Source organism: Pseudoalteromonas sp. MB47 (assembly GCF_011319765.1).
GTDB lineage: Bacteria > Pseudomonadota > Gammaproteobacteria > Enterobacterales > Alteromonadaceae > Pseudoalteromonas > Pseudoalteromonas simplex.
On sequence record NZ_VFBD01000021.1, the window covers coordinates 115,344 to 171,468 of the forward strand.

The following is a 56,125-nucleotide window of genomic DNA, read 5'->3' on the forward strand; positions in this document are numbered from 1 at the left end:
AGAGCCTGCAACCCAGATAAAGCGCTCGTTGTTATATTGGTTTTTAAGTGCTGCGACTTTATTTAATTGCTCATCTGTAGGCATGATATCAAATTTAATTGAGCCAAATACGCGTGCCTTTTCAGGCTTTAAACCAAGTTCAATAAAGCGTTTTGCATCATCTTGATTATGACTGGCCAGATCGCTAATAGAGTGCATGATCACCTTAGTTAAAGGCATTACCTTTTGGTAGCCTTGCTGTGATTTAGCTGAAAGCCGGGCATTTAAAACAAGTACCTTTGTGCCGTTATTGTTGCTTTGCGCCATAAGGTTTGGCCAAAGCTCAGTTTCTAAAATACACAGTACCTTTGGCTGGATACGTTTTAAAAACCGCTTCGTAGCGAAGAAAAAATCAATCGGTAAATAACAGCAGCTAACCGCATCTTTAAAGTTATTTTTTATTTGTTCGCGACCCGTTGGGGTATTGCAGGTTACTAAAATAGTAAGTGTTGGGTTTTCTGATTGAACAGCCTTTATAAGCGGCGTTGCTGCTAACACTTCCCCTACAGAGGCACAATGAAAAACAACATCGTGATGAGATAAGTTCGAAAAGCCAAAGCGCTCAGCAAAATGCTCACGGTAACCCTTATTCTTTTTGCCGCGTAAAACATACAGGTAAAAAACAACCAGTGGGCTTAGTAGGTATAAAAGTAAAGAGTATAAAATGCGCGTCATTGCTTAGCCTATATAGGTAAAACGTTATGATAGCGTGGAACATACGCAATCTAAATATAAAATGTTAAAAACGGTTATCAATGAGAGTTTTAAGTGTTTACTATTGGCATATTTGGTAGTATTTCGGTTACTTAACAAATCAACGAAGCAATTATGAAATTTAAAATGATAAAAGCCTCGGTAATAGGTGCCTTATTAAGTTGCTCAATGCCTTTATTTGCAACACCAACCGCTTATTTACCTATGGGTATGGATGCACAGCTTGATCATCAATTAGATACTTTGTTTGCACTAACAATTGGCACTCCTATGGCTAAGCCTTACCGTTTAGCAGAAGTCGAGAAAGCACTTTTGGTGCTTGAAAAGCAAGAGCCAAGGTTAGCTGCTGCGATTCGTTCAAAAATAAAGTCTTATCAAAGTGATGATGTAGTAACACGTGCAGGTGTTAAATTACAAGTTGATACAGACAACAGTAAAAAAATAGCAAATCAACGCGGACTTAACTCTGATGAATGGGGACAAGGCTTTTTTGAAGGTATTTGGCGTGCCAATGATTACACGCTAGTACAGGTTGGAGTTGATTACCGAGCCAAGGCAAATAAGTTTGTAAATTACAATTCGTTTATTAGTTTTGCTGGTGAAGATTTACAGTTAAACCTTGGGTATAAAGAACATTGGTTCTCGCCGTTTAAGCATTCTGCACAAATTATTTCAACCAACGCAAAAACAGCCCCGTCAATTTCGATTGGTATGGTAAAGCCTGCTCATAATTGGTGGAATTTTGATTTTGAATTGTATTATTCAGAATTAGAACATGTTGATAATGGTATTCTTTATCAAGGTGAGCTTCATAGTGGTACACCAAAACTTGCAGGAACGCATTTTAGTATTGAGCCACTTGATGGTTGGAAGCTGGGTCTTAACCGAATGATGCAGTTTGGCGGTGGACCACGTAAGGTAGATGCTGGTGATGTGGTGGATGCATTTTTTGATCCGGCAGGTAATGACAACTCTGGCCTTACTGGTAGTAAAGATAATGAGTTAGGTGACCAATACGTAACAATTACCAGCACTGTGAATTTTAATTGGGGAATGCCAGTTGAGCTTTACTTTGAATACGGTGGTGAAGATACAAAAAATCATAAGAACTACCAATTTGGTAATACTGTTAGTAATTTTGGTTTCTTCTTACCAAAGCTGAGTAATGAGATGTCGCTTAGGTATGAATATACCAATATGCACAGCTTGTGGTACGTCAATGAAATTTACCCTGTCTATGGTAATACGGTTGGTGGTTTTGTAACGGGTCACTATGCAGCTGATCAGCGATATACTGACTTACATGCCAATGGCGTTGCGAGAGTTTACGCCGATGCGCCTCCCACACAAGTGCACAGCATGGAGTTAACTTATAGTGAAAGCTACCGTTCATTCTGGCGCAGCAAGCTAACATTGATAGAGAATGAAAGTAACTATTTAAATGAGTGGGGTCAAACGACTGGCGTTTATGAACGTGCCGTTGAACTTCAACTAAGTAACACGCGTCAATTAAACGAGCATACATTAGAGACAACTCTTACCTATGGTGAAGATGTTTTTGGCGATAACTATACTTGGTTATCTGTAGCCTATTTTTGGTAAGCAAAGCCGTTAATACTTTTTAAGGAATATTTATGTCAAATCTTGATTCTGTAGCGGCAAGCTACCTAGAAAGTTTAAATCGTCATCAAATGTTGTTTGAGACGATGGAAACCTACCACCCTGAAGTAATGCAACTACTAGAAGCTTGTCACAGTGCTTTACAAGCAGGTGGTAAGGTTATTTGGTTTGGTAATGGTGGTAGCGCGGCTGATGCACAGCATTTAGCTGCTGAGTTTGTTGTGCGTTATAAATTGGAGCGCGGTCCGCTGGCTTCTATCGCATTGACAACAGACACCTCAATTTTAACCGCTCACAGTAACGACTATCACTTTGATACTGTATTTGAGCGCCAAGTGCAGGCGTTATGTAAGCCTGAAGATTTGGTGATTGGCTTAACCACATCTGGCACTAGCCCTAACATCAATCTTGCACTGGCAGCGGCAAATGAAATCGGCGCCTTTACTGTGGCATTAACAGGTCGAGATGGTGGTAAGGTAAAAGATATCGCTAAGCTACCGATTATTATTAAAAATGATGAAACCGCACGTATCCAAGAGGCGCACATGTTTATCGGGCATTGGTTATGCGAAGCCATCGATATGGTTGTAGCGGAGCAAAAGTAATGGATTTAGCGTTACTAAAAAGCCTTTCAAAGGCGCGTATTTTAGTCGTTGGTGATGTCATGCTAGATAGATACTGGCATGGCGACTCAGGGCGTATTTCGCCTGAAGCCCCTGTACCTGTTGTAAAAGTCAGTAAGTTTGAAGACAAAGCCGGTGGTGCAGCAAACGTTGCAAAAAATATTGCCCGTTTAGATGGTAAAGTGGGTCTACTAGGCTTAGTTGGTGAAGATGAAAGTGGGCAAATCCTCGAAACAATTTTAAGTTCAGAGAAAATTGATTCGCAATTAGTGAGTGTTTGCGATTTACCGACTATTTCTAAAATGCGAGTAATCAGCCGCCATCAACAAGTTGTGCGTCTTGATCTTGAAGAGACCTTTACTGAGCAACACAGTCAACTGTTATTAAACCGTTTAGAGCTGGTTTTAGATGACTACGATTTTGTGTTGTTTTCTGACTACAACAAAGGCTCTCTGAGCTTAATTCAACAAATGGTTCAGGTTGCAAAGAAAGCAGGTAAAACGGTGCTTATTGATCCTAAATCATCTGATTTAAACTTATACCGTGGTGCCGATTACATAACCCCTAACTTAAACGAATTTAAACTTGCTGGTGGTAAAACTGATTCTGAGCAAAACTTGACTGACAGCGCTCGTAAGCTAATCAGTGAAGCGGGCATCGCTGCGATGCTATTAACGCGCTCAGAGCAGGGGATGTCGTTAATCAGCCAAGCAGAAAAACATGATTTTGCAGCCCAGCAGCTTGAAGTCAGCGATGTAACCGGCGCTGGTGATACTGTAATTGCAACATTAGCAGTGATGCTTGGTGCGGGTATGGCAGCAAAAGATGCAGTTGAAATTGCCAACCTCGCTGCTGGTATTGCGGTGAGTAAACTGGGTGCCGCAACCGTGTCCCCAGAAGAGTTGAGCCGTAAACTTGGTCAATATTTACAGCAAACCGGCGAGCATTATCAAACGCCATTTGAAGATGTGCTTCAGCATATTGAGTTTGCTAAGCAAAATGGTGAAAAAATAGTGTTCACTAATGGTTGTTTTGATATCCTTCACGCAGGCCATGTGCGCTACCTTGCTCAGGCTAAAGCACGAGGTGATAGGCTGGTTGTTGGCTTAAATAATGATGAGTCAATCACTCGCTTAAAAGGCCCAGAAAGACCAATTAATCCATTGGATGAGCGTGCTATGGTATTAAGTGCGCTTGCGTCAGTTGATTGGGTTATTCCATTTGGCAGCATTGAAGAAAATGACACGCCAGCTAAGCTGATTGAGCAAATTAGCCCTGATGTGCTAGTAAAAGGCGGCGATTACACCGTTGACCAAATTGCTGGTGCCGATCATGTTCTACGCCATGGCGGAAAAGTCGAAGTACTTGAGTTTCTTAATGGCTGCTCAACATCAAACGTAATTAGCAAAATTAAGTCTTAAGCAATGCTTGGTAGTCACACACCAGTGACTGCCAATCACTTTGTTGCCAATGCATCACTTCATTACGCCCTTGCTCTTTTGCAAATGAACGGGCAAGGCGCTTAATGTTCTCTGTTTGCCAGCTAGCATGTGGCTGTTTGATTTCACCGCGGTCAAAGTCAATGATAAACACCTTACCTGTATCATCGAACAAGATGTTATTGATGTTTAAATCTGCGTGATAGACGCCATGATTGTGAAATTCGCTGAGAGTGACTGCTATCGCTTTTAGCTCAGACTGGCTAAGTGGACGCGTGATTAAAATATCTAACACGCTTTTGGCGCCTGTTACTGCCTCGGTGATGATATCGCCGCGATAGATTAAGCCGTGGTTGGTCACTTTTGCCGCAATGGGTGTCGGCACATTTAGGCCAAGCTCAAGCAAACGCATCATCAGTGTAAATTCTTTATAGACTCGAGTTTGCTTCAAACCAACATATAGGTACTGATCGCTCAGTAACTTACCAATTAAACCACCACGCCAATAGTGACGAAGAACGCCTGTAAGCTGTTGATGTTTAAAAAACCACGCTGTTGCACGACCTTTTTTGGCACCAACGATTTTATCTTGTTGTTGCCAATAATTGGCATCGAACCACTGTTGTGTGAGCTCGTCTTTATAAGCTGGGTGACACAAAAGGGTGGTGTTTTGCAGATGCTGAGTTTCAAACATAACAACTTCAAGATTAAATAAAATTAGCGCTATCTTACCGTATTTTTAGCTTTTCGCATAAGTGCTTGCATTAGCATCAAGTTAATTTAAGATCGCATATTATTTGCTGTAGCTAAGGGCGCACGTGACTCAACCAACCTCCTATTCAGATATTTGTATTTTAAGGCTTTCGGCTATTGGTGATGTATGTCATGCCGTATCAGCAGTGCAAGCAATTCAAAAGGCACATCCGAAGGCAAAAATTACCTGGGTGATTGGTAAAGTTGAGGCTATGTTACTGGCCGATTTACCAGGTGTTGAGTTTGTTGTGTTCGATAAAAAGCAGGGCAAACAGGCTTATCAACAACTTAAAGACACGTTCAAGGGGCGTAAATTTGATGTGCTATTACATATGCAAGTCGCACTCAGAGCGAATTTAGCAGCCCGTTGTATTCCTGCAAAGATCAAAGTGGGGTTTGATTGGGCACGCTCAAAAGAGTTGCATAGTTTGTTTATTAATAAGCGTATTGCCCCGCAATCAGAGGCGCATGTATTAGAAGGTTTTAAAGGCTTTGCTCAAGCAATTGGCATCCCTGATTACAAACCTCAATGGCAAATGCCAATTACTGAGCAGCATCAACAAGCAGCCGATGCGCTATTAGGTGAAGAACGTTTAGCTGGGCGTATTTTTGTTATCTCGCCTGCGGCAAGTAAAAAAGAGCGAAATTGGTTACCTGAGCGTTATGCTGCACTTGCAGAACATGCTCATCAACAAGGCTTTTCGGTGGTTATTACTGGCGGCCCAACCCCTTTAGAGATTGAACTTGCCGAGCAAATTATCGCGCATAGTTCGGCACCTGTGCTTAACTTAGTAGGGAAAACTCAACTAAAAGAACTGTTATGTGTTTTGAAACGTGCGGCGTTAGTGTTAGCTCCAGATACAGGGCCTGCGCACATGGCTGTAACGGTAGGAACACCTGTTATTGGTTTGTATGCCCACTCAAACCCAAAACGCACAGGACCTTATTTGTATCAAGAGTATGTTGTTGAGGTTTATCACCAAAACTTACGTGAACAAACAGGCAAAACAGCGCAACAGCTACCTTGGGGAACACGCGTTAAAGGGGCTGATTTAATGGCGCAAATAAGTGTAGAAAAGGTGATTTCGATGTTTGACCACGTGGTAGATAAAGAGCAATTGTCATGAGCAAAGTTTTATTTTTAGACCGTGATGGTGTGGTCAATATTGATCATGGCTATGTATACAAACCAGAAGATTTTGAATTTGTACCCGGTGTATTCGAGGCGTGCAAAGCTTTTGCTGATGCTGGTTATAAAATTGTGGTGGTAACTAACCAGTCGGGTATTGGCCGTGGTTATTATTCAGAACAAGATTTTTCCAACCTCACAGAGTGGATGAAGGGCGAGTTTTTAAGTAACGGCGTTACTATTCTTGATGTCTATTTTTGTCCGCATCATCCAAGCAAAGCAGAGCCTGCCTATTTGCAAGAATGTAATTGTCGCAAGCCTGCTCCGGGTATGCTGTTACAAGCCATCGATGAGCATCAAATCGACCCATCACAAAGTATTATGGTCGGTGATAAGCTTGGCGACCTTATTGCTGCTGAAAGAGCTAACATCGCTACCCGAGTTTTAGTTCGTTCAGGGCAGAGTTATGCTGAGTCAACAGAACAACATGCCGATATTGTTTGTGAATCTTTAGCTGATTTACCCAATTTATATTTATAATTTATGAGGTAAGACCAGTTTAAGTTCACAAACCCACACCAGTTGAGGGTTTGCGACGAACTGCAAACAGTGCAATTGTTCGTCTAAGCTTTTACAATAGGTGCAAAATTTAAATTCATGCTAATCATTTCTGATTAGGTACAAGAATATGTGGAGATTACAGATGAGAGCATCTGCGTTTTTTAATCAGTTGCAGCAGCAAATTGATGAAGTGAAAGCTGAGGGCTTATACAAAAGCGAACGTGTTATCACGTCGCAGCAACAGGCTCAAATTGAAGTTGCCTCTGGTGATAAGGTTATTAACTTTTGCGCTAATAACTACCTTGGCTTAGCAAATAGCCCAGCGTTAATTAAAGCTGCTCAACAAGGCCTTGATGATCACGGTTTTGGTGTAGCGTCTGTGCGCTTTATTTGTGGTACTCAAGATATCCATAAAACTTTAGAGCAAAAGATCTCTGAGTTCTTAGAAACAGAAGACACCATTCTTTACTCATCATGCTTTGATGCAAACGCAGGTTTATTCGAAACAATTCTAGGTCCAGATGATGCGATTATCTCTGATGCACTAAACCATGCTTCGATCATTGATGGTGTACGTCTTTGTAAAGCAAAGCGTTTCCGCTATGCAAATAACGACATGAGTGACCTTGAAAAGCAACTTATTGCTGCTGATGAAGCGGGCGCTAAAACTAAGTTAATCGCTACTGACGGCGTTTTCTCAATGGACGGCGTTATTTGTAACCTTGAAGCGGTTTGTGATCTTGCCGATAAATACGATGCATTAGTGATGGTTGATGACTCTCACGCTGTTGGTTTTGTTGGTGAAAATGGTAAAGGTACGCCGGAGTACTGCGGTGTACTAGACCGTGTTGATATCATCACGGGTACTCTTGGTAAAGCACTTGGTGGCGCATCAGGCGGTTACACATCAGGTAAAAAAGAAATTGTTGAGTGGTTACGCCAGCGTTCTCGTCCTTATCTTTTCTCAAACTCACTTGCACCATCAATTGTTACTGCATCAATTAAAGTACTTGAGATGCTAAGCAATGGCGGCGAGTTACGCGCTAAGCTTTGGGATAACGCAAAGTATTTCCGTGAACAAATGGAAGCTGCAGGGTTTACCTGTGCAGGTAAAGACCACGCGATTATCCCTGTCATGTTAGGCGATGCTAAAGTTGCCTCAGCCATGGCTGACAAATTACTTGCAGAAGGTATTTACGTAACAGGTTTCTCATTCCCAGTAGTACCTAAAGGCCAAGCACGTATCCGTACGCAAATTTCTGCGGCGCATACAAAAGAGCAATTAGATACCGCTATTGCTGCCTTTACCCGTATTGGTAAAGAAATGGGCGTTATCTAATTTTATTTCCTAAACCGAAGCTTTTGCTTCGGTTTTGTTTAATTGAGTAAAAATCATGAAAGCATTATCTAAATTAAAAGCAGAACCAGGGATCTGGATGACTGATGCGCCAAAACCTGAAGTTGGCCATAACGATCTGCTTATTAAAATCCGCAAAACAGCAATTTGTGGAACAGATGTCCATATTTATAAATGGGATGAGTGGGCACAAAATACAATTCCTACGCCAATGGTTGTTGGCCACGAATATGTAGGTGAAGTGGTTGATATGGGTCAGGAAGTACGTGGTTTCCAAGTGGGTGACCGTGTTTCTGGCGAAGGCCATATTACCTGTGGTCACTGTCGTAACTGTCGCGCTGGTCGTGTGCATTTATGTCGTAATACAACAGGTGTTGGTGTAAACCGTGAAGGTGCATTTGCTGAATACCTTGTGATCCCAGCTTTCAACGCATTTAAAATTCCAGATAACATTCCTGATGAACTAGCATCAATCTTTGACCCATTCGGTAATGCAGTACACACAGCGTTGTCGTTTGACTTAGTCGGTGAAGACGTATTAATCACAGGTGCTGGCCCAATTGGTATCATGGCAGCTGCTGTTGCCAAACACGTGGGTGCACGTCATGTGGTTATCACCGATGTGAACGAATACCGTCTAGATTTAGCGCGTAAAATGGGCGCGACTCGTGCTGTAAACGTAGCAACTGAAAAGCTTGAAGATGTAATGAAAGAGCTTGGCATGACTGAAGGCTTTGATATTGGTCTTGAAATGTCAGGTGTGCCAGTAGCATTTAACAGCATGCTAAACAACATGAATCACGGTGGTAAAATTGCCATGTTAGGTATTCCACCTTCAGATATGGCGGTTGATTGGAACCAGGTTATTTTCAAAGGTCTAATCATTAAAGGGATTTATGGCCGTGAAATGTTTGAAACTTGGTACAAGATGGCGAGTCTAATTCAGTCAGGCCTTGATCTGAAACCAATTATCACTCACCAGTTCTCCGTGGATGACTTCCAAGCAGGCTTTGATACAATGATTTCAGGCCAATCAGGTAAAGTAATCCTCAACTGGGATTAATACCGAGTAATTTGATAAGGCGGCTTTGGCCGCCTTTTTAGTTTAGAGAGTACTATGTCGTATAAACATATTTCAGTGAGCGAAACGTTTGCGCTGTTAGAGAAAGAAGAGGTTGTGATTGCTGATATTCGCGATCCTAACTCATTTCAAACGGGTCATATCCCAGGTGCTGAGCATTTATCAAATGCTAACATCAGCGATTTTATGATGCATAAAGAGTTTGATCAGCCAATCATCATCGTTTGTTATCATGGTGTGAGCTCTCAAGGTGCTGCTAGCTATTTAGTTGAGCAGGGGTTTGAAGACGTATACAGCATGGATGGTGGCTTTACAGCTTGGCAAGCGCAACTTCCGGAGCATATTGAACGATGATTGAGTTGGGTAGCATAAATAATCCTCGCGCCGCACAAGGCTTTATAGATTACATAAAAAGTAAGGGCTTACATGGAGAGCTGCGCTCGCAAGATGGACAAACTGTGATTATTTGTGTTGCTCCAGAGCACTTTCATCAAGCCCAATCTCTTTGGCAGGAGTTTGCTGCTAACCCTCATGACGAAAAATACCAACAAGCTTCATGGCAGGTAGGCAGTACACAATCGCCTCTGTCATATCAAGGGCAATCCCTTAATTTAAAAGCTCGCTTTAAGGCATTAAGCTGGCTAAACCGTACAGTTACTCTAGTCTCGATAGCTATATTTATTGCCTTCTTATTAGGTGGTTTTGAAACTATTTACAGTATGTTGCAGTTCAACCCTGCACAGCCACTAACTTGGTTTACACCTGCCATTGTGCATTTTAGCGCTATTCATCTTATTTTTAATTTGATCTGGTGGATGACGCTGGGTAACGATATAGAAAAACGCAGTGGCAAATTAACCTTAGTGGGTTTATTTTTAGTGACGGCATTCATTAGTAATTGGGCACAGTTTTTAGTAGTTGGGCCTAACTTTGGTGGTCTAAGCGGCGTTGTGTATGGTTTACTGGGTTTTTGTTGGATCTACAGCGTAATGAGGCCAACAGAGCCGCCACTAGTAAGTAATAGCATTGTCGGTTTTATGCTGGTATGGCTTATTCTAGGCTTTGTAGATATGTTGCCTGTGAGTATGGCGAACTGGGCGCATTTAGCGGGGTTATTGGCTGGTATGGCTTATGCCGTGTCAGACAAGCTGCTTTCACGCAAATAATCGCGTAAATAAAAATGGCGGCTAATGCCGCCATCTTACAATTAATGATATAAATACTTAGTAAATAACACTTCTCGGACAATCTCTTGTCCTGTTTCTTGTTTTAGTAGTGCTTTTAGCTTTTCGGTGCAGCGCTTTCTTATTTCTTCGCGGCCGGTAAGCGATTTAATGTTTTCTTCAGGCTCTTTTGAGAGTATTTCAACAATCGCATCACGCAATAGTGGAGTGTGATGTTCTACGATTGCGATATCAGATAGATCATTGAGCATGAGATCCACCGTAATACGAACATAGCCAAGTTTTTTATTACCTTGACCTATGTAGTTAGTGATGATGTCAGGCTCAAAACCAAAGTAGCCAACATTTGATTCAGCGCGAACAGACCAACTTGTTGCAGTAACAAGTAGCATGCTTATCAAGTAAATTGATAACAATGATTTTTTCATAGTTAAGAATATTCCACCCTTTCAATGATTTTTAGTCTATACCCAAATTCACTTAAGATACAGGCTGTTCTGCGTTTTTTAACCCAGCTTGAGATTAAATCATGACTTTTGCCAAACGTGCAGCAGTGATATCATTTGCACGGTTTTTAAAAATAATGAGTCGTTGTGATCACATTCCCAGTTTCATTAGCTGCAAATTGGCAGCCTGCTTCAGCATTTCCAGATTTGACGCAACAACAGCAAAGTTGGTTGCTTGAAGCTGGGTCATTAACAGCTAAGCTTAAAAGTCACTGTCAGGTCTTTTCAGTTAAAGTTTTAAACGAAGCACCTTTTGACTTAACCCGCGAGCAACAAGCATTACTCAATACCTCTTTAAGTCAGGCATTAAATCGCGAAGTGTTACTACTATGCGATGGTAAACCAATGGTTTATGCACAAAGCTGGTTGCCGGCAGATGATACATTAAAAAAGCAGCAGTTACTAAGTATGGGGACAAGGCCGCTGGGCGATGTTATTTTTCAAGACCCAAACTTATCGCGCACTGAAATAGAAGTTGCTGAGTTTTCACAGCAGCACGGTATTCAAGCTTTAACAGCTGAAATAGGCTACTCTTCACAAGCATTGTGGGGAAGGCGCAGTGTTTTTAGCTTATCTAATGCTCACTTTCTCGTGGCTGAAGTATTCTTACCTGGAGCGTATATTTACCTATGAAGCTAGCTGCACTTAAGGTCGCACATATACCTTACTATAAACAGTTAATGCGTACCGATAAGCCTATTGGTACCTTGTTGCTATTATGGCCAACTTATTGGGCGTTGTGGCTTGCTGAGCTTGGCACGCCGAGCCTATTAAATTTTGTGGTATTTAGTTTGGGTGTCTTTGTGATGCGCAGTGCTGGCTGTGTAATAAATGACTTTGCCGATCGTAAAATCGATGGCTCAGTTAAGCGCACAGCTCAGCGACCGCTGGCAGCAGGTTTAGTATCAAGTGGTGAAGCTCTGAGCTTATTTGTACTGCTCATTGTGATGGCGTTTGGTTTAGTGTTAACACTTGGATGGTCAACGATATTATTGTCGTTTGGTGCCTTAGCATTGGCGTTTTGTTATCCATTTATGAAGCGTTACACCCAGCTGCCGCAAGTTGTACTTGGCGCGGCATTCAGTTGGGCTATTCCAATGGCCTATATGGCATCAATTGGCTCAGTACCATTAGAAGCCTGGCTCCTATTTATCGCGAATCTTGTTTGGACTGTGGCTTATGACACCATGTATGCCATGGTTGATAGAGATGATGACTTAAAGATTGGCGTTAAATCAACGGCAATCTTGTTTGCCAGCTATGACAGGCATATCATCTTTTTGCTCAATGCCTTATTTATTGCGATTCTTGCTTACATAGGTATGAGTCATCACCTTGGCTTGCCATATTGGCTGGGCTTAGCTACAGCGGTTGGTTTTTTACTTTATCAACAAACGCTTATTCATAAACGAGAGCGAGAGCCTTGCTTCAAAGCATTTTTGAATAATCACTATGTGGGGTTAGTGATTTTTATCGGTTTAGCAGCATCCTTGCCACTGTCCTTTTAATTATCTTGGTGGGTCGATAGTACCGCTGATTGAGGCATTTTTTCTGAACCAACCCGCAATTGAGTAGCGTACATCGTTTGCGGGTAATACTTCATGCATAAAGCGTTCGCTTTCAAACATCACCAATAAGCCCGCTTGAGGTTTAATGACTATTTCAATCTCTTTACTCTTTGGTTTGTAGATCACCAATTCACCGCCAGATTCTGGCGTATTTAAGTAACAAACCGTTGTAAAAATGCGATTAGAACGGCCTTTGAAGGCATCATAGTGCTTTTTATAAAAGTCACCTTGTTGATACTTTGCATAATGGCATTCATAGTCAAATAAGCCTAAATAAAAGCCACGGTTTAACTGTGTCTTTATTGCTTCCATGGTCGCCAGATAAGTAATTTGTGCTTGGCTTGAGCTATCAAACCAAAAGGTTTTATCTTTACGCACAGTTTTATCTATTTGTTGGTCGTTTAATCGGCCAATACCTGCGGTATTAAAATGCGGATTAATGCGATAGCAATCGGCAATTAAATCAGCAATTAAGCTTTCATTAATCGCGTTTTCAACAACAGCATAACCAGTACGTTCAATAGCATCTAAGTATGTGTCGGTAATAAGCGGTGCGGTCATTCATATGCACAATCAAAAAAAGGTGCGTAAGTGTATATGAAAAATTGTGTTATGCACGCTTTTTATGCAGTAAAAAATGAAGAAATAGAGGGGGGTTGGCTAGCCTGATTAACTACAGGCTAGCAGCATATAAAATAGCTTTTAGTTTTGGCTTGAAAGGGCCGTTTTTTCAATGAGATCGAGTAAGTGGCTAACGTGAGAATTCTCATTGATTTGTTGGTTTGTTTGGATTATCAGCTGGTCGTGTGCGATACCTTTATTAGTTTTTAATAATAGTAACTCCGGATCAGATGACACACTATTAGCATGCTCAATGCTGGCAATCGCGATATGGTTTGATTTTTTCAGACCATCCATAACTTGTTCAATACTGCCTACTTTGATGCTTGATGTTTTATCAAAAGAATCAATTGCATCGTTTAGCATAGATTGCACTTGTTTTGACTGTGAAAAACAGCTGTACATAGGGTAGTCAGCTAAGTCGCGTTTACTAATGTCACTTTTATTTGCAAGCGGGTGATTTTTAGCCACGAAAATGATTAGTTGATCAGGTAAATGTATATCGCTGCCAATGCTGTTCATCGCTTGCGAACATACACTGATATCAATTTCACCTAATTGCAGTTTACGTACTAGTTCACTTTGCTCTTGTAACTGCATCTCGATTTTCACATGAGGGTACTGCGCTAAAAACTGACCGCAAGAAACAGGCACAACCGTGCTCGCTTTGTTGGTGTAGCCAATAATCAGTTTTTCACTTGCGCAGCCGTTTAATGATTCAAATAAATGCTTCTTGGTTTCTTCAAGATTGTCGAGAGTTTGTTTTGCATACTCTAGGAAAAGCTCACCTTCTTTGGTTAACTTTACTGAGCGAGTAGAGCGAGTAACTAGCTCATAACCAATTTCATCTTCAAGTGTTTGAATACTTCTAGTTAATGCAGAAGTGCTTATTTGAGTTTTCTCTGCAGCTTGGCGGAAATGCCTTAGCACGCCTAATGCTACGAATTGTTCAAGTTGTTCAAATCTCACTTTAATAGTCCCTTGTTATAAGTAAGCCCTACATCCAGGCGGTACAATTTTACATCACGAGAGGCATAGTAAAGTATTGTACCCGTATTGGGAAGTACTTGTTTTACAGAAAAGTTACATCAATCAGGATAACGTTCCTTAATTTCTAAGAAAAGCGCTAAATTTTCAAGTAGCTGATCGACTAAAATTGGATCAAAATGTTTCCCACGTTGCTCTTTTATCAATGAGAGAGCATCATCGAGTGGCCATGCTTTTTTGTAGCATCGGTCACTGCAAAGTGCGTCAAATACATCTGCAATTGCAGTAATTCGACCAACAATATCGATATTATCACCAATTAGTCCTTGTGGATAACCAGTTCCATCCCATTTTTCATGGTGTTGGTAGGAAATTAAGGCCCCACAGTTTAATATTTCGTTTGTTGAGTTTTTTAGTATTTCATAGCCAGTTTCGGCATGAGTTTTCATTATTTCCCATTCTTCATCAGTGAGTTTACCAGGCTTATTTAGAATCTTGTCTGGAATACTAATTTTACCAATATCATGTAATGGTGAAGCCAGTTTAATGATTTCACAGCGGAACGAATCCAAGCCATATAATTTTGCGAGTAACTCACTGTACAAAGCGACACGTTTAACATGTGAGCCAGTTTCCTTTGAGCGCTTTTCGACTGCTTCGCCAAGAATATACGACAACTCTTTTTGTGACTCTTTGACCATTTCTCTAAGCTTTAAGTTGTCATAAGCAAGTGCGATATTATTGGCGTAAAATTCTAGCAGTTGATAGTCTGTATTTTGCAGTTTTGAACCTTTATTGACATACAACATAGTTTCAAGGCCTGCTTTTGTTGGAAAGTAGCCAATGTAATCTGTGCTGTTTTTTAAAGACGATTTTCTTTCATGTGCATCAATAAATAAGTTTTTTACATCCTCAGGAATTTTATTTTTACATGGAGTTGGCTCAACACCTGAAGCGGCAAGTAATTGAAAGTCATTAGCTGGCGATGATTGCAGGTTAACCGCAGCGGCACAATATATTTCTCTGTCACTTATCCCCATTACGTTAGTAACATGGTTTAAAATTGTGGAGGCAAACTCTTGCACACTATCACATTTCAGGAAATTGGCTGAGGCATTGATAATTTGTTCGAGGCCATGTTTATGATGATCAATAATCTGAATATCACGATGTGAACGTAGCGCTGAATAGAGCAAAGTTTTCATTTTTATCGCGGTGAGCTCAGTTTTATTTTTGTAATCATTGATATCGTAATCACGAATGATGGCTTCTTCAGGGGCTTCCCCAGGCTGACCTGTACGCAGTATTAAACGTATATCATGGTTTTCTATTTCATCGCGGATGTATTGAATGAGATCGAGGCCTGCGTGGTTTGTTTCCATTACCACATCAACAAGCGCCACTGAAAATGGAGTACCTTTACCTAAAAGCTCTCTCGCTTCAGCAGCAGAATAGGCATGATAAAAGCGAAGCGCTTTATTTTCAAAAGTGAACCCAGCTAATACTAGTTTCGTAACTTGATGAATATCTTCTTCATCATCAACAACAAGAATATGCCAGTATTCAGCCTCTTCCGTACCTACATTATTTTCTTCTAAGGATTCTTCAGAAAATAAAAAATCATCCACAAAAGCACCACTTATTGTTGTATCTCATACAATAAGTATAGAGGGTGAATTTTACTCTGCCTTATCTGAAAGAGGTTTTTTTTCGATATTTTTCAATTCAATCTCGATTGCATCGCAAGAAATGTGGATCTCATACAAAGAGGTGAGAAGCGACAAGGCTAAGCACGCGAGGCTGATGCCAAATAAAATGATTCCAGTAGTATTAAATTCTATAAATAATGCAAACATTGATAAGGTACACATTAAAAAAGAGGCAACACCATAAACTTGCATTACGCGAATTAATTTAATGCGTTTTCTTAAATTGGTTATCTGTGCAACAACTAATGGGCGGATACTTTCCCCTTCACGCGCATTAAGCTCTCGAATAAGCTGAGCAAGCACCAAAAAACGGTTGGTGTAAGCAAGTAACAGTAAAGAAATTGCTGGGAATAACAATCCCGGTGTTGTTAAAGTCATGTGGCTACCTTGAAATAAGCATTGCAGCGAAGTTAGTTGCTAGCGTAGTTTAGGATTTAAAGATAGAAAAGTAAAAGGGAAGTGATTTGCAAAACAGTAATTTAAATCAACCTGCGAAGCAGGACCCATTCACTTGGGTAAAAGTGTTTCAGGCTGAAAATGGCTTAGAGGCAAACATTATTAAAGGGCTTTTAAAAAGTAAAGGGATCGAATCGCAACTGCAAGGTGAGCTTTTGCAAGGGGCGCTTGGGGAGATCCCATTTGAACAAACAGGGGTCGATATACTTGTTTACGCATTAAAAGAGCGCCAGGCGCAAGAAATATTGCTAAACTACCGGCAATTAAAACAATCGGCTCCTGACTGGGTATGCCCAAAATGTCATGAGCTTAACGGAGCAACATTTGAAATATGTTGGTCTTGTGGGACTGTAAAGAATGACGAAAGCGAATAATTTTCAACGTATTAGAGAATTAAACTATTTGCAAAAAGCGGTATTAGGTGGCGCATTACTTGAGCGTATGTTGCCTAATTATAGCTTATTTAGTGAAGCAACAGGGTTCGGTGATGCCGCGGTTTTTCGTAGCGCATTGAGTGTTTGCTGGGAAAAAATCTTACTGCCAAAAAGTAAAATCAGCCTAGAAAAGCAAATTGAGAAAATTGAGCCAAACGTGCCAGAGCTTACTGACTTTGACATGTTTGGCACCTATCCTGCAATCGATACTGCGACAGCTTTGCTTGGCATGCTGCACGGTTTGATAGCCAAAGATGAACAAGAGTTTTTAAATATTAGTAAAATTTCACAGGCTTCAGTGGCTCGTTTCATTGAATATCAACTAACAGTGGATGGTGAAATTGCTGATAACAAAGCTGTTCGTGAACACCCTTTAATGCAGTATGAAATTGATGTGCTTGCAGAGCTTATTGATTTTGTAGAGCAAATGGGCCGAATTACCTCAGAGAACGTAAAAGAGCTTAAGCAACTTGCGGTATCTGACGGTCAAACCAATATTGGTATTGCAATTTAATATTCAGTAATGCGTATTTTCACTGTAAAATACGCATTTGTTTTTTCTTGGCGGAGTAATTGATGCGAATTTTAGGTATTGAATCATCATGTGATGAAACGGGTATTGCCATTTATGATGATGAACAAGGCTTATTAGCACATCAACTGTATAGCCAAGTAAAAGTACATGCTGATTATGGCGGTGTGGTTCCTGAGCTTGCTTCACGCGATCACGTACGTAAAACCTTACCTTTGATTGATGCAGCCTTTGCACAAGCGGGTTGTGGTCCTGAAGACTTAGATGGCATTGCATACACCGCAGGCCCTGGACTTGTTGGTGCACTTCTGGTGGGAACTTCTATTGGTCGCTCATTGGCCTATGGTTGGAATATTCCTGCTGTTGCTGTACATCATATGGAAGGTCACCTACTTGCGCCAATGCTTGAAGAGGACAAACCGGAATTTCCGTTTATCGCACTACTGGTGTCTGGCGGCCATACTATGATGGTAAAAGTATCTGGCATTGGTGAATACGAAGTGCTGGGAGAGTCAGTTGATGACGCGGCTGGTGAAGCATTCGATAAAACCGCGAAGTTATTAGGTCTTGATTACCCTGGTGGCCCACGTTTAGCAAAACTTGCGGAGCAGGGTACGCCTAAGCGTTTTGTATTTCCACGTCCGATGACTGATAAACCCGGCTTAGATTTTAGTTTTAGTGGTTTAAAAACGGCGGCATCGCTTGCTATTCGTGATAGCGATGATGATGAGCAAACCAAAGCTGATATAGCTCATGCATTCCAAACAGCGGTAATTGATACCTTAATTATTAAATGCAAACGTGCATTAAAGCAAACCGGTATCAAACGTTTAGTGATCGCCGGTGGTGTGAGTGCAAACGTGCAATTGCGTGCGCAACTTGAACGAGTAATGCAAGGCATGAAAGGGCGTGTGTATTACCCGCGCACAGAGTTTTGTACAGATAACGGTGCAATGATTGCTTACGCTGGTATGCAGCGCTTAAAGGCAGGGCAGTTTGCTAGCCTTGATATGAAAACTAAGCCGCGCTGGCCTATTGATTCACTCGAAGCGCTTTAATTTACATCACTATTCCTGCTCTGGGGCTTTCTTCTTAGCCCCTACTTTAGGTTCTTCCCCAGCCATCAAGCGAGTAATGTTTGCTCTGTGGCGGAAAATTATCAGTACGGTTAAAAAGGTAACTGGCAGAGTATACAAAGGTTTTATCCACCAAGTATAAATAGGCGCTAATGAGACCGTAACCAGTGCCGCGAGAGATGAGTAACGCGTGATAGCAACAATTAAAAGCCAAGTTGTAATCAACATCCCCCCTAGCGATAAACCAATGGGTAATAACGTGCCAAAAGCGGTCGCGACGGCTTTACCACCTTTAAAGCTAAAAAACAGTGGATACATATGGCCCAAACAAGCAGCTACACCAATTAAACCTAACATTAGTGGCTCTATCTTTAAAAAGTAAGCACCCCAAACAGGAATGGTTCCTTTTAAAATATCAAAGACAAGAACTAAAACAGCGGGGACTTTACCACCAAGGCGATAAACATTTGTAGCACCCGGGTTATTCGATCCATGACTGCGTGGGTCTGGTAGTTTAAACAGCCGAGATACAAGGATAGCGGAAGAGACCGAACCTAGTATGTAAGCCAAAACTAACATTAAAACTTCTAACACGCGCTTCCTTATTTTTTAATCTGCACTTTTGGGCTATCATTGGCGGCAAAACCATTTGCCACTCTCGTCGAGTCGGATGTAAGCACCCTATGCAATGCATCTATTCGTTATTGTAGGGGTAATTTTTACATATTAAAACAGTATGACAGCTTATATAGCGCATTATTAAAATTAATAAGCGTTAAGGCTGAGTATTGTTTTTAATATTTATGTCGCTTGGAGTATCAATGGACAAGGTATATATATCACAACTGCACGTAGACACCATCATTGGCGTGTATGATTTTGAAAAAGAAAGTAAACAAAGCCTGTATTTTGATATCGAAATGTTATGTGATATTTCTGCCGCAGCGGCGACAGATGATATAAATTTGGCTCTTGATTATGCCAAAGTGAGTGAGCGAGTGATTGAGCACACAACGGCAAAACCTGTTGAGTTACTAGAAACTTTAGTTGAGCAATTAGCTGCCATTATTTTAGCTGAGTTTGCGACCAGCCAAGTCACTATTCGCGTGAGTAAACCAGCCGCAGTGCCACAAGCGCAAACTGTTGGAGTTGAGATCACCCGATGTAAGGCAAATTAGAGATGGCGCAAATTTTTATAAGCCTAGGTTCTAATGTCAATAAAGAGCACTATCTTCGACAGGCGCTTATCGCGCTGAAAGCTTACTTTCCTGATTTTATTCATTCATCAGTATACGAAAGTGAAGCGGTGGGGTTTGCAGGTAGTAATTTTTATAATTCAGTTGTTGCAGCAAAAACAGATATGCCATTAGCTGAACTATGTAAATTACTGAAAAAAATTGAACTTGATAATGGCCGCACCCGTGAAGATAAAAAGTTTAGCCCGCGCACATTAGATCTCGATTTATTGTTTTATGATGACATTATCTGTGAAACACCTGCGCAATTACCGCGGGATGAAATAACCAAAAATGCGTTTGTATTACAGCCTCTTGCTGAAATAGCGCCTGATTTTTATCACCCCGTAGCTAAGCTAACTTTGGCTGAGTTATGGAAGAATTATAACAACCCCCAACAAAAACTATGGAAGGTGGAGTTTTCTAACCCATGAGTATTATTGAGATAATTGTTTTAGCCCTGATCCAAGGATTGACTGAGTTTTTACCTATTTCGAGCTCAGCGCATTTAATTTTACCCTCACAAGTTTTAGGTTGGCACGATCAAGGCTTAGCATTTGATGTGGCTGTTCACGTTGGAACCTTAGGTGCAGTTGTATTGTACTTTAGAAAAGAAGTGGTCGATATTCTTGGTGCTTGGTTTAAGTCGTTTGGTGCACAAGGTGCAACCGATGATAGTCGTTTAGGCTGGTGGATTATTGTTGCGACTATTCCTGCATTATTAATTGGTTACTTATTCAAAGATTTTGTAGAGAGCTACTCGCGTAATGCATGGGTTATTGCCACCTCAACCATCGTATTTGGTTTGCTACTTTGGTATGCCGATGCTAAAGCAAAGCAAGTTAAAAATATTTACCAAGTAAACTTTTTTAGTGCGCTATTGCTGGGCTTTTCACAAGTGCTTGCTATGGTATTCCCTGGTACATCCCGTTCAGGTATTACTATTACAGTGGGTTTAATGCTGGGCCTAAACAAACAAAGTGCTGCGCGTTTTTCATTTTTAATGTCAATTCCAGTTATTGCTGCAGCAGGTTCATATTATGTGTATCAGTTGGCTACTGCAGGTGAGGCGATTGATTGGAATGCAATTTTACTAGGCGCTGGCTTATCTTTTATATCTGCGTATGCGTGTATTTTCTTTTTCTTAAAAGTGATTGAGCGCATGGGCATGATGCCATTTGTTATCTATCGCTTACTATTAGGTGTTGGTTTGTTTGCATTCTTAATGCTGTAAACAGGCTTTAAACTTAATTTAAAAACACCTCACGTTGAGGTGTTTTTTTATGTTGGCTATTTGGCAAAAGTCTAATGCCGTGTAGTAATGGTAAGTAAAGCTTATATTTGGCATTATAGCGCCTTACTTATCTCTTATTCATTTTGCTCAGGACAGTAGATGCATATTCATATTCTTGGAATTTGTGGCACCTTTATGGGTGGTATTGCCGCAATCGCTAAATCGTTAGGTCACACAGTGACAGGCTCTGATCAAAATGTGTACCCGCCGATGAGCACACAATTAGAAGAGCTAGGTATAAAGCTCACTCAAGGATATGACGTTGCCCAACTAGAACCTGCGCCAGATATGGTGGTAATTGGTAATGCTATGAGTCGGGGCAATCCTTGCGTTGAGTACGTACTTGATAAAGGCTTACCTTATACTTCTGGCCCAGAATGGTTAAAGCATAATTTACTGCAAAATTCGTGGGTGTTGGCTGTAGCAGGCACACACGGCAAAACAACCACTGCTAGTATGCTAGCATGGTTACTTGAATACGCTGGAATGACACCGGGCTTTTTGATTGGTGGTATCGTGCAAAACTTTGGTGTCTCTGCTCGTGTTGGCGAAACACCATTTTTTGTTATTGAAGCCGACGAATACGACACGGCGTTTTTCGATAAACGCAGTAAATTTGTACACTACTTACCGCGTACCTTAATTCTGAATAATCTTGAATTTGATCATGCTGATATTTTTGAAGATTTAAACGCGATAAAGAAACAATTTCATCATTTGATGCGTACATTACCCTGTAGTGGCAAAGTAATTTGGCCAAGCCAAGACGAAGCACTACAAGATGTGATTGAACGTGGCCTTTGGAGCGAAAGCGAAACACTGTTAGGTGATTGGGATTACCGCTTACTTAAAGCTGATGGTAGTGAATTTGAAGTGCTACTAGATTCACAAGTACAAGGTGTTGTCAGCTGGCAAGCCATGGGCGAGCACAATGTCAAAAATGCCATAATGGCCATTGCAGCAGCCAGACACGTAGGCATCGCGGTATCAGTCAGTATTGCAGGCTTAGCTGAGTTTATCTCTCCTAAGCGTCGTATGGAGCTGAAAGCCGACATTAACTCAATAAAAGTGTATGACGACTTTGCCCATCATCCAACAGCAATTAAAACGACCTTAGCAGGGCTACGTGCAAAAGTAGGCACTGATAAGATAGTTGCTATTTTAGAGCCTCGTTCAAACACTATGAAAATGGGCGTGCATCAACAAACCTTAATTGATTCACTCGATGCAGCAGATGATGTGTATTTATTTGAGCCAGAAAATTTAAGCTGGTCGCTGAAAGAATATGCAGACAAAGCAGGTATGCATTGCATGAAAAGCACTGAGGAAATCATTACTCAGGTTGTTGGCAACAGTGCGCCGTCACAACATATTTTAATTATGAGTAATGGTGGTTTTGAAGGTATTCATCAGCGTTTAATCACTGCTCTTGAACAAAACTAACCAGTATACGGAGCTTAACTGTATGCAATTTAAAGATAAAATAACGTTAGCTTTTAGCGGTGCCTCTGGGGCTCCTTATGGCTTACGATTATTAGAAGTATTACTTGAACAGCAGTTTCAGGTGTATGTATTGATTTCAAGTGCGGCAAGAGTGGTCTTTGATACAGAATCGAATATCAAACTTTCGGGTAATGAAGACAAAGCGACAGAGCAACTGAGTACACTTTTTAATGCCGCTCCTGAGCAACTTAAAGTATTTGGTAAAGACAACTGGTTTAGCCCTGTTGCATCTGGCTCTGCTGCGCCGAAAAAAATGGTGGTATGCCCGTGTAGTGCAGGTTCAGTATCTGCAATTGCGGTCGGGGCATCAGATAACTTACTCGAACGCGCCGCTGACGTGGTCATTAAAGAGCGTGGGCAGCTGATTTTAGTCCCGCGTGAAACGCCATTTAGCGAAATCCACCTTGAAAACATGCTGAAGCTAGCACGACTAGGCGTAACTATTATGCCTGCGGCACCGGGCTTTTATCATCAACCAGAGCAGATTTCCGATTTGGTTGATTTTATGGTGGCGCGAATTTTAGATCATTTAAACATTGAACATACTTTGACGAAACGTTGGGGTTATGGAGAGGGCAAACAGTGAGCGAAAAAACGATCGCATTAAATATTGAAGGCCTAAAAAAGGTTTATAAAAATGGTGTTGAAGCCGTAAAAGGCATTGATTTACAAGTTCAGCAAGGCGACTTCTTTGCCTTACTTGGACCAAACGGGGCAGGTAAATCAACCACTATTGGTGTTATCTCATCGTTAGTGAATAAAAGTGCCGGTCGAGTACAGGTATTTGGTCACGACATTGATACAGACCTTGAAGCAGCTAAGTCAGAACTTGGCTTAGTACCGCAAGAATTTAATTTCAGTCAGTTTGAAACACTAAATCAAATCTTAGTTAACCAAGCAGGCTATTACGGTGTACCAAGAAAGCTGGCGCATGAGCGTGCTGAAAAATACTTAAAGCAGCTAGGCTTATTTGAGAAAAAAGATAAACAAGCGCGCACCCTTTCAGGTGGTATGAAGCGTCGTTTAATGATTGCTCGTGCACTGATGCATGAACCTAAATTGCTTATTTTAGATGAACCAACAGCCGGTGTTGATATTGAGCTACGCCGCTCTATGTGGGATTTTCTTCGCGAGATAAATAAGCAAGGTGTGACCATCATCTTGACTACCCATTACCTTGAAGAGGCTGAGCTGTTATGTAAAAACATCGCGATTATCGACAGCGGTGTGATTGTTGAAAACACCACCATTAAAGCGTTACTTGCCAAGCTTGATAAAGAAACCTTTGTACTGGATTTAAAGCAACCTGTGCAGCCAATTAGCATCGACGGTTACAAATACACACTGACTGACGACCACACTTTAGAAGTTGAAGTGGCGAAGTCTCAGGGCTTAAACCAAGTATTTAGTGCCTTGAGCGAGCAAGGTAACACAGTGCTGAGTATGCGAAATAAAGCAAACCGTTTAGAAGAGCTGTTTGTAGGGTTATTAGAACAAGGGCGAGGCGAATAATGTTTAAATATGGAGTAGCGCTAAAAAGTATTTGGATCAAAGAGTGTATTCGCTTTTTACGTATTTGGGTGCAAACCTTAGTTCCGCCGGCAATCACGATGAGCCTGTATTTTGTGATTTTTGGTAATCTGATTGGTTCTCGTATCGGTGATATGGGTGGCTTTACTTATATGGAGTTTATTGTCCCGGGTCTGATTATGATGTCGGTGATCACCAACTCTTACTCGAATGTTGCCTCGAGTTTTTATTCGACTAAATTTCAAAAAAGCATTGAAGAGCTTTTAGTTGCACCAGTGCCAAACTACATCATTGTACTTGGCTACATGGGCGGTGGTATGACACGAGGCATGCTGGTTGGTTTAATTGTTACCTGTGTCTCTTTGCTATTTGTTGATATTCAAATTCATAATATTTTTGTGATTATGGCTACGGTTATTTTAACGTCGGCTGTGTTTGCATTAGGCGGACTTATCAATGCTATTTATGCTAATAGCTTTGATGATATTAGTATTATCCCGACCTTTATTTTAACGCCGCTGACTTATCTAGGTGGGGTGTTTTACTCTATCACCTTGTTGCCAGAATTTTGGCAAGGCGTATCGCAAGTAAACCCAATTATTTATATGGTGAATGCATTTAGATATGGCTTCTTAGGTGTGTCTGATGTCGACTTATCGGTAGCATTTGGTGTACTTGGTTTATTTATTGTGGGGTTATTTACCTTAGCATTAACCCTTATTAAACGTGGTGTGGGGCTTAGACACTAATGACGGATGCAAATTCGAGAAGTATTGTATCGAATCAACCTGGCTTACATGAAAAGCTAGACGAAATTGTTTTAAAGCACTTAAGTGCTGAATTTAAAAAGCCGATTGCAGAGCATACGCAAGCGGCTTTTGATCAGGTAAACGAAAAGGTGCAAGCGTTTGCAGGGCCTATTATTCTTGATTCCTGTTGTGGGGTAGGTGAAAGCACCGCAAACTTAGCAAAGCGCCACCCAGATGCGTTAGTGATTGGCATTGATAAATCATCACATCGTCTAGATAAGCATGATATCGAATACAAGCAAACAGATGCGGGGCAGTACATTTTAGTGCAAGCTGATTTAAACGATTTCTGGCGCTTGGCGGTGGCTGCAAACTGGCAACCTAGTCATCATTACCTGTTGTATCCAAATCCTTGGCCAAAAGCAAAGCACTTGCAAAGACGCTGGCACGGCGCTGCAATTTTTCCGTACATCGTTAAATTAGGCGGCCGCTTAGAGCTCAGAAGCAATTGGGATATATACGTAAAAGAGTTTGCTCGCTCATTAGAGCTTGCAGGGCATAAGTGCGATGTTGAGCTGTATGAAAGCGATACTGCAATTACCCCATTCGAACGTAAATATTGGGCCAGTGGTCAACAAAGCCACCGCTTGGTGATCAACCTTTAATGAATATAGGGAGTTGGCGGTGCAAAATGACTCCCTTGCATTAAAGTAACACCTGCACGAGCAAGCGCGTCTGCTATTTGTTCGTTATCAACTTGCTCAGCGATTACATCTAATTTTAGTTGCTGAGCGTATTTCACCAAGTTTTCAATAAACAGATAGTTATCTTTATTAGTATGAATTTGGCTTACCAATCCTTTATCTAATTTCAAGCCATCGATCTCAAGCTTCCTAATGTGAGGTAAGTTTGAAAAGCCTGCGCCAAATTCATTAATAAAAACCTGAGCACCTTTATTCTTTAAAGTGCTAATAAAGGTTTTTATTTCACCAAAGTAAGCAATCGCATCGCGTTCATGGAATTGAAAGATAATATTATGGGGTTGCGGATAACGCCTTAGCTGTAATTCAAAAAACTCGCTCAAGCTTGGGTCAAGGATATCCTGTGCGGTAATGTTGATACTCCAGCGTACATTGGTTTTCCTAAATTGCTCAATACAACGAGTAAATATAGTACGTCTCAAGGGGCCATCCATGCGTGAGCGCTTTAGTACCATCATAAAGTAATCAGGTGCGTGAATACGACCAGTTGAACTTACCATTCTGGCAAGGCATTGATAATGATCTACGGCCTTACTTTGGTTGTTATAAATAGCTTGAAAATAAGGTACTATGCGATTGTTATCGAAGGCTTCTTTGACTTCTTTAGCAAGGAAAACGTTACTTTTAAATTGTTCTTCAACTTGTTTAAAAACATTTTCATAGCGTATTAAACGCTGATTGTTTAATTTGGCCTGCTGAAGTGCTATGTGGGCGTTTTCTATCAGTAATAATTTATTACCTGTAGCGACACCTGCGGATAAGCTGACATAAATAAACGGTTCTTTCAGTGCTGGGATCGCATTGTTAAAAGCGTTTATTACTTCGTCGATATTATGCTCATCAGTATGAGTACGTAATAATGCGATTTTATTGGTTGTTAAGCGGTAAATACCGCCATCACGAGGTATACGTGATTGAAAGTACCTAAGTATGTTAGCCATCACTTTATCACTCACTTCACTGCCATAAAAACTGCTGATGTCTTCAAGCTCGTTGATGATGATAATCGCCAATTCCATACGGTGTTTGGTCGTTTTCTTTATGTGATATTCAAGGGCAACATGATTAGCAAAGCCAGTGCGTGCGTCTGTTGATAGCGAGCGTTTAAGCTGTAAGAAATATAATCCTGCTATAAGTAATGCAATAAAGAAGAAAAAGCTACTGGTAACCATCGCCCTTGTAACGCTTTGCTGAAGCTGCTGGTTTAAGTCACTTATAGTAATGTCTGCGCCAGTTATATAAGTTTGGCCATTATCATCGACAAAAGTAACAAAGATACTTTTAAAATACCCCCATTGATCCTGCGATATTTCAAAAACGGGTTCGGTCGAATAAAAGGCTTCTTTGTTAAGTTCTGTCGCTTCGGGGTAGGCATCTAAAAACTGTGTGACACGACCAGTGTTTTGATCTTTTTGAGTGTAACTTGAGGCGCTAAAGTAGACTTTGTCATCGCGAAGGACCATTGCATACACATAAGCAAGTTGCATTTGCTTTGCGTACTCTGAAAGGGCAAGACTCTTTTCTTTGTAGGTAGAACTGGAAATAGGTAGACCAGCATTGACTGTATTATGGTAGTCATCACCTAGGATATGCTTGACACTGACCGCGGCATTTAGCAATTTGCTATCGATATTTGCCATGATCTCACTACGTGTGGTTTCATAGGTATAATAGATATAGCCAAATAAACTAATAAAAAAAACGGCGAAACCATATAGCAGCCAGCTAGTTTTTTGCATTCCTTTGGGCATAAACGTTCCCTTTGCGGTTATCGTTTGATTATACTTAAAAAATACTTCTCTGATAGTATAAATTGACCGCAAATTTCATCAATAAATCATTTTTTTGTCATCGAAATTATGCCTTTTTAGCTTTATGCGAGACATTTTCGTGATATTCCAGTAAAGTTAGCCAATTTCGTAGCAACAGTGCCGCAAAAGTGTTCACCAAGATGTCCCATCATCAGGTGCATTTTTAGCTGCTAATTATGGGTATTAGGATGGATCAAAAGCGTTGTGCCGTCGCCTCCAAAGAAAGCTTGATTCGTATTTTTACGGTGCCAGAAGCACCAGACTCGACATTAAGTAAAATCGAATCTGAAATTTCTAGCAACTTAGCTGGGTTCTTAAATGAGAATATAGCTGCAATTGAAAAGCCTTTGCACGAAATTGAAAAAGACTTTCAAACGGCCACTATCCCAGAAGAGCCAACCTTTGTTTCTGATTATGCTCAAGATATTATGGAGCAGTTGGTTGCTCATTCAGTGCACACTGCTGCACCAAGCTTTATTGGTCACATGACCTCAGCGTTACCGCATTTTGTGTTACCGCTTTCTAAATTAATGGTCGGTCTAAACCAAAACCTAGTAAAAATTGAAACTTCAAAGGCATTTACGCCACTTGAAAGACAAGTTTTGGGCATGATGCATCACCTTGCTTATGGTGAAGACGACAGCTTTTATAGCAAATGGATGCACAGTGCGAAAACGTCATTAGGCGCATTCTGTTCAGGTGGCACTGTCGCTAACATTACCGCCTTATGGATTGCCCGCAACCGTTTATTAAAAGCCAATGGTGACTATAAAGGCATTGCTGCACAGGGTTTAATCGCGGGAATGCTGCACTATGGTTACAAAGGCTTAGCTGTGCTTGTTTCTGAGCGAGGCCATTACTCATTAGGCAAAACCGTTGACCTACTGGGTATTGGTCGCGATAACATTGTCGCAATCGCAACCGGCGAAAATAATAAAGTCGATGTCGATGCGATGCGTAAAAAGGCCCATGAGCTTGAAGCGTCTGGCATTAAGGTAATGGCACTTGTGGGTGTTGCTGGTACGACTGAAACGGGCAGCATAGATCCACTCAATGAAATGGCTGATTTAAGCGAAGAACTAGGTTGTCATTTTCATGTTGACGCTGCATGGGGCGGTGCAACCTTACTTTCTTCAAATTACCGCCGCCTTTTAAGCGGTATCGAACGCGCTGATTCAATTACCATTGATGCTCACAAACAAATGTATGTTCCAATGGGAGCGGGTCTGGTGTTATTTAAAGACCCTGCTGCGACGGATGCTATTGAGCATCATGCGGAATATATTCTTCGTAAAGGCTCAAAAGATTTAGGCAGTCATACCCTTGAGGGCAGCCGCCCAGGTATGGCAATGTTAGTGCATGCTTGCTTACGTGTTATTGGCCGTAAAGGTTACGAGATGCTAATTGATCGCAGTATCGTGAAAGCGCGCACTTTTGCCGATATGATCAAGCAGGATGAAGATTTTGAATTAATCTCTGAGCCTGAACTTTGCCTATTAACCTATCGTTACGTACCAAAAGAAATCCAAGCGAAACTGAAAGGTGCAGACGAAGAAACTAAATTAGATATTTACGCTTCGTTGAATCGCTTTACTGCAAGCATGCAAAAGCGTCAGCGTGAAGCGGGTCGCTCTTTTGTATCACGTACACGTTTAACACCTGCAAAATATGACCATCAGCCCACCGTGGTTTTTCGTGTTGTATTAGCCAACCCGTTAACCTCTAAAGCAATTCTAAAAGATATTTTAGCGGAGCAAAAAGAGCTGGCGAAAACCGACCCGGTATTTAAAAAATATTTAAGTAAGTATATGGATTAACAAAGGGAGCGTGATGCTCCCGTTATTCACTAAAGCAGCTTGCTTTAATCATGTTACTGATAATCGCTTGTGATGGTTTAATTTTTTCCATCGCCAAAAACTCATCTGGCTGGTGGGCTTGGTTAATTGAGCCCGGTCCCATGACGATGGTTTCGCAGCCAAGCTGTTGAATAAAAGGGGCTTCTGTACAATAGTTTACAGCGACAGCGGGTTGACCTGAGATTTTTTCGGCCAGCTTTACAAGTGCTGTATCAGTGCTACCACTAAATGCTGGGATAGGTTCATGCATGTTGATAACGCTCACTGCATTTGGGTATTGGGCATTAATCTCTTCTGCGGCTGTTAGCAAAATCGCTTGTAGTTCTTGCACACTTAAACCAGGTAAAGGCCGCATATCAATGTGCATTTCACAACAACCACAAATGCGGTTGGCATTATCGCCACCATGAATATGACCAAGGTTCAAAGTAGGGTACGGAATTTCAAAGTGCTCAACTGAATATTTATTCTTTAATTCTTCTTTGATGATTAACAGTTTTGTAATCATTTTATGCATGACTTCGATGGCGTTTAAACCACGTTCAGGATCAGAGCTATGGCCTGAGCGACCAATTACGCGGATCGCTGTACTCATATGACCTTTATGAGTAAATACCGGTGTCATATCTGTTGGCTCACCAATAATACAGCGCGCTGGTTTTAAGTCTGGGTGACGGCAAATTTGTTGCGCACCTGCCATTGTGGTTTCTTCATCGGCTGTGGCTAGGATTAAAAGTGGCTCTGTTTGCTTAGTTTCATCAAGCTCGCTGATAGCCTGTAGTACAAAGGCAAAAAAGCCTTTCATATCAATACTACCTAAGCCATAAAGTTTATTGTCATGCTCGCTGAGTTTAAATGGATCGTAGTTCCAGCGGCTATCATCAAATGGCACAGTATCAGTATGACCTGCAAGCATTAAACCGCCATCTCCTTTACCGCGTTTAGCTAATAAGTTGTAACGGCCTTTGCCGTTTTCAAGCTCTGTTATTTCACATGTAAAACCCAGGCTTTCGCACCAGTCTGCGAGCAAGGTAATTACCCCTTTATTGCTCATGCACAAAGAATCTTCAATCGCACTAATTGAAGGGGCAGCAATTAGCTGCTGATACATAGATATAAAAGAGGGTAGCGACATAAAAAAATCCAAAAATAATTATTCAATCTAATTGCATAACAATATAAAAGTATTTATGATGAATATCAATTCACTTTTTGAGCATAAATATTAGTAAAGCTGTACGATGAACACGAAACGACGATAACCTGATTTGATTACTTTAGACAGTGTTTTTATTCGCAATTGAGCGAGTAATTTTAGGCGTATCGATAAACAGATTTAATAGGTAAAAGTAAGCAATGAATGTAGTGATTATTGGCGCAAGTGGTTATAGCGGCGCAGAGCTAGCAAGTTTAGTTGCTAAGCACCCCAAACTGACCCTACAAGCATGTTATGTGTCTGAAGGGAGTTTAGATAAAGGCAAATTATTAAGCGATTTATACCCTGAGCACCTTGGATTGTTAGAGTATCCACTACAACCTCTAACAGCTGAGGCTTTCCAAGATATCGAAAGCAATGCTGACTATGTATGCCTGTGTACTGATCACAAGGTCAGTGTTGATCTTGCTCCGAAATTTTTAGCCATGGGTAAAAAAGTATTCGACCTATCTGGTGGTTTCCGTTTAGCTGGGAATGAGGATTACCTGACTTATTACGGTTTCGCACATGAACACCCTGCGCTTTTAGAGCAAGCAGCGTATGGTTTAGCCGAATGGAATAGCGATGCAATTAGTAAAGCGGACCTTGTAGCTGTAGCGGGTTGTTACCCAACAGCGGCTCTTAATTCTTTAAAACCACTTAAAGAAGCAGGGCTATTAGCTGATCAAGCCATTATTGTTAATGCGGTGTCAGGTGTTACAGGCGCTGGCAGAAAAGCCAGTGTTAACACGCACTTTTGCGAAGTGTCACTTGCTCCTTATGGCTTGTTTAACCACAGACACACACCTGAGATTGAGCAGCACCTTGGTCACCCTGTGTTATTCACCCCACATTTAGGTAATTTCCCTCGCGGAATCTTAGAAACTATTTATGTGCAATTAAAACCAGGCGTAACAGTAGAGCAAGTGAGCGCGGCGTATCAAGTGTTAGCTAACGAGCCGTTAATTCGTTTACTTGGCAATAAAATTCCAAGCATTAAAGGCGTCGCTAAACAACCATTTGTTGATATTGCATGGCAGCAAAAAGGTGAGCAACTCATCGTTATGTCAGCGATTGATAACCTTCTAAAAGGCGCAGCTGGGCAAGCATTACAGTGTATTAATTTAGCCATGGGTGAACCTCACCACACTGGTTTGGTAGGAGCGCTGTAATGAAAACTTGGATCATTAAAGTCGGTGGTGCTGTGTTAAATAGCGCAGATGCCGCAAAAGCGCTTTTTGATGTTTTAGCCTCTGAACAAGATAACTTTGTTATTGTTCATGGTGGTGGTGCCTTGGTTGATGCTTGGCTTAAAGACGCCGGCTTTGTAACTGCAAAACATCAAGGTTTACGTATCAGCCCAAATGAGCAAATGCCATATATTGTTGGTGCTCTTGCCGGTTGTGCCAATAAACAATTGATGAGCCAAGCAATCAGCGCTGGCCACAAACCTGTTGGTTTAAGCCTTTATGAAGCGGGTGTACTGGTATCTGAAAAACTTAAAGTATTGGCGCAAGTAGGTCAGTGCTCAGGTAGTTGTGACAGCGTGCTACCTAGCATGCTTGAACAAGGTCGTTTACCTCTAGTGAGCTCTATTGGTTTTGGGGAAGATGGCCAATGGTACAACGTCAATGCAGATGAAGCTGCAGCGGCTATCGCTAAAGAGCTTAATGCAGAACTTATTTTTATGACAGATGTAGAGGCTGTGCTTGATGCCAATAAGCAGCCACTACATCAACTTAATACGCAGCAAATCGAAACACTTATCCTTGAAGGAGTTATTCAGGGCGGGATGGAGGTCAAAGTAAAGACCAGCCTTCTTGCTGCCCAACATTTACGACGTGGTGTGTATATCTCAAGCTGGCTGAAGCCAGAGAACTTAGTCGCTTTATTAAAAGGCGAGCATGTAGGAACGAAAATTACACCATAGGTATTTCATGTTAAAAAATTTCTTAAATGGTCTTGAATTAGACCAAAAAGGCGCACTTAAATTACTAAACTTAGCGCAAAAAATTAAAGCAAACCCAACAGACTTCAGCCAAGCATTAGCGGGCAAATCAGTGGTTACCTTGTTTGAAAAGCCAAGTTTACGTACTCGTTTATCATTTGATATTGGTATTAATAAACTGGGTGGTCACGCAGTTTATTTAGATTCACAAAATGGTGCCATGGGCGCTCGTGAATCGGTTAAAGATTTTGCTCTTAATATCTCAACTTGGGCTGATGGCATTGTTGCTCGCGTGAATGCGCACAAAACACTGACCACACTTGCTGAATATTCATCGGTGCCTGTTGTTAATAGCCTATGTGATTTATATCACCCATGCCAAGCACTTGCTGACTTTTTAACGCTGCAAGAAGTGCATGGCGATGTTAGCAAACTAAAGCTTGCTTACTTAGGTGAAGGTAACAACGTCACACACTCTCTAATGCTATTAGCAGCCAATTTAGGCACTGATTTTGTTGCAGTTTGTCCTAAAGGCAGTTCGCCAGATTCGCAAATTCTCAAGCAAGCAGAGCAAATTGCAGCAATGAATGGCGCGTCTGTTATGGTGAGTGACAGAATTGAGGCGGCAGTTGGCGCAAATGCAGTCTATGCTGATACCTGGGTTTCAATGGGTGATAAAACACCGCTTGAGCAGGTAAAAGCTAAATATATGCCTTATCAGCTTAACCAAGCCCTATTAGAGAAAACCGGTGCGCAGACTGTACTGCATTGTCAGCCAGCGCATCGTGAGTTTGAAATTACCTCTGAGGTAATGGATGGTCCAGCATCAAAAATTATTCAACAAGCAGAGAATCGTATGCACGCGCAAAACGCTCTACTTGTCACATTATTAAATCCAAATTTTGTTTAAGGAACACCAATGAGTTCAATTAAAAAAGTCGTATTAGCCTATTCTGGTGGTCTTGATACATCGGCAATCGTGCCATGGTTAAAAGAAAACTACGGCTGTGAAGTAATCGCGTTTGTTGCTGATGTAGGCCAAGGCGCAGAGGAGCTTGAAGGCGTTGAAGAAAAAGCCATTGCTTCAGGTGCGTCGGAATGCCATATCGTAGACTTAAAAGGCGAAATGGTCAGTGATTATATTTACCCAACTTTAAAAACGGGTTCTATTTACGAAGGCACTTATTTACTAGGTACGTCTATGGCGCGTCCAATCATTGCTAAAGCGCAGGTTGAAATTGCCCGTAAAGTAGGTGCTGATGCGCTTTCACATGGTTGTACTGGTAAAGGTAACGATCAGGTGCGTTTTGAGTCATGTTTCGCAGCCCTTGCACCAGATCTAAAAGTGATTGCACCATGGCGTGAGTGGGACTTATCAAGCCGTGAATCATTACTTGATTACTTAGCTGAGCGTAATATTCCGTGTTCTGCGTCAGCTACGAAAATTTATAGCCGTGATGCGAATGCTTGGCATATTTCTCACGAAGGTGGTGAGCTTGAAGATCCATGGTGCCAACCAAGTGATCAAGTATGGACATGGACTAACTCGCCAGAGCAAGCACCTAATGAAGCAGAATATGTAACATTAAACGTTGTTGAAGGTGAAGTGGTTGCTGTTAACGGTGAGTCATTAAAACCATATGACTGCTTAGTTAAATTAAATGACATTGCTGCGCCGCATGGTGTGGGTCGTGTTGATATCGTAGAAAACCGTTTAGTGGGTATGAAGTCGCGTGGCTGTTATGAAACACCTGGAGGCACTGTGATCATGGCAGCTCTTCAAGCGATTGACGAGTTAGTGCTAGATAAATCAAGCCGTAAATGGAAAGAAGTGCTTGGTGGTGAGTTCTCTCATTTAGTCTATGATGGTCGTTGGTTTACGCCATTAAAAGACTCGATTCTTGCAGGTGCTGAATCACTGTCTAAGTTAGCAACGGGTGAAGTAGTACTTAAGCTTTATAAAGGCCAAGTCACTGCGGTACAGAAAAAATCACCGAATAGCTTATACAGCGAAGATTTCGCAACCTTCGGCGAAGATGATGTATATGACCAATCTCATGCAGAAGGTTTCATTCGTTTATTCTCGCTTTCAAGCAGAATCTCAGCACTAACGAAAAAGTAATTTAATTATTGCCCTGCATTGCAGGGCAATAGCCGAATTTGGAGACAGTTCAATGGCACTATGGGGCGGACGTTTTTCTACGGGTCCAGATGAAGCGTTTAAACAATTCAACGATTCACTTCCTTTTGATTATCAACTTGCAGAGCAAGACATTATTGGTTCAGTTGCTTGGGCTGGGGCGTTAAAACAAGTAAACGTTTTAAACCAGCAAGAATACGATGACTTAGTTGCAGCACTTAATAAGCTGTTAGATGAAGTTAAAGCAAACCCACAAGCAGTTGCTGTAGCAGGGCATGAAGATATTCATTCTTATGTTGAATCAGCACTGATTGATAAAGTGGGTGACCTTGCTAAAAAGTTACACACTGGTCGTAGTCGTAATGACCAAGTTGCAACAGATTTCCGCTTGTGGTGTCGTGATACAGCTGAGCATATCCTTGCAGCAATCGCAGAGCTGAAAGGTGAGTTTATTGCCTTAGCTGAGCGTGAGCTTGGCACTATTTTACCGGGTTACACACACTTACAGCGTGCACAACCTGTGTTATTTAGTCATTGGTGTATGGCTTATGTTGAAATGCTTGAGCGTGATGAGAGCCGTTTAAGCGATGCCAAAAACCGTATGAACTATTGCCCACTTGGTAGCGGTGCATTAGCCGGTACTGCGTACCCAATTGATAGGCAAATGCTTGCCGAAGGGTTAGGCTTTAATGGTGCCACACGCAATAGCCTTGATGCTGTATCAGATCGTGATTTTGTGGTTGAGCTATTAAGCTGTGCATCGATTTCGATGATTCACTTATCGCGTATGGCCGAAGATTTAATTTTCTATAATTCGGGTGAAGCGGGCTTTATTGAGCTTTCTGATGGGGTAACATCAGGCTCTTCACTAATGCCGCAAAAGAAAAACCCAGACGCACTAGAGTTAATTCGTGGTAAAACTGGCCGCGTTTTTGGCGCATTCAGTGCCATGATGATGACACTTAAAGCGCTACCACTTGCTTACAATAAAGATATGCAAGAGGACAAAGAGGGCTTATTTGATGCGATGCCAACTTGGCTGGCATGTATTCATATGGCGCAAGCGTGTATCAAAGGCATTAAAGTTAATGCAGATAAAACATTAGCAGCTGCAAAAGGTGGTCACTCAAATGCGACTGAACTTGCTGATTATTTAGTGGCTAAAGGTATTCCATTTAGGGAAGGTCATCACATTGTTGGTACGCTCGTGCAAATGGCTATTGCACAAGGGAATAACTTAGAAGATTTAAGTTTAGAGCAATTTAAGTCAGTGCATAGCATTTTCGAATCAGATGTATATCCTGTATTAGAAATAGACGCCTGTATTAAAGCAAGACAAGCGCAGGGTGGTACCTCTCTCGAGCAAGTAACAAGTGCCATCAAATACGCAAAAAAAAACAGCAAATAGCGGTACGTGACGCAACCTTAAATGATGTTGAGTCTATCGCTAAGCTTATTCAGCATTGGGCTACGGTAGGTGAAAACCTACCACGAGCTAAAAGCGACATGATTCACTCAATTAATGAGTTTGCTGTCACTGAAGTTGAAAACCAAGTTGCTGGCTGTGCCTCGCTTTATATTTACGATACTGGCCTTGCTGAAATTCGCTCGCTCGGGGTGGACCCCGAATCACGAATTGCCGGGCAGGGACGTCAACTTGTTGAACATTTGCTAAAAAAAGCCAAAAGCTTGGCGCTTAGTCGGGTAATTGTTCTGACAAGAGTGCCAGAATTTTTTGCAAGCCAAGGTTTCAGCTTTTGTAGCAAAGACAGTTTGCCAGAAAAAGTGATCAAAGATTGTGAGCTTTGCCTTCGTAAAGATAATTGCGATGAAGTGGCAATGGAATATATTTTAAAGCCAAGTAATAGCGCGGTGATCCCGTGTAAACACGTGGCTTAATTTTCCCTGGATAGGAAAAACGCACGGTTACCCCTGTGCGTTTTTTTATGTCTGAAATTTAGATTTACTGACTTTTATGATCAAAATGATCAACTTTTGTAAAAGTTGGATCGTTAATTGCTTTTATTATCAATGCGGTGGCAACGTCGCGATGAAGTATAAAAAAGCGTCAAAAAAATGAGAACGCTTAACTCAGCTTACAAGCTATTGTAAGCTACACTGAAAAAACAATTAACTTAAAGGAATTAACTTATGCAAGTTTCAAACAATAGCCAATTGCAAATGCAAGCTTACAGCCAAATGCAACAAACAAAGCCTGCTTTGGAACAAACTACTAGTAATAAAACCCTGCAATCTGATACAGTAACTTTATCAAGTGAAGCCTTGGCTTTATCTGGTGGTGCTGAGATCCAACGCGGTGGCGGCGGCTTAGTTTTCCCTGATAAAAAAGAGACATAATTTTTGGAAAAATAAGTTAGATGTATTTTGATTTAAGCTCGCTCGGTTTACATTTCGACACGATTATTGTTTTGGGAATGCTGATGGCGTTCTTACTTAATTTGTTTTTCTATGTTAGTGAGCTTAATCAAAACAAATCTCTAGTAATTACCTCTTTTTTCATGGCTGTTTCTTACTTTAGCAGCAACCATTTCATTGAACTTGAAAGTTCAAATACAAACTTATACATTGAGTGGTTTGTATATGACCTTATAACGCTGCTCTTTATACTTGTTTCTCATCGATTTTTATCTAAAACTTCTACTGCAGCGAAATATATATACGCTGGGTTAATTATTAACAGCGTTTTATATGCATTGATTCATATTGATTTGATAGTGCTTTGGAATAGAGAGGTGTGGTGGTTTTGGACCTTTTACTCTATTGGTGTCAATGTTGTAGATTTCTTAATGATAGTGGCATTAATTACGAATAAAGACTTTTTATTTGTTGGTAAAGTTAAGAACTACTTATTTAAAAAGCAAAGAAAAAACAACCTTGGATACTAACTAACGAAAGTTATCCATATATATTTCTACATTCCATTTCTCCCTACCTACTAATTAAATTCTTGCTGTGGCCTTATCATTATGAACATTAATAATTTAATAATAACTATTCAGCAAACATTGGGTACATACTTTGCCACATTAATCATGTGGGGATTTTTGATGACCTTTTTATTCAATATGGTTAGTCGCTCCTCAATTGTAAGTAAAGATAAAACTTTGATGTGGATCTCTTTAGCTATATTTCTCTCTTACTTACTCACCGATCCATTAGTATCGATGGCTTTTGAAATAGAGTCGTTGAGGTATGCTTCTATTTTTATTATTTGGTGTATTCTTGATTTGACATGTTTGGGTATCATTCTGCTTATTAGTCGAAATAGCCCGATAGAAAAATTCCCAGCCAAGTTGTATGTGATTATTGGTTTGTTAACGAATAGCTGCTTGTTTTTCTGCTTATACCTAGATGTTAGTATTTACGGGAACGAAGAAAGGTGGTGGTTATGGGATGTATATACAGTCACAGTCAATGTGATGGATCTAACCATGCTGGCCGCCCTGTTAACTAATAAAGACTTTTTTAAGTTAGCGGCATTGTTAAAATACCTTAAGACTAGATGTAGCGTTCAGCGAGAGTTAAATGCTTAAACTAATCCAAGACAACTTTGGAGTATACCTCGCAGCATTCATCATGTGGGGGTTTTTGATGTCGTTTCTTTATAACATGGTAAAGAAATCATCTGTACCGAATGGTGACAAAACAGTGATGTGGATCTCACTTGCACTGTTTATTTCTTACATGATGAGCGACCCATTACTCAATATCGCGCTTGGTTATGATATGTTAGATTCAAGCTTTGCCTATGTCATTTGGGCGCTATCTGATTTAACAATACTGCTAATTGTATGGTTAATTGCTCGAAAGCGAAATCTTGCACAGGCCCCAGCTAAGCTTTATGTGTACACTGGGCTTCTCGTCAATTCATCACTATTTTTAGCCATGTATTTCGATATTAACTATGCTTATACTGGAAGTTGGTGGTTTTGGGATGTCTACAGTATCACTGTGAACCTGATGGATATCATGATGCTCATCGCTCTTTTCAGTAATAAAGACTTTTTAGGGCTTGTGAAGCTATATAGGCGAGTTCGAGGCCAAGCTGAACCAGCTTGACCCCAATTGGTTAGAAACGGTATTCCCAGCTAGTTCTAAGGGCTGTGTTTGTTTCTGACTCATCACCTATTTCATCTTTTGAAATAAGCCCTGTCACTTTCCACAGACCATTCAACACAGATTGCTGATAACCAAGCTCTAACTGCAGCTGACTCGTATCTGATGCGAGCTCAGCGTGTGTGGTTTCGCTTTCAATCCAACGTAACTTCGCATGGCCACCATAACCATTTAGAGTGTGGTAATAGGCGCCAAGAATAGCCGATTTACTTTGTAGCGGTGTTGAGCTGCCAATTAAGCGTGAGCGTTGTGTATAGCTACCAGAGCCATATACGCAATCACTAATTTGATCACAGTTTTGCTCTGTATTTGAGTATTCAAAGTAGCTTTTTAATAGACTTTCTTTCGAGCCAAAATAGCTTTCTACGCCTAGCGTATAAAACGGCTCGCTCGGTGCTAAACCACTTTCATTTCGACCCATTACTTCAGCATAAAATGCCACTGGTTGCGCCGCTAAAGTGGTTGAATACTTAACATCTAAACTCGTTAAACGGTGTGTTGATTCACTGCTTTCGAGTGTAACAGGGTTGATTTCGAGGCTAGTTAAATAATCAGAGCCTGCACTATTAATCGCAATTTCAAGGCCTGTTAATGGCGTACTTGCAAACCGGAGCGCCCAAAAGTCACCGTCCTCTGAGCTATTTAGATATGGCTTTTGTTTGGCGTAGATACCTGTTAACTGCCAATTACCGATAAACGACAACCAACTTGGGCCTACATATTGTGTATTTGCTCTGCTGAAGCGAACACCTTTCATTGGCGCCGCATTATTTGATAGTAGTAGGGCATTATCGTTACTTGGCCCCCACCAATGGCTAACTTGCTCCGCACTAAGTGACCAATTACCCAGGAGTACGGCTAAATAGCTATCTTGATAAGTAACATGCTGTTTATCAAGGGCGTCATCGGCGTAATTTACACTCACTTTAGCGCTAACACGCTTCCCTGTGATTGAACCATAACTATTTACACCGCTTTCTTGCTGGTGGCGTTTACCAAAACCTTGCTGAGTGAGAGGTTCGCTGTTGTAGTTTAGGCGAATACCTGAACTAGTTTTTTGCTTTGCATTATCAAGAGCATGTTTTACATGCTGATACGCAAATAAGCTTTGCTCATCAAGTTGGCTGGTATTGGCAACGTCTAGGTCCCGTGCGATACCTTGCCACATTAATGGGTAGCTATTAATAGGCTGTTTAATAATGCCCTGGTTAAATAGCATTTCGATTGAAGCGCGAAGCAGTGGGTCGTCGCTTTCTATCCATGGCCCAGCAACACTTGGCGCAGAGATCATTAGTAATGCAGTTAAGCTAATGAACTTTTTTAATTTCATCCGTGAATTTTATCCTGTAAGGCTTTGGCTACAATAGGGTCAACAAACTCGCTCACATCGCCATTGTGGCGTGCAACTTCTTTAACTAGAGTTGATGATATAAACGAATTCTTTTCTGCTGGTGTTAAAAATACACTTTCTAGATCAGGGTTTAGACGACGATTCATATTAGCTAACTGAAATTCATAGTCAAAGTCAGACACAGCACGAATACCGCGAATAAGCACTTCGGCTTTATGGTCGCGAGCTAAATCAGCCAATAAGCCAGAAAAACCAATTACACTCACGTTATCAAGGTGCGCCAAAATCTTATTAGCAAGTTCAACACGCTCATCAAGGGTAAAGCAGGGTTGTTTACTAGGATTATGCGCAATGGCAACAATCACTTTATCGAACATTTTTGCCGCGCGATGAATTAAGTCTGTATGGCCATTTGTAAGTGGGTCGAAAGTGCCCGGATAGATTGCAGTAACGTTCATAACTATCAGCGATTTATAAATTTGCTTGCTATATTAACAGTGTTTTCTCGACTATGCAGCTTAGAAAATACGCGTATCGGATTAGGAACCTTCACCTATATAAGGTACTAAGCCGATTGAGGTTAATATTTTTCAAGGTAGTATTTAATTGTCGCGCATTTGTTTATACTGCTCGGCTGGGGACCGTAATAATCATAAAAAACAGAGTAAATAGGCTATGAGCACAAAGGACAAGATCATACACACCAGCATCGAATTATTTAATCGCCACGGTGAGCGTGCCATAACAACTAACCATATCGCTTCGCATATGGGGATAAGCCCTGGTAACTTGTATTATCACTTTAAAAATAAAGAAGATATTATTCGCCACATATTTGCTTTGTATAGCGACCATTTACATACCCACTTTAAGCCACTGACTCCTGACGATGATGCACTAGAAAACCTAGCGGGCTATCTTGATTCGCTATTTGAACTTATGTGGCGTTTTCAGTTTTTCTACGACAACTTAGGCGATATTTTATCTCGTGATGAAGAGCTGAAAAAAGGCTACATTGCGTTTCAAGCAGAGCTTTTGGAGCAAGTAAAAGAGGTACTTTTTGCATTACGAGAAGGCGGTATCATCTGCATTGAAGACGAAGATGTCACAGAGCTTGCGCATATGCTTAAAATGACCGTGAGCTTTTGGACACCTTACATCAAAGCTCGCCGCTTAAGCGGTGAACTTGCCAGAGCCGATATTTATAACGGTATTTTAAAGGTATTGCTGCTATTAAAAGCCCATTGCACCGAGCAACACTTAGAGCAAGTAAATCAATTAAGAGCCAAGTATTTAGCCCTTGCTGAAACAGAGCAAAGCGAACAATAACCCCGCAAAGCAGTTTATTTCCTAGACGCTATAATTTTTGTTATAATCGCGCGCCCTTGAGGTTGCTATACCTTAGGGCGTGTGAAATCCACAGTCTAAGAGTGAACTATGCTTAAATTTATCGTCAAATTACACCCTGAAATCGCGATCAAGAGTAAATCTGTTCGTAAGCGTTTTACCAAGTTATTAGAAAATAACATTAAGATCGTTTTGCGTCGTGTTGACGAAAAAGTGCAGGTAAGAAACAACTGGGACAATATCTCTGTTGTTAGCTTGCTAGAATCTGAGCAAGTTCGCTTAGATATTATCGATGGCTTAAAACGCATTCCAGGTATCGTACAGTTTATTGAAGTAACAGAAACAGACTTCGACTCAATTGACGATATTTACCAAAAAGCACTTGAACTAATCGGCCACACGATTGCGGGCAAAACCTTCTGTGTGCGTTGTAAACGTTCTGGTAAGCATGATTTCACATCGAGCGATGTAGAGCGCTACGTAGGTGGTGGTTTAAACCAGCATGTTGAAGGTGCGCGCGTTAAATTATCTCACCCTGAAGTGACTGTTCGCTTAGAAGTACGTGATGATAAAGCATACATTGTTACTCAAACTCACTTAGGTATGGCGGGCTTCCCGTTGCCAACACAAGAAGATGTATTATCGCTTATGTCGGGCGGTTTTGACTCTGGTGTTGCAAGCTACCAAATGATCCGTAAAGGTGCGCGTACTCACTTCTTGTTCTTTAACTTAGGTGGTGCTGCGCACGAAATCGGTGTTAAGCAGGCGAGTTATTATATCTGGAAACAGTTCAGCTCTACTCACAAAGTGAAGTTTGTTACTGTTGATTTTGAACCTGTTGTTGCTGAGATTTTAGAGAATGTTGAAAACAGCCAAATGGGTGTTGTGCTTAAGCGTATGATGATGCGTGCCGGTAGCCAAGTTGCAGAAAAACTAGGTGTACAAGCGCTAGTGACTGGCGAAAGTATTGGTCAGGTATCAAGCCAAACATTGGCTAATCTAAGTGTGATTGACCGTGTGACGGAAACTTTAATCATTCGCCCGTTAATCCAACACGACAAGCAAGATATTATCAATATTGCGCGTCAAATCGGCACAGCAGAGATGGCAGAAAGCATGCCTGAATACTGTGGCGTCATTTCTAAAAAGCCAACGGTTAAAGCTAAAATCAAAACTATTCTTGCCGAAGAAGCTAAGTTTGACTTCGACGTGCTAAATACAGTTGTTGAAAATGCACGTGTGATGGATATTCGCGATATCGACACCGAAGCAAAAGAAGAGGTGAAAGAAGCTGAGTCTGTATCTGATTTACCTGAAGGGGCGGTTGTTGTTGATATTCGCTCACCTGAAGAAGAAGACGCAAACCCACTAGAACTTGAAGGTATTGAAGTTGTACATTTACCTTTCTTCCGCTTAGCAACTAAATTTGGTGACTTACCAAAAGATAAAGAATATTACTTATATTGTGCTAAAGGTGTGATGAGTCAGCTACAAGCGCTGATCTTGCACGAAGAAGGCTTTAGCAACGTAAAAGTGTATCGTCCGTAAAAGATACTGATAAAAGCGCGACATGTTCGCGCTTTTTTAATGCCTGAAATCATTACGAGAACTTTCCCCTTTCTCCTTGTAGCTTAACTTTTTATTTTTATCATGCTGAGCATTGCTTGATTATAGGGGGTTTTTATTCCTAACTTAGCGCCTTGCTCGCACACATAACCACAAATTGCATCAATTTCAGATTCTCGATTATGGCTGATGTCTTGTTGCATAGAAGAAAAGTTTTCAGCGGTGGCTGTCATCACAGAGTAGGCTTGATCCAGCGCCTCGCTGAGTTTTACTTTAACCCCTTGTTTATTGGCAACCAAGCAGGCCTCATTGAGTAAATTAATAATGCGCGTGCTAAATTGTGGTGCGCGTAACTGGCCATTTTTTACGTTATGAATTGCTGTTAACGGGTTAATGGCAATATTCACTAACAGTTTTTGCCATCGCAATGAGTGAATATCATCGCTCACAGAAAAATGCGGCAAGTAACTAAACTGCTGCTCAAGCTCGTTGAGCCTTTCGCTTGCAGCTGCATTACATGCGCCTAGCACACTTTCACCATTACCTGTATGGTTTACGCTATAAGGCGTTGTTTTAAAACCAGCTAAACGCGTGGTTAAAAACGCTAATCCTTGCGTATTCAAAAGCTGGGCATTAAGTTCATCAACATTACCCATGCCATTATGAGAAATAACGATTTGGCATGTTCTACTGAGATAAGGTTTTATTTGCTTAAAGGCCGCTTGAACTTGAAATGCTTTTACTGTTATTAACACCAAATCAAAGGGCGCTGTATGACCAAGCTCTTTGTGATTAATGAGATGGGCTTTGATAGGGTGTGATTTGCCATTGCTTGCTTGATAAAAACGTGTGGTCAAGGTTGGTTTTCGGGTCAGTAATGTGATGTCATGTTGTGCAGATAAAAAATGGCTAAACAATAAGCCAATCGCACCATCGCCAACAATTAAAACATTAGCCATTACGTTGCTTTCTACCTAAATGAAAACCAAGTTTTATAGCAAAATAGCTGATGGCACCAATAAAGTCAGCGATAAAGTCACCAACCGAGGCTTGACGGTAAGGCAGCATATCTTGCATAAACTCAATGGCCGCACCATATCCGGCTAACAGTAAAATTTGCACCATAAGTGGTAATTTAAATGCTTTATCCATCACCAAAGCCAGTACAAAGAAAATACCAAAATGCGCCACTTTATCTACGTGTGGGAAGAGGTTACTCACCCCTTTAATTTCTTTGGCAAACAAAATCGTAAAGCCAATAATGCTGGCTAAAAAGATAACTTGGTAAACACGCCTTGTCACAATAAACCCTAAAAATGCCGAAATTGAATGGCCAGTATATCAAACAATTTTTGCATCGCACCTGAACAAGCCGGATAAAAATAGAAAGAATCGACAAATAAGCGTTATAATTGCCAACCATAAATGAATTTAAAAAAGACTATGTTAGGAGAACCCCATGCCTTCATTTGATATTGTTTCTGAAGTAGAAATGAACGAAGCGCAGAATGCAGTAGATAATGCAAAGCGTGAACTAGAGACACGCTTTGATTTTCGTGGTGTTGATGCATCAATCGAACTAAGTGATAAAGTAATCAAGTTAAAAGCAGAAGCACCGCAACAAGTAATGCAACTTTTTGACATTCTTGCTGCGAAAATTTCAAAGCGTGGCTTAGATGTATCTAGCCTTGAGCTTAAAGATGAATCGCGTAGCGGTAAATACGTAATGCGTGACGTTGCTCTTAAGCAAGGTATCGAAAAAGACGTAGCGAAGAAAATCGTTAAGTTAATCAAAGATTCAAAAATTAAAGTACAAGCTGCTATTCAAGGTGAAGAATTACGTGTAACTGGTAAAAAGCGTGATGATTTACAAGAAGCAATGCAAGTTGTTCGTACTGCTGATTTAGGTCAACCATTCCAGTTCAAAAACTTCCGCGATTAATACTCTATGTTTTTAGCTTTAAGCTGTAAGTTTTAAGCTATAAGCCTACAAGTTTTTGAACTTTACAAGGAGCGTATTTTGAGACAAATATTAGGTTACAGAGAAAAAGATATCTTCTAGCTATTTTCAGCTAGAGGATATTTATGTCAGTAAAAAACAAAGCAATAGATCGTAATAAACACGGTAAAATAAACAGAAAATACACAGGCCCACACAGTACTTATTTTTACCAACAAACACCAAGTTGGTGGGTGAAAATGACGATGACCAAGCCAAGAAGACGTTTAAATAAAGCTCTTTGTAAGCTTGTGCTTAATGGTGCTGACCCAGAAGGAATTGTTTTTCCGTTAGGAAACTCGAAACCCCATGAGTATTTCTGGTAATCATTGTTTTATAAAAGCCAATCAGCCATGCTGATTGGCTTTTTTACTTTAGGCTTACACCTTAGCACTTAACTTGCAGCTTGAAGCTTTAGACTTAAAACTTTGGTTTAGAAGTATAGCCGTCCATTGACTTTCCTCCCCAAAATCATCACAATAACGGCCTATTTTCGAGGTGCTTGCTGTATCTTCAGATACGTTTTATTTCAAAGGGTGAAATAGTCGCAAGATAATCGGGAAGTTGGTGCGTTTTCAGGGAGAAAACAATGCCAACACTGCCCCCGCAACGGTAATGTAGATGCCATGCATGTACAGAGTCCGGAGACCGGCCTTGAAGTAACTTACTATTCGCGTGTGCGGTGGGCACAGGCTAGGGGATATCATGCTAAATAAATCTGCGTTAGGCGTAGCGGTTGCTGCTGCGTTGTCTTTTTCTGTATCTGCTGACGAGCAATCAATCGAGCACATCACAGTTTCTGCCAATAAATTCGAACAATCAATTAATGATGTATTAGCCAGCGTTACTGTCATTGACCGCGCTGATATTGAAGCAAGCTATGTGCGTGACTTACCAAGCTTACTAGCCACTCAAGCAGGCTTTCAAATTAATGCCAATGGTGGTTTTGGGCAAAGCTCTGGTGTGTCATTACGTGGTGCAAGTTCTCGTCATACACTTATTTTAATTGATGGTGTACGCACAGGCTCTGCAACACTTGGCTATAAAAGTATTAGCAATATTCCTTTAAACAGTATTGAGCGTGTTGAAGTAATTAAAGGCTCACGTGCAGCTGTATATGGTTCTGATGCGCTAGCTGGTGTAATTAATATCATTACCCGTAAAGCACAAAACACGACCTTAGATGTTACTTTTGGCTCAGACTCTTACCAAGAGTACCAAGTAGCGACAGGTGGTCAGTTTGCAGGTGTTGATGTTGCCGTTAATGCCGGTTATGAAAAAACAGATGGTTTTGATGTTCTGCAAGGCTTAGCGCCAGATGAAGACGGCTACGAGAACAAAAACCTTGGCTTTAATCTTGGTTATCAAAATGAGCAGTTAGGTGAGTTTTTAGCGCAAGCACAATACTCAGAAGGCGAAGCAAAATACGATAGTGCTTATAGCCCTGCAGACAGCACCGTAGAAAAAGGCGAGTTCGAAAATTACCAAGCTTCACTAGGTTGGAAAAAGGCTTTCGAAAAACACAGTCATGCCATTGATATTGCCATATCAAGTGATAGCTCAGATGACTCACGCATTGATTACACGGGTGCAACGGTGGTTGATAAGTTTGAAACTGAGCGTGAGCAAATTGATTACAATGGCCAATACTTTTTCAATCAAGCACTGACTCTTAGTGGCGGTCTGAATTGGTATAAAGATGAAGTGAACACTAACTCAGGTACTTATTTAAAAGACAGCCGTGAAGTATTCGCTGCGTTTGTTGGCGCTTATTATGACGACGAACACGTGCTGGCAAACCTAACCGTTCGCCAAGATGATGATCAGCAGTTTGGTGATGAAACAACTTACACTGCAGCTGTTGGCTATCACTTAAATGACATCGCTACATTCCGCGTAAGTCAAAGCACAGGTTTTAAATCTCCAACATTTAATGACCTATATTACCCGGGCTCAGGTAACCCAGAGTTAAACCCTGAAACATCAGATAACCAAGAGCTTGGCTTATCACTCAATGTGAATGATATCAGCCTTGATATTGCGATTTTCCGCAGCGAAATCGACAACAAAATCGCTTGGGCACCAAATGCATCAGGGCAGTGGATCCCAACTAATATAAACGAAGCTCGCCACGAAGGTGTTGAGTTTAGCTTTAAAAACCAAGTGTTTGGCTTTGATCACAGCTTTAACTTTACCTACCTTTCAGCGGAAGATACTGAGACAGGTCAGTCACTAACCTATGTGTCAAATCACAGTGTGAATTGGTCATTAAACAAAGCATGGGGTGATTTTGATGCTGGTATCGATATGCAATACCGTGGTGATCGTGACGGCAAGTTAACGCACTTACCATCGTATACGTTATGGAATTTAGTTGGTCACTACCAAGCGACTGACAACTTAACAGTGTCACTTCGTGTAGAAAACCTATTCGATAAAGAGTACAACGCCGTTGATGCCTATGGTACAGACCTAGATGGTGATTACATCAACGACGAATTTTATTATTACAACACGGCCGAGCGTCGCTTGTTTGTAGGTGCCCGTTATCAGTTCTAATAATAAGGAAAATTATTAGTTCTGCGTTTAAAAGCTCGCTACCTACTTAGCGGGCTTTTTTCATTTAAGTTTAGCTGCGTAATACTGTTCGAACTTTGCAAGCTTTGGGGCAATAAGAATACTGCAATAACCTTGATTTGGGTTTTCATTGTAATAGTCTTGATGGTACTGCTCTGCAGGGTAAAAGTTTGTAAGCGGACTCAGCTCGGTGACAATCGGCTCACGAATTTGCTTTTGTAAAGCATCAATCATGGCTTGAGATTCTGCTTTTTGCTGTTCATTATGATAGTAAATAACACTGCGATACTGAGTGCCGACATCATTACCTTGGCGGTTTAATTGTGTGGCATCGTGTAAAGTGAAGAACATTTCAAGCAGGGTGTTATAGCTCACGATACTACAGTCAAAATCGAGCTGAACCACCTCAGCGTGACCCGTTAAGCCAGTACAAATTTGCTGATAACTAGGGTTTTCAATCTCACCGCCTGCATAGCCAGAGCTGACATTAAGCACGCCTTTCACACGTCTAAATGCGGCATCAATACACCAAAAGCAGCCGCCGCCAAAAGTGGCAATTTGTATGTTGTTATCCATATTAAACTCCCTTATCGTTTTGCTGACTATAGCCGAAAAAACAAAACGCCGTAAAGACGGCGTTTTGTATCAATAAAGTGCGTTTTAAATTTCTTCTAACGGCTTGTCTTTTGCTTGTTGTTCTAACTTGCTTTGTAAGTACTCAGGCGACTGAGTATTTCGAGCAAGTGCACTGTATGCTGCAGGTACCACGAATAAGGTAAGTAAGGTTGCAACAATAACACCAGTAAACACCACCACACCAATTACCATGCGGCTTTCTGCACCTGGGCCACTTGCAAGAACTAGCGGTACCGAGCTCATTACTGTGGTCAATGAGGTCATAATAATTGGGCGTAAACGCTGCGTAGCAGCTTGGCTAATCGCTTCGTTAAACTCAACGCCTTTATCGCGCAGTTGGTTGGCGAACTCAACAATCAAGATACCGTTTTTCGCACTTAAACCTATCAGCATTACAATACCAATTTGGCTGTAAATATTAAGAGTAAGTCCGGTGTACCACAAACCAAATAATGCTCCCACTAAACCAAGTGGCACAGTAAGCATGATCACAAATGGGTGAATAAAGCTTTCAAACTGGGCAGCAAGTACCAAAAAGGTGACTGTCAATGCCAGTATGAATACATAGGTCATTGCCGATGCGCCTTCATAGAACAGCTGCGATTCACCCTTGTAGTCGATTGCACCGTCGATGTCGTTTTCTTCTGCTGCAACTTGATTTAAGAAGTTAAGCGCTTCTTCTAGGGTATAACCATCTGCTAAGTTCGCACTTAACGTAATTGCGCGCATACGGTTATAACGGTTTAAACGCGATGCAGTGGCTTCTTCTTTTAAGCTAATTAAGCTATCAAGCGGTACTAATTCGCCACTGCGTGATTTTAAATAGATATTTGAGATATCAGTCGGATTAGCAAAGTCTTCTTTGGTGCCTTTTAAAATCACATCGTATTCTTCACCGCGGTCGATAAAGGTCGTTACGCGGCGTTGGCCTAACATGGTTTCGAGTGTGCGGCCCACATCCGATACAGAAACCCCTAAATCAGCGGCTTTGTTTTTATCAATGTTGATTAAAAACTGCGGGAACGTTTCTTTGTAATCATGATCGATTCTTACCATGCCTGGGTTTTTCTCAGCGCGCTTAATAATACGGTCTCGCCAATCGGCTAGTTGGTCGTAATCGTTACCTTGCAGTACAAATTCAATCGGGCGAGATGAACCACCGCCACCAATACCACGGCGCATAATTGCAAATGCACGCACATCGGTCACTTCAGTCATTTTGCCGCTGATTTCGTCCATTACTTCCCATGTTGAGCGCTTACGCTTATCCCAGTCGGCCATACCAATGATAGCAACACCACCTTGGCCGCCCCAGCCAGGTACACGAACAAGCACTCGGCTTAATTCACCAGATTCAGAGTAAGGCATTAAACGTTCTTCAATTTTTGCCATGTTTGCAGCGTTATTTTCATAACTTGCGCCCTCAGGACCACTCATCATGATAAAGAAAGTACCGCGGTCTTCTTTTGGCGTAAGCTCTGAAGGCACTTTTTGAAACAGCATAAAGCTGGCAACACCAGCCAAAATCATAGTCAGTAGCAAGCTCCATTTACGGCTCATATTTGAAGCCAGCGAGTTACGATAGGCGTTTTCGATTTTGTTAAAGGTTCTATCCATCCACTGGCTAAACTTGCTTTCTTTTTCTGAAGCTTTCAATACTTTAGAGCAAAGCGCTGGAGAAAGTGTTAATGCCGTAATACTAGAGAAGAACACTGCGGCGCTTACTGCCATCGCAAATTCTGTGAATAGGGCACCAATACGGCCATCCATAAACACTAGTGGCACGAACACCGCAATCAGTACGAGGGTGGTGGCAATAATCGCAAAGCCAACTTCACGGGCACCACGAAATGCAGCAAGCAGTGGTGGTTCACCCAGCTCTATACGGCGGTGAATATTCTCAAGCATTACAATCGCATCATCCACTACCAAACCGATAGCAAGCACGAGTGCCAGAAGAGTTAACAAGTTGATTGAGTAACCCATAGCGAGCAAGAACATAAAGCTACCCACTAACGCCACTGGTACGGTTACAGCAGGCACTAGGGTTGCGCGAATATTGCCTAAGAATAGGTAAATAACCAATACAACCAGCGCCATTGAAATCCCAAGGGTTCTATATACTTCATCAATAGACTCTTTGATGAAAATAGATGAGTCATAGCTGTCTTGAATGGTGGTACCTTCTGGCAGGTTACGCTTAATTTTTTCAAGCTCTGCGCGGGCATTATCAACCACTGTTAGGGTATTGGCTTTGGCTTGCTTGACGATACCCAAACCAATCATATTACGGCCATTACCACGGAATAAGCTTTCGTCGTCAGCAGCTTCTAGGTGAACATCAGCCACTTCACCTAAACGTACTAAATAGCCATCATCACCACGTTTGATCACTAAGTTTCTAAAATCTCGCTGATCTTTATAACTACGCGCGGTACGTACTGTAAAATCACGGTCGATAGATTCGATTTCACCGGCGGGTAATTCAACGTTTTCAGTGCGTAAGGTGTTTTCAATATCGCTACTGGTAATACCGCGTGCTGCCATCGCTTTACGGTTTAACCAGATTTTCATGGCGTATTTACGCTCGCCACCCACGCGTACGTTAGAAACACCATCAACAACGGCTAATCGGTCAACAATAAAGCGCTGTGCGTAATCAGATAACTGTAATGAATCCATGGTAGTACTGTTTAGTACGAACCAGGCAATTGGGCTTTCATCACTGTTTGATTTAGAGACCTCTGGTGGGCGAACTTGCTCAGGTAAGCTATCAAGGGCTCGGGCTACACGTTCGCGTACATCGTTTGATGCGGCATCGATATCGCGGCTGATATTAAACTCAATGGTGATGTTTGAGCGGCCATTTCGGCTCGACGAGTTAATACTTTTAATGCCTTCGATACCCGAAATGCGGTTTTCGAGTACTTGGGTGATTTTAGTTTCAATGATCTCTGCGCTGGCGCCGGTGTAATCAGTGCTCACACTAACAATCGGTGTTTCAATATCTGGGTATTCGCGCAGTGGTAGCATAGAAAATGCCACCAAACCAAAGGTAAGTAACAACAGGTTTATTACGATCGCAAAGACCGGGCGTTTAACGCTAGTATCAGTAATTTTCATGGTTTAGCCCTTGATACTTACTTTGCTGCCAGTACGGATCTTAATGATGCCTTCAGTCACGACTTGCTGACCATTTTCAAGGCCTTTATCAATAGCTACCCAGCCATTGTGACGACCCGCTACATGTACTTCGACTTTGTTAGCAACGCCATCTTCAATTTGGAACACGTAGTGTTTGTCTTGCTGAGGAATGACGGCTTTCTCTGGTACCATTAGCGCTTGGTTTGAGCTTAACTCTAATGCTGTATTTAACAGCATGCCTGGGCGTAATAGGCCTTTTTCATTGATAAAGCTTGCTGTCACTTCAACGCTACGAGTGACTGAATCGATACGCGAGCTAATGTGGGTCACTTTACCGTTGAAGGTTTTTTCTGGGTAAGCATCATTTTGCGTCATCACTTTCATACCCAGTTGTAACTGCGCTAGGTATTTTTCTGGCACTTTAAAGTCGACTTTAATGATACTGATATCATCAAGGGTGGTGATGTTTGTAGTATTGCTAACATAAGTACCAATTGAAATCTCGCGCTTGCCAAGTAAGCCAGAAAACGGTGCTTTAATTGTCATTTCTGCCAGCTTGGTTTTGGCGCTCTCAAGCTGCGCCTCGGTTGCATCAACACGTGAAAGCTGCTCTTCTAGTAAAGATTTAGCCGTTGATTGTGAGCGTGATAGCTCAGTGAGACGATCAAGTTGACGGCGCTCTTCGCGTAAATTAATGCTTAGCTCTTTAACTGCTAATTCTTCTTCTTGAGACTGTAACTGAACCAGTTTTTGACCTTTACTGACTAAGTCGCCATCATTGAAAAATATATCTGTAACATAATCGTTTTGCGCACTGCGAATATAGATCGCTTGGTTAGCACGAGCGCTACCTATTGCTTCTATGAGCACAGCATTTTCTTCAGATGTGACAGTGTGAGCTGTTACTTGAGTTGCAGCGCCTGAGAAGTTGCTCTGCTCACCTTGGCTCGAAGGAAGGTATAAGTAAATGCATAACCCTAGAAAAAGGGTAATAATAAAAGGGAATAGTGCCTTACCAGATTGTGTAGAGTACATCGTCGTGTTACCAGAAATTTAGTTGAGTGTAGTGTACAAAATTAGTACGTGCCACGTATGTCAGGTATCTCATAAATTTGTGCATTTAGCGTAAAAGTGAAAAGTTATGCTAATTTGTTCCTTTATTGTGACAAATTAAGAAAGGTTTAGAATGAGTAAAGCACCAAAGTGTAATTATTGTTTAACGCTCAGAAAAATAATATTGGTCACAATTGTGATGTTTATTTTTTACTTCTCTGTTTATGGATAAAAATCTTCCTGCACTAAAAGTGCGTGCTCAATCATATCGCCATGGCAGTGAGTTTTTAATTGTTGGCGGAATTGGGTTAATCATTATTATGCTGGTTAACTTATTGAGACCCGGTGAAATTAGCATTGTTGAGATTTTTTTAGCCACAACCTGCATAGCGGCAATTTTTATTGGCTTTTTAAAAACTCAAGAACCATACTTTAGCTTAACTTTTACTCAGAATTTGCTTATTTATCATCATAAGATTGGGAATTGGCAGTTAAATCGTGCTAATTTTCATCATAGTGGTATACCAAAAGTGGAACAGGGCTTAGAATACCTTGAGTTAAATGCAGTTGGTATTAAACTCAATAACATAGATGAATTTTTAACACAGATTCACCCAAGAATTGCCGGACGATTACTTATAGAGCAACGTCATTTATTTATGCAAGTCATTCAAAAGTATTGCAAAAATGGTGATTGCCCATCAGAATGGTTAATAGAAGAGACGGACTACACGGCCCCTAGTGGTCAGATTTATAAAGGATTGATTGCCATGTTTGCCAATCGTACGCAACATTTAAGGCAGTTGACAGGATACGATTTACTATTACCTGCCAATGTTCTTGATGTTGATATTTGGCAATTCAGTGCTGATTTGAATCGTTGGAAACTGAACCCTAAAGAGTTTTTAGAGACTCGCTTACAGAAAAGTAAGCTATAGGCGGCAGTTATGTAGTAGGAAAAGACTATGAGTCAAGAACGTTCTTTTATTAAAAGCGGTCGAAACACAATTATACATAAAGATAAGAAACTCGATTTAGTGGTTGTGAATGGTGAGAACCATCCGCGCATTAAAGTTACTCAAAATGGTTTAGAGCCGTTTAAAGAAGACCTGCCAAAAAATCGTCGCGAGGCTAAAGAGCGTTATTTAGAAATGGTGTATGTATCAAGCCCAGATGTATTTGCAGAAGAAAAACGTTTGTTGTTTATCCAAGCCCTAGATGGCAGAGAATACAAAGTTGATTACAGTAAAATAGGCACCAAGCTCTTCGTACGTATCCACCAAGAAAGTTATTTATAACCCCAAGTTTGGCATTTTAATTGCTAGTTGTTAGTTTATTTGGCAGCCGGTTATTGCCGGCTTTGTATTTTAAGGTGGTATTCATGAGATTAGTGCCTCTTAGCCTAATAGCATTAACAACATTAACAGCTTGTGGTGGTGGCGGTTCGAGTGATTCGAATACAATCGCAGCGACAGTTAATGCTGGTTCAGATCAACAAATTATTGAAAAAAGTGAATTTACTGTCTCAGCTAAAGGCTCTCCTGCAGATGGTACCTTTACCTGGGAGCGTGTCAGTGGCCCCGCAGTAGAAGGTTTTCCTGCCGAAGGTGCTGAACAAACCATTACAGCTCCTGATATTAAACTTAACTCAGAACTTGTTTTAAAAGTAAATTACCAAACCGACGATGGGCAACTTGTTTCCGATCAGGTCAGTATTTTTATTACCTCGAATAATCAACTGCCAGTTGCAGTGATCACCCAAACTGCGCCAGAAGAGTTACCGTCAAAATATAATGATGTGATCACATTAAGTGGCGAAGAATCTGCTGATATAGATGAAAACGGTACAGTTGACAGTTATTTATGGACTCAACTTGATGGCCCTGATTTAACGGCTGACAACTACAACAACCAAACCATTAGCTTTACTCACCCACTACTTGAATCAAATACAGCGATGACATGGCGTTTAACTGTAACGGATGATGAAGGTGGCTCAGCAAGTACAGAGGCGTCGTTCACCTTAAACAAAACGGTTGAGGTAATTATTGCTGATGCAGGTGTTGATCAGCAGGTTATCGAGTTTGATACCGTAACCCTTGATGCCAGCAATAGTGAAATTGTGACGGCAACAAAATCATGTTTTTGGCAGCAATTAACAGGCGAAACCGTGACCTTGGCAAACCAGAACCAATGTATCACGACGTTTGTAGCCCCTGATGTTGATACCGATTCAGAGCTTAGTTTTGAAGTTACCGTGACAGACAGTAAATCGCGTAGCGACACAGATACAGTGATTATTGATATTAGCCCAAAACCACTGGGGTTAATTAACGATACCGGGATGAGTGATTGCTACAACAATTCGCAAAAAATTAACTGTGACAGCGAAGACTTCCCAAGCCAAGACGCAGATATAGGTCGTGACAGCGTCGCAAATCAGCTCGATAAAGTCGGCCTAGGTGATTTGGCATTTGATTTTACTAAGATGAATGAGTTTGCTGACGAACTTCCAGATGATGCGACTAGCTTTAGTTGCGTACGCGATAATGTAACTGGGCTTATTTGGGAAGTAAAAGAAGCAAGTTCAACATTGCCACCGGCAACCTCCGAGCGTGCAGCATCAAATCATTATACTTGGTATTTAAATGGTTCAAGCGGTGTGCAAACGGGTAGTATACAAGGGGCTGCGGGCTCTACCTGTCCAAGCACCAGTGACTGTGGCCTACAAACTTACATTAATGATGTGAACAGCAGCGACTTTTGCGGTGGTACAAACTGGCGTGTGCCAACTTACACGGAATTATTAGGGTTATTAGATTATGCCAAGCAAGGTGAGTCTACGTTACTTAACAGTGACTTCTTCCCAAATCAACCAAGTGATACTCAGTTAAGCACTGGTAGCAGTTCATTTATGCCTTATTGGACTTCGCAAACCGCGGCAGACGGTACAAGTTTATCGCAAGCTTATATTATCGATATGAGTAGTGCTAATGATTTAGCCTATCCGAAAAGTAACACCGCCTTTGTGCGCTTAGTTAGAACGCCAGGAGAGTAATATGCGAAAGTTACCATTAATTACAGCACTTACAGTTATTGCTCTTCAATCGGGTTATGCCGCTGCGCAAGTATGTTATAGCGCTGTCAATGAAACGACTCCTGATAGCCGCTTTGTTATTAACGAAGATGGCACAGTGAGCGACAGCGAAACAGGTCTAATGTGGCAACGTTGTACGTTTGGTCAAAGCTACAACGCTGAAACGGATACGTGTGAAGGTAATAGTCAGCAGCTTACTTGGGGCGAAGCTTTACGCGGGGCTGAAAATGCAACCTTTGCTGATTACAGCGATTGGCATGTGCCAAATGTTAAAGAGTTAGCCAGTATTTTAGAGCATAGTTGTGTGCAGCCTAGCATTAACGAAAACGCATTTTTATCGACTAAGCTGCAAAACTACTGGAGTAGCACTTCAGGGATCAGTCGCACTGATCTAGCTTGGGTGTATCAATTTGATAAAGGCATCAACAGTCTTCACGCAAAAACGTCCGATGTTTATTTGCGTTTAGTGCGCTACGAAAAGTAACCTTTAATAATCTTTAACCGCGCTTGCTCAAGCGCGGTTTTTATTTCTGCGCCTTTAATACCTTGCGCAATAAACTGTTGCGGGTTAACAGCTCGTGCTTGGGTGGCTGCGTTTTTGAGAGAGTCATAACAAACTACAGGCTGTTGGTGACTAACTTCTAATGTTTTGAGTACTTGCTCAAAACGTTCAGGGCGACGCCATAAATCAAGTTGATTAAAGCAAGCAAAAACGGTCTCGCTAGTCGGCTTTTCTGCACTTAAACTTGTTTGATGAGTTTGGCTAAACAGCGCTAAATCGCGCACTTCATTAGGTAAGCGTATGTT

At 41.2% G+C, this 56,125-nt stretch carries 58 protein-coding genes, 1 pseudogene and 1 riboswitch (2 of these 60 only partly in view); of the genes and pseudogenes, 41 read left to right on the top strand and 18 right to left on the bottom strand.

All coding sequences use genetic code 11. From position 1 onward, the window contains the following. Positions 1-714, bottom strand: the 5' portion of a protein-coding gene (gene waaA / locus IMPJCBKJ_RS12060) for a lipid IV(A) 3-deoxy-D-manno-octulosonic acid transferase (protein WP_166340535.1). The gene continues 546 nt to the left of window position 1, outside the view; 714 of the gene's 1,260 nt are visible here — the first part of the coding sequence; it begins with the start codon at positions 712-714; its stop codon lies off the left edge, out of view. Positions 715-867: 153 nt separating this feature from the next. On the opposite strand from waaA, the gene IMPJCBKJ_RS12065 reads away from it, so the two are divergent. Genes IMPJCBKJ_RS12065 through hldE form a run of 3 tightly spaced genes read left to right on the top strand, consistent with a single transcriptional unit; the run spans position 868 to position 4,417 of the window. After that, a complete protein-coding gene (locus tag IMPJCBKJ_RS12065; protein ID WP_166340537.1) occupies positions 868-2,355 on the top strand; it encodes a capsule assembly Wzi family protein in 1,488 nt (495 codons plus the stop codon). A gap of 32 nt (positions 2,356-2,387) precedes the next feature. Continuing rightward, a complete protein-coding gene (locus IMPJCBKJ_RS12070) occupies positions 2,388-2,978 on the top strand; it encodes an SIS domain-containing protein (protein ID WP_054560969.1) in 591 nt (196 codons plus the stop codon). Then, positions 2,978-4,417: a bifunctional D-glycero-beta-D-manno-heptose-7-phosphate kinase/D-glycero-beta-D-manno-heptose 1-phosphate adenylyltransferase HldE gene (gene hldE / locus IMPJCBKJ_RS12075; RefSeq protein WP_166340618.1), complete on the top strand. Its 1,440-nt coding sequence runs from the start codon at positions 2,978-2,980 to the stop codon at positions 4,415-4,417. The genes IMPJCBKJ_RS12070 and hldE overlap by 1 nt, the downstream gene beginning before the upstream one ends. Here hldE and IMPJCBKJ_RS12080 read toward each other — a convergent pair. Beyond that, entirely contained in the window at positions 4,407-5,129 is a 723-nt protein-coding gene (locus IMPJCBKJ_RS12080; RefSeq protein WP_054551060.1) for a 3-deoxy-D-manno-octulosonic acid kinase, read from the bottom strand. The genes hldE and IMPJCBKJ_RS12080 overlap by 11 nt on opposite strands. 124 nt (positions 5,130-5,253) lie before the next feature. Between IMPJCBKJ_RS12080 and IMPJCBKJ_RS12085 the strand changes: the two genes are divergently transcribed. The 6 genes from IMPJCBKJ_RS12085 (at position 5,254) to glpG (ending at position 10,482) form a co-directional block, all read left to right on the top strand. Further along, complete coding sequence (locus tag IMPJCBKJ_RS12085) at positions 5,254-6,315, top strand: glycosyltransferase family 9 protein (protein ID WP_166340539.1); 1,062 nt, start codon at positions 5,254-5,256, stop codon at positions 6,313-6,315. Continuing rightward, the gene (gene gmhB / locus IMPJCBKJ_RS12090) at positions 6,312-6,857 is read left to right on the top strand and encodes a D-glycero-beta-D-manno-heptose 1,7-bisphosphate 7-phosphatase (protein ID WP_166340541.1); all 546 of its coding nucleotides are present in this window, start codon (positions 6,312-6,314) and stop codon (positions 6,855-6,857) included. The genes IMPJCBKJ_RS12085 and gmhB overlap by 4 nt, the downstream gene beginning before the upstream one ends. 163 nt (positions 6,858-7,020) lie before the next feature. Further along, positions 7,021-8,217: a glycine C-acetyltransferase gene (locus IMPJCBKJ_RS12095; protein WP_054551063.1), complete on the top strand. Its 1,197-nt coding sequence runs from the start codon at positions 7,021-7,023 to the stop codon at positions 8,215-8,217. A gap of 55 nt (positions 8,218-8,272) precedes the next feature. Continuing rightward, on the top strand, positions 8,273-9,298 hold the full coding sequence (tdh, locus tag IMPJCBKJ_RS12100; protein WP_054551064.1) for an L-threonine 3-dehydrogenase: 1,026 nt from the start codon (positions 8,273-8,275) through the stop codon (positions 9,296-9,298). 54 nt (positions 9,299-9,352) lie between these two features. Further along, complete coding sequence (gene glpE, locus IMPJCBKJ_RS12105) at positions 9,353-9,670, top strand: thiosulfate sulfurtransferase GlpE (protein ID WP_166340543.1); 318 nt, start codon at positions 9,353-9,355, stop codon at positions 9,668-9,670. Continuing rightward, a complete protein-coding gene (glpG, locus tag IMPJCBKJ_RS12110; protein WP_054551066.1) occupies positions 9,667-10,482 on the top strand; it encodes a rhomboid family intramembrane serine protease GlpG in 816 nt (271 codons plus the stop codon). Before glpE ends, glpG begins: the two co-directional genes overlap by 4 nt. 41 nt (positions 10,483-10,523) lie before the next feature. Here the strand turns inward: glpG and IMPJCBKJ_RS12115 are convergent, their stop codons facing one another. Next, positions 10,524-10,928 (bottom strand): flagellar basal body-associated protein FliL, encoded by a 405-nt coding sequence (locus IMPJCBKJ_RS12115; RefSeq protein WP_054551067.1) that lies wholly within the window; start codon positions 10,926-10,928, stop codon positions 10,524-10,526. Between the two features lie 165 nt (positions 10,929-11,093). Here IMPJCBKJ_RS12115 and IMPJCBKJ_RS12120 point away from each other — a divergent pair, with 165 nt between their 5' ends. Both IMPJCBKJ_RS12120 and ubiA read left to right on the top strand, forming a co-directional pair. Next, positions 11,094-11,639: a chorismate lyase gene (locus tag IMPJCBKJ_RS12120; RefSeq protein WP_166340545.1), complete on the top strand. Its 546-nt coding sequence runs from the start codon at positions 11,094-11,096 to the stop codon at positions 11,637-11,639. Beyond that, positions 11,636-12,514, top strand: coding sequence for a 4-hydroxybenzoate octaprenyltransferase (gene ubiA / locus IMPJCBKJ_RS12125; protein ID WP_166340547.1), 879 nt, complete (start codon positions 11,636-11,638; stop codon positions 12,512-12,514). Before IMPJCBKJ_RS12120 ends, ubiA begins: the two co-directional genes overlap by 4 nt. Here ubiA and IMPJCBKJ_RS12130 read toward each other — a convergent pair whose 3' ends face one another. The 4 genes from IMPJCBKJ_RS12130 to IMPJCBKJ_RS12145 form a co-directional block, all read right to left on the bottom strand. Next, entirely contained in the window at positions 12,515-13,135 is a 621-nt protein-coding gene (locus IMPJCBKJ_RS12130) for a 2OG-Fe(II) oxygenase (RefSeq protein ID WP_166340549.1), read from the bottom strand. Between the two features lie 141 nt (positions 13,136-13,276). Then, entirely contained in the window at positions 13,277-14,164 is an 888-nt protein-coding gene (locus IMPJCBKJ_RS12135) for a LysR family transcriptional regulator (RefSeq protein WP_166340551.1), read from the bottom strand. A 119-nt stretch (positions 14,165-14,283) separates the two neighbouring features. Continuing rightward, a complete protein-coding gene (locus IMPJCBKJ_RS12140) occupies positions 14,284-15,810 on the bottom strand; it encodes a response regulator (protein ID WP_054551072.1) in 1,527 nt (508 codons plus the stop codon). A 51-nt stretch (positions 15,811-15,861) separates the two neighbouring features. Beyond that, a complete protein-coding gene (locus IMPJCBKJ_RS12145; RefSeq protein ID WP_054551073.1) occupies positions 15,862-16,269 on the bottom strand; it encodes a DUF2721 domain-containing protein in 408 nt (135 codons plus the stop codon). Positions 16,270-16,355: 86 nt separating this feature from the next. Between IMPJCBKJ_RS12145 and IMPJCBKJ_RS12150 the strand changes: the two genes are divergently transcribed. The 3 genes from IMPJCBKJ_RS12150 (at position 16,356) to tsaD (ending at position 18,371) form a co-directional block, all read left to right on the top strand. Beyond that, positions 16,356-16,721, top strand: a complete 366-nt coding sequence (locus tag IMPJCBKJ_RS12150) for a DUF2007 domain-containing protein (RefSeq protein ID WP_054551074.1) — start codon at positions 16,356-16,358, stop codon at positions 16,719-16,721. Then, entirely contained in the window at positions 16,705-17,295 is a 591-nt protein-coding gene (locus IMPJCBKJ_RS12155) for a YjaG family protein (protein WP_054551075.1), read from the top strand. Before IMPJCBKJ_RS12150 ends, IMPJCBKJ_RS12155 begins: the two co-directional genes overlap by 17 nt. Before the next feature lie 62 nt (positions 17,296-17,357). Beyond that, positions 17,358-18,371 carry a tRNA (adenosine(37)-N6)-threonylcarbamoyltransferase complex transferase subunit TsaD gene (gene tsaD, locus IMPJCBKJ_RS12160; protein ID WP_054551076.1) on the top strand — a complete coding sequence of 338 codons (1,014 nt, stop codon included), beginning with the start codon at positions 17,358-17,360 and terminating at the stop codon, positions 18,369-18,371. Positions 18,372-18,380: 9 nt separating this feature from the next. Here the strand turns inward: tsaD and plsY are convergent, their stop codons facing one another. Further along, the gene (gene plsY, locus IMPJCBKJ_RS12165) at positions 18,381-18,983 is read right to left on the bottom strand and encodes a glycerol-3-phosphate 1-O-acyltransferase PlsY (RefSeq protein WP_082389157.1); all 603 of its coding nucleotides are present in this window, start codon (positions 18,981-18,983) and stop codon (positions 18,381-18,383) included. A 227-nt stretch (positions 18,984-19,210) separates the two neighbouring features. Here plsY and folB point away from each other — a divergent pair, with 227 nt between their 5' ends. The 8 genes from folB to IMPJCBKJ_RS12205 all read left to right on the top strand — a co-directional run bounded on the left by folB (position 19,211) and on the right by IMPJCBKJ_RS12205 (position 25,365). Continuing rightward, complete coding sequence (gene folB / locus IMPJCBKJ_RS12170; protein ID WP_138599658.1) at positions 19,211-19,567, top strand: dihydroneopterin aldolase; 357 nt, start codon at positions 19,211-19,213, stop codon at positions 19,565-19,567. Between the two features lie 2 nt (positions 19,568-19,569). Further along, positions 19,570-20,058 (top strand): 2-amino-4-hydroxy-6-hydroxymethyldihydropteridine diphosphokinase, encoded by a 489-nt coding sequence (gene folK, locus IMPJCBKJ_RS12175; RefSeq protein ID WP_138599659.1) that lies wholly within the window; start codon positions 19,570-19,572, stop codon positions 20,056-20,058. Next, positions 20,055-20,858, top strand: coding sequence for an undecaprenyl-diphosphate phosphatase (locus IMPJCBKJ_RS12180; RefSeq protein ID WP_166340553.1), 804 nt, complete (start codon positions 20,055-20,057; stop codon positions 20,856-20,858). Before folK ends, IMPJCBKJ_RS12180 begins: the two co-directional genes overlap by 4 nt. Before the next feature lie 159 nt (positions 20,859-21,017). After that, a complete protein-coding gene (gene mpl, locus IMPJCBKJ_RS12185; protein ID WP_054551080.1) occupies positions 21,018-22,361 on the top strand; it encodes a UDP-N-acetylmuramate:L-alanyl-gamma-D-glutamyl-meso-diaminopimelate ligase in 1,344 nt (447 codons plus the stop codon). A gap of 22 nt (positions 22,362-22,383) precedes the next feature. Beyond that, positions 22,384-23,007 (top strand): flavin prenyltransferase UbiX, encoded by a 624-nt coding sequence (locus tag IMPJCBKJ_RS12190; RefSeq protein ID WP_054551081.1) that lies wholly within the window; start codon positions 22,384-22,386, stop codon positions 23,005-23,007. After that, positions 23,004-23,933 carry an ABC transporter ATP-binding protein gene (locus IMPJCBKJ_RS12195; RefSeq protein ID WP_166340578.1) on the top strand — a complete coding sequence of 310 codons (930 nt, stop codon included), beginning with the start codon at positions 23,004-23,006 and terminating at the stop codon, positions 23,931-23,933. Before IMPJCBKJ_RS12190 ends, IMPJCBKJ_RS12195 begins: the two co-directional genes overlap by 4 nt. After that, entirely contained in the window at positions 23,933-24,700 is a 768-nt protein-coding gene (locus IMPJCBKJ_RS12200) for an ABC transporter permease (RefSeq protein WP_054551083.1), read from the top strand. Before IMPJCBKJ_RS12195 ends, IMPJCBKJ_RS12200 begins: the two co-directional genes overlap by 1 nt. Further along, positions 24,700-25,365 carry an SAM-dependent methyltransferase gene (locus IMPJCBKJ_RS12205; RefSeq protein WP_166340579.1) on the top strand — a complete coding sequence of 222 codons (666 nt, stop codon included), beginning with the start codon at positions 24,700-24,702 and terminating at the stop codon, positions 25,363-25,365. Before IMPJCBKJ_RS12200 ends, IMPJCBKJ_RS12205 begins: the two co-directional genes overlap by 1 nt. On the opposite strand, the gene IMPJCBKJ_RS12210 is transcribed toward IMPJCBKJ_RS12205, so the two are convergent. Then, positions 25,362-27,212, bottom strand: a complete 1,851-nt coding sequence (locus IMPJCBKJ_RS12210) for a GGDEF domain-containing protein (protein WP_138599663.1) — start codon at positions 27,210-27,212, stop codon at positions 25,362-25,364. The two genes, IMPJCBKJ_RS12205 and IMPJCBKJ_RS12210, sit on opposite strands and share 4 nt — an antisense overlap. A 248-nt stretch (positions 27,213-27,460) precedes the next feature. Between IMPJCBKJ_RS12210 and panP the strand changes: the two genes are divergently transcribed. Beyond that, on the top strand, positions 27,461-29,089 hold the full coding sequence (gene panP, locus IMPJCBKJ_RS12215) for a pyridoxal-dependent aspartate 1-decarboxylase PanP (protein WP_166340580.1): 1,629 nt from the start codon (positions 27,461-27,463) through the stop codon (positions 29,087-29,089). Between the two features lie 22 nt (positions 29,090-29,111). Here panP and argE read toward each other — a convergent pair whose 3' ends face one another. After that, positions 29,112-30,263 (bottom strand): acetylornithine deacetylase, encoded by a 1,152-nt coding sequence (gene argE / locus IMPJCBKJ_RS12220; RefSeq protein WP_166340581.1) that lies wholly within the window; start codon positions 30,261-30,263, stop codon positions 29,112-29,114. Between the two features lie 221 nt (positions 30,264-30,484). Here argE and argC point away from each other — a divergent pair, with 221 nt between their 5' ends. The 9 genes and pseudogenes from argC (at position 30,485) to IMPJCBKJ_RS12265 (ending at position 38,491) form a co-directional block, all read left to right on the top strand. Then, on the top strand, positions 30,485-31,495 hold the full coding sequence (argC, locus tag IMPJCBKJ_RS12225) for an N-acetyl-gamma-glutamyl-phosphate reductase (RefSeq protein WP_166340582.1): 1,011 nt from the start codon (positions 30,485-30,487) through the stop codon (positions 31,493-31,495). Next, positions 31,495-32,253: an acetylglutamate kinase gene (argB, locus tag IMPJCBKJ_RS12230; RefSeq protein WP_138599667.1), complete on the top strand. Its 759-nt coding sequence runs from the start codon at positions 31,495-31,497 to the stop codon at positions 32,251-32,253. The genes argC and argB overlap by 1 nt, the downstream gene beginning before the upstream one ends. 7 nt (positions 32,254-32,260) lie before the next feature. Next, complete coding sequence (locus tag IMPJCBKJ_RS12235; RefSeq protein ID WP_054551090.1) at positions 32,261-33,181, top strand: ornithine carbamoyltransferase; 921 nt, start codon at positions 32,261-32,263, stop codon at positions 33,179-33,181. 9 nt (positions 33,182-33,190) lie between these two features. Next, positions 33,191-34,393, top strand: coding sequence for an argininosuccinate synthase (locus IMPJCBKJ_RS12240; RefSeq protein ID WP_166340583.1), 1,203 nt, complete (start codon positions 33,191-33,193; stop codon positions 34,391-34,393). 52 nt (positions 34,394-34,445) lie between these two features. Then, positions 34,446-36,310, top strand: a pseudogene (gene argH, locus IMPJCBKJ_RS12245) (argininosuccinate lyase). Between the two features lie 252 nt (positions 36,311-36,562). Continuing rightward, positions 36,563-36,769 (top strand): hypothetical protein, encoded by a 207-nt coding sequence (locus IMPJCBKJ_RS12250; protein ID WP_054560938.1) that lies wholly within the window; start codon positions 36,563-36,565, stop codon positions 36,767-36,769. A gap of 83 nt (positions 36,770-36,852) precedes the next feature. Beyond that, complete coding sequence (locus tag IMPJCBKJ_RS12255) at positions 36,853-37,317, top strand: hypothetical protein (RefSeq protein ID WP_166340584.1); 465 nt, start codon at positions 36,853-36,855, stop codon at positions 37,315-37,317. A gap of 81 nt (positions 37,318-37,398) precedes the next feature. Continuing rightward, positions 37,399-37,965, top strand: a complete 567-nt coding sequence (locus tag IMPJCBKJ_RS12260; protein WP_166340585.1) for a hypothetical protein — start codon at positions 37,399-37,401, stop codon at positions 37,963-37,965. Further along, positions 37,958-38,491, top strand: a complete 534-nt coding sequence (locus tag IMPJCBKJ_RS12265; RefSeq protein WP_166340586.1) for a hypothetical protein — start codon at positions 37,958-37,960, stop codon at positions 38,489-38,491. Before IMPJCBKJ_RS12260 ends, IMPJCBKJ_RS12265 begins: the two co-directional genes overlap by 8 nt. 10 nt (positions 38,492-38,501) lie before the next feature. On the opposite strand, the gene IMPJCBKJ_RS12270 is transcribed toward IMPJCBKJ_RS12265, so the two are convergent. Continuing rightward, the gene (locus tag IMPJCBKJ_RS12270) at positions 38,502-39,878 is read right to left on the bottom strand and encodes a capsule assembly Wzi family protein (protein ID WP_166340587.1); all 1,377 of its coding nucleotides are present in this window, start codon (positions 39,876-39,878) and stop codon (positions 38,502-38,504) included. Beyond that, positions 39,875-40,357, bottom strand: a complete 483-nt coding sequence (gene coaD / locus IMPJCBKJ_RS12275) for a pantetheine-phosphate adenylyltransferase (protein ID WP_054551099.1) — start codon at positions 40,355-40,357, stop codon at positions 39,875-39,877. Before coaD ends, IMPJCBKJ_RS12270 begins: the two co-directional genes overlap by 4 nt. A 217-nt stretch (positions 40,358-40,574) precedes the next feature. Here coaD and IMPJCBKJ_RS12280 point away from each other — a divergent pair, with 217 nt between their 5' ends. Then, positions 40,575-41,228 carry a TetR/AcrR family transcriptional regulator gene (locus tag IMPJCBKJ_RS12280; protein WP_138619258.1) on the top strand — a complete coding sequence of 218 codons (654 nt, stop codon included), beginning with the start codon at positions 40,575-40,577 and terminating at the stop codon, positions 41,226-41,228. Positions 41,229-41,336: 108 nt separating this feature from the next. Further along, positions 41,337-42,794, top strand: coding sequence for a tRNA uracil 4-sulfurtransferase ThiI (gene thiI, locus IMPJCBKJ_RS12285; protein WP_062566412.1), 1,458 nt, complete (start codon positions 41,337-41,339; stop codon positions 42,792-42,794). Between the two features lie 83 nt (positions 42,795-42,877). On the opposite strand, the gene IMPJCBKJ_RS12290 is transcribed toward thiI, so the two are convergent. Together IMPJCBKJ_RS12290 and IMPJCBKJ_RS12295 are read right to left on the bottom strand one after the other, a co-directional pair. Next, positions 42,878-43,771 (bottom strand): 2-dehydropantoate 2-reductase, encoded by an 894-nt coding sequence (locus IMPJCBKJ_RS12290; RefSeq protein WP_166340588.1) that lies wholly within the window; start codon positions 43,769-43,771, stop codon positions 42,878-42,880. Next, positions 43,764-44,114 (bottom strand): VanZ family protein, encoded by a 351-nt coding sequence (locus tag IMPJCBKJ_RS12295; protein ID WP_054551103.1) that lies wholly within the window; start codon positions 44,112-44,114, stop codon positions 43,764-43,766. The genes IMPJCBKJ_RS12290 and IMPJCBKJ_RS12295 overlap by 8 nt, the downstream gene beginning before the upstream one ends. A gap of 157 nt (positions 44,115-44,271) precedes the next feature. Between IMPJCBKJ_RS12295 and IMPJCBKJ_RS12300 the strand changes: the two genes are divergently transcribed. The 3 genes from IMPJCBKJ_RS12300 (at position 44,272) to IMPJCBKJ_RS12310 (ending at position 47,370) form a co-directional block, all read left to right on the top strand. Then, positions 44,272-44,754, top strand: coding sequence for a YajQ family cyclic di-GMP-binding protein (locus tag IMPJCBKJ_RS12300; protein ID WP_054551104.1), 483 nt, complete (start codon positions 44,272-44,274; stop codon positions 44,752-44,754). A 143-nt stretch (positions 44,755-44,897) separates the two neighbouring features. Further along, complete coding sequence (locus IMPJCBKJ_RS12305; RefSeq protein WP_054551105.1) at positions 44,898-45,137, top strand: hypothetical protein; 240 nt, start codon at positions 44,898-44,900, stop codon at positions 45,135-45,137. A 191-nt stretch (positions 45,138-45,328) separates the two neighbouring features. Further along, a riboswitch (cobalamin riboswitch) is annotated at positions 45,329-45,483 on the top strand. A gap of 33 nt (positions 45,484-45,516) precedes the next feature. Next, positions 45,517-47,370 (top strand): TonB-dependent receptor, encoded by a 1,854-nt coding sequence (locus IMPJCBKJ_RS12310; RefSeq protein ID WP_138599676.1) that lies wholly within the window; start codon positions 45,517-45,519, stop codon positions 47,368-47,370. 60 nt (positions 47,371-47,430) lie between these two features. On the opposite strand, the gene msrA is transcribed toward IMPJCBKJ_RS12310, so the two are convergent. From msrA to IMPJCBKJ_RS12325, 3 genes are all read right to left on the bottom strand, one after another. Then, positions 47,431-47,964, bottom strand: a complete 534-nt coding sequence (msrA, locus tag IMPJCBKJ_RS12315) for a peptide-methionine (S)-S-oxide reductase MsrA (protein WP_166340589.1) — start codon at positions 47,962-47,964, stop codon at positions 47,431-47,433. An 84-nt stretch (positions 47,965-48,048) separates the two neighbouring features. After that, entirely contained in the window at positions 48,049-51,147 is a 3,099-nt protein-coding gene (locus IMPJCBKJ_RS12320; protein ID WP_138619264.1) for an efflux RND transporter permease subunit, read from the bottom strand. A gap of 3 nt (positions 51,148-51,150) precedes the next feature. Further along, entirely contained in the window at positions 51,151-52,203 is a 1,053-nt protein-coding gene (locus tag IMPJCBKJ_RS12325) for an efflux RND transporter periplasmic adaptor subunit (protein ID WP_138619266.1), read from the bottom strand. Positions 52,204-52,445: 242 nt separating this feature from the next. On the opposite strand from IMPJCBKJ_RS12325, the gene IMPJCBKJ_RS12330 reads away from it, so the two are divergent. The 4 genes from IMPJCBKJ_RS12330 to IMPJCBKJ_RS12345 all read left to right on the top strand — a co-directional run bounded on the left by IMPJCBKJ_RS12330 (position 52,446) and on the right by IMPJCBKJ_RS12345 (position 55,802). After that, positions 52,446-53,159 carry a DUF2982 domain-containing protein gene (locus IMPJCBKJ_RS12330; RefSeq protein ID WP_166340590.1) on the top strand — a complete coding sequence of 238 codons (714 nt, stop codon included), beginning with the start codon at positions 52,446-52,448 and terminating at the stop codon, positions 53,157-53,159. Between the two features lie 27 nt (positions 53,160-53,186). After that, positions 53,187-53,519 (top strand): hypothetical protein, encoded by a 333-nt coding sequence (locus tag IMPJCBKJ_RS12335; RefSeq protein ID WP_054551111.1) that lies wholly within the window; start codon positions 53,187-53,189, stop codon positions 53,517-53,519. 83 nt (positions 53,520-53,602) lie between these two features. Beyond that, complete coding sequence (locus IMPJCBKJ_RS12340; protein WP_138619268.1) at positions 53,603-55,279, top strand: DUF1566 domain-containing protein; 1,677 nt, start codon at positions 53,603-53,605, stop codon at positions 55,277-55,279. 1 nt (position 55,280) lies between these two features. Then, a complete protein-coding gene (locus tag IMPJCBKJ_RS12345; RefSeq protein WP_054551113.1) occupies positions 55,281-55,802 on the top strand; it encodes a DUF1566 domain-containing protein in 522 nt (173 codons plus the stop codon). On the opposite strand, the gene IMPJCBKJ_RS12350 is transcribed toward IMPJCBKJ_RS12345, so the two are convergent. Continuing rightward, on the bottom strand, positions 55,790-56,125 hold the 3' portion of the coding sequence (locus IMPJCBKJ_RS12350; protein ID WP_138619270.1) for a tRNA nucleotidyltransferase. Its footprint extends 774 nt past the window's final position; 336 of the gene's 1,110 nt are visible here — the last part of the coding sequence; its start codon lies beyond the right edge, outside the window; its stop codon occupies positions 55,790-55,792. The two genes, IMPJCBKJ_RS12345 and IMPJCBKJ_RS12350, sit on opposite strands and share 13 nt — an antisense overlap.

Excerpts from the sequence above, each read along its gene's own strand:
- argB (WP_138599667.1), top strand. The coding sequence starts at position 31,495 with ATGAAAACTTGGATCATTAAAGTCGGTGGTGCTGTGTTAAATAGCGCA.
- argC (WP_166340582.1), top strand. The coding sequence starts at position 30,485 with ATGAATGTAGTGATTATTGGCGCAAGTGGTTATAGCGGCGCAGAGCTA.
- IMPJCBKJ_RS12205 (WP_166340579.1), top strand. The coding sequence starts at position 24,700 with ATGACGGATGCAAATTCGAGAAGTATTGTATCGAATCAACCTGGCTTA.
- IMPJCBKJ_RS12145 (WP_054551073.1), bottom strand. The coding sequence starts at position 16,269 with ATGACTTTAACAACACCGGGATTGTTATTCCCAGCAATTTCTTTACTG.
- IMPJCBKJ_RS12270 (WP_166340587.1), bottom strand. The coding sequence starts at position 39,878 with ATGAAATTAAAAAAGTTCATTAGCTTAACTGCATTACTAATGATCTCT.
- IMPJCBKJ_RS12190 (WP_054551081.1), top strand. The coding sequence starts at position 22,384 with ATGCAATTTAAAGATAAAATAACGTTAGCTTTTAGCGGTGCCTCTGGG.
- folK (WP_138599659.1), top strand. The coding sequence starts at position 19,570 with ATGGCGCAAATTTTTATAAGCCTAGGTTCTAATGTCAATAAAGAGCAC.
- IMPJCBKJ_RS12345 (WP_054551113.1), top strand. The coding sequence starts at position 55,281 with ATGCGAAAGTTACCATTAATTACAGCACTTACAGTTATTGCTCTTCAA.
- msrA (WP_166340589.1), bottom strand. The coding sequence starts at position 47,964 with ATGGATAACAACATACAAATTGCCACTTTTGGCGGCGGCTGCTTTTGG.
- IMPJCBKJ_RS12095 (WP_054551063.1), top strand. The coding sequence starts at position 7,021 with ATGAGAGCATCTGCGTTTTTTAATCAGTTGCAGCAGCAAATTGATGAA.
- IMPJCBKJ_RS12340 (WP_138619268.1), top strand. The coding sequence starts at position 53,603 with ATGAGATTAGTGCCTCTTAGCCTAATAGCATTAACAACATTAACAGCT.
- thiI (WP_062566412.1), top strand. The coding sequence starts at position 41,337 with ATGCTTAAATTTATCGTCAAATTACACCCTGAAATCGCGATCAAGAGT.
- IMPJCBKJ_RS12210 (WP_138599663.1), bottom strand. The coding sequence starts at position 27,212 with ATGCCCAAAGGAATGCAAAAAACTAGCTGGCTGCTATATGGTTTCGCC.
- IMPJCBKJ_RS12320 (WP_138619264.1), bottom strand. The coding sequence starts at position 51,147 with ATGAAAATTACTGATACTAGCGTTAAACGCCCGGTCTTTGCGATCGTA.
- IMPJCBKJ_RS12080 (WP_054551060.1), bottom strand. The coding sequence starts at position 5,129 with ATGTTTGAAACTCAGCATCTGCAAAACACCACCCTTTTGTGTCACCCA.
- panP (WP_166340580.1), top strand. The coding sequence starts at position 27,461 with ATGGATCAAAAGCGTTGTGCCGTCGCCTCCAAAGAAAGCTTGATTCGT.
- hldE (WP_166340618.1), top strand. The coding sequence starts at position 2,978 with ATGGATTTAGCGTTACTAAAAAGCCTTTCAAAGGCGCGTATTTTAGTC.
- IMPJCBKJ_RS12310 (WP_138599676.1), top strand. The coding sequence starts at position 45,517 with ATGCTAAATAAATCTGCGTTAGGCGTAGCGGTTGCTGCTGCGTTGTCT.
- IMPJCBKJ_RS12130 (WP_166340549.1), bottom strand. The coding sequence starts at position 13,135 with ATGACCGCACCGCTTATTACCGACACATACTTAGATGCTATTGAACGT.
- tsaD (WP_054551076.1), top strand. The coding sequence starts at position 17,358 with ATGCGAATTTTAGGTATTGAATCATCATGTGATGAAACGGGTATTGCC.
- IMPJCBKJ_RS12200 (WP_054551083.1), top strand. The coding sequence starts at position 23,933 with ATGTTTAAATATGGAGTAGCGCTAAAAAGTATTTGGATCAAAGAGTGT.
- IMPJCBKJ_RS12240 (WP_166340583.1), top strand. The coding sequence starts at position 33,191 with ATGAGTTCAATTAAAAAAGTCGTATTAGCCTATTCTGGTGGTCTTGAT.
- IMPJCBKJ_RS12280 (WP_138619258.1), top strand. The coding sequence starts at position 40,575 with ATGAGCACAAAGGACAAGATCATACACACCAGCATCGAATTATTTAAT.
- mpl (WP_054551080.1), top strand. The coding sequence starts at position 21,018 with ATGCATATTCATATTCTTGGAATTTGTGGCACCTTTATGGGTGGTATT.
- IMPJCBKJ_RS12255 (WP_166340584.1), top strand. The coding sequence starts at position 36,853 with ATGGCGTTCTTACTTAATTTGTTTTTCTATGTTAGTGAGCTTAATCAA.
- folB (WP_138599658.1), top strand. The coding sequence starts at position 19,211 with ATGGACAAGGTATATATATCACAACTGCACGTAGACACCATCATTGGC.
- glpG (WP_054551066.1), top strand. The coding sequence starts at position 9,667 with ATGATTGAGTTGGGTAGCATAAATAATCCTCGCGCCGCACAAGGCTTT.
- glpE (WP_166340543.1), top strand. The coding sequence starts at position 9,353 with ATGTCGTATAAACATATTTCAGTGAGCGAAACGTTTGCGCTGTTAGAG.
- IMPJCBKJ_RS12180 (WP_166340553.1), top strand. The coding sequence starts at position 20,055 with ATGAGTATTATTGAGATAATTGTTTTAGCCCTGATCCAAGGATTGACT.
- IMPJCBKJ_RS12250 (WP_054560938.1), top strand. The coding sequence starts at position 36,563 with ATGCAAGTTTCAAACAATAGCCAATTGCAAATGCAAGCTTACAGCCAA.
- IMPJCBKJ_RS12260 (WP_166340585.1), top strand. The coding sequence starts at position 37,399 with ATGAACATTAATAATTTAATAATAACTATTCAGCAAACATTGGGTACA.
- coaD (WP_054551099.1), bottom strand. The coding sequence starts at position 40,357 with ATGAACGTTACTGCAATCTATCCGGGCACTTTCGACCCACTTACAAAT.
- IMPJCBKJ_RS12115 (WP_054551067.1), bottom strand. The coding sequence starts at position 10,928 with ATGAAAAAATCATTGTTATCAATTTACTTGATAAGCATGCTACTTGTT.
- ubiA (WP_166340547.1), top strand. The coding sequence starts at position 11,636 with ATGAAGCTAGCTGCACTTAAGGTCGCACATATACCTTACTATAAACAG.
- IMPJCBKJ_RS12070 (WP_054560969.1), top strand. The coding sequence starts at position 2,388 with ATGTCAAATCTTGATTCTGTAGCGGCAAGCTACCTAGAAAGTTTAAAT.
- gmhB (WP_166340541.1), top strand. The coding sequence starts at position 6,312 with ATGAGCAAAGTTTTATTTTTAGACCGTGATGGTGTGGTCAATATTGAT.
- IMPJCBKJ_RS12325 (WP_138619266.1), bottom strand. The coding sequence starts at position 52,203 with ATGTACTCTACACAATCTGGTAAGGCACTATTCCCTTTTATTATTACC.
- IMPJCBKJ_RS12330 (WP_166340590.1), top strand. The coding sequence starts at position 52,446 with ATGGATAAAAATCTTCCTGCACTAAAAGTGCGTGCTCAATCATATCGC.
- IMPJCBKJ_RS12065 (WP_166340537.1), top strand. The coding sequence starts at position 868 with ATGAAATTTAAAATGATAAAAGCCTCGGTAATAGGTGCCTTATTAAGT.
- IMPJCBKJ_RS12300 (WP_054551104.1), top strand. The coding sequence starts at position 44,272 with ATGCCTTCATTTGATATTGTTTCTGAAGTAGAAATGAACGAAGCGCAG.
- IMPJCBKJ_RS12155 (WP_054551075.1), top strand. The coding sequence starts at position 16,705 with ATGACGAAAGCGAATAATTTTCAACGTATTAGAGAATTAAACTATTTG.
- tdh (WP_054551064.1), top strand. The coding sequence starts at position 8,273 with ATGAAAGCATTATCTAAATTAAAAGCAGAACCAGGGATCTGGATGACT.
- IMPJCBKJ_RS12290 (WP_166340588.1), bottom strand. The coding sequence starts at position 43,771 with ATGGCTAATGTTTTAATTGTTGGCGATGGTGCGATTGGCTTATTGTTT.
- argE (WP_166340581.1), bottom strand. The coding sequence starts at position 30,263 with ATGTCGCTACCCTCTTTTATATCTATGTATCAGCAGCTAATTGCTGCC.
- IMPJCBKJ_RS12305 (WP_054551105.1), top strand. The coding sequence starts at position 44,898 with ATGTCAGTAAAAAACAAAGCAATAGATCGTAATAAACACGGTAAAATA.
- IMPJCBKJ_RS12235 (WP_054551090.1), top strand. The coding sequence starts at position 32,261 with ATGTTAAAAAATTTCTTAAATGGTCTTGAATTAGACCAAAAAGGCGCA.
- IMPJCBKJ_RS12335 (WP_054551111.1), top strand. The coding sequence starts at position 53,187 with ATGAGTCAAGAACGTTCTTTTATTAAAAGCGGTCGAAACACAATTATA.
- IMPJCBKJ_RS12265 (WP_166340586.1), top strand. The coding sequence starts at position 37,958 with ATGCTTAAACTAATCCAAGACAACTTTGGAGTATACCTCGCAGCATTC.